The organism is Pseudomonas sp. DL (genome assembly GCF_047199225.1).
Taxonomy (GTDB): Bacteria; Pseudomonadota; Gammaproteobacteria; order Pseudomonadales; family Pseudomonadaceae; genus Pseudomonas; species Pseudomonas aeruginosa.
In genome coordinates this window covers 6347721-6403825 of record NZ_CP178323.1, presented here as the reverse complement: position 1 = coordinate 6403825, position 56105 = coordinate 6347721, and the positions used below count along the sequence as shown (strand labels likewise).

The window sequence follows — 56105 nt, the reverse complement described above, 5'->3', positions numbered from 1 at the left end:
AAACAACCAACTGTCGATGACCGTGCTGATGACTCCGGACATGGCCAATTTCTCCGGCAATGTCCATGGCGGCACCCTCCTGAAGTATCTCGACGAAGTCGCCTATGCATGCGCCAGTCGCTATGCCGGTCGCTACGTGGTGACCCTGTCGGTGGATCAGGTGATCTTCCGCGAGCCGGTGCATGTCGGCGAACTGGTGACCTTCCTCGCTTCGGTCAACTACACCGGGCGGACTTCCATGGAAATCGGCGTCAAGGTCATCACCGAGAACATCCGCGAGCAGTCCGTGCGTCATACCAACAGCTGTTTCTTCACCATGGTCGCCCTGGATGACGAGCGCAAGCCGGTGGCCGTCCGCCCGCTGGAGCTGGAAACCGCCGAGCAGAAGCGCCGCTTCGCCCAGGCCCAACAACGCCGCCAGCTGCGCGCGGAGCTGGAGGCCCGCTACCAGGCGATTCGCGAAGACGGATGAGGAAGGCTGCCGGTGTCCGGTCGAGCCCGCTTCGGACCTGCTGCCGTTTCGCGAATTTTCGCAGCTTTTCATAAGAAAACGCAGAGGTTTGCCTCTGCTGGCGTCCATTCCTGACATTTCTTGATAAGAAACCGGCGTGCCTGTTAAAACTCCAGCAACGTCAACGGGTTAACCTGTCGGTATCGCGCCGGGTTTCGCCACGAACCATAGCCGCCGTCGGGTCGCTCGAATGCCATGGGCCGGTCGCTCTGCCCGGCTCCGTTGGCGGAAAGCCTTTCCGCCTTGCCGTCACGGGCGCGGGTCCGTGATCCATTTCGAACGTCGTCGTCCGCCGGCCAGGCCGCGGAGGACGCGTTCCCCGTGTTGCCGGGAGTCCTGATGCACCATACGCCGTTACTCACTACACTCGCCGCGGGGTTCGTCCTCGCCTTCCTCTTCGGGGCCCTGGCCAATCGCCTGCGCATTTCGCCGCTGGTCGGCTACTTGCTCGCGGGCGTCCTGGCCGGGCCGTTCACTCCCGGTTATGTCGCCGACCAGGCGCTGTCGCAGGAAATCGCCGAACTCGGCGTGATCCTGCTGATGTTCGGCGTCGGCCTGCACTTCTCGCTCAAGGACCTGCTCTCGGTGAAGGCCATTGCCATTCCCGGGGCGCTGGTGCAGATCGGCGTCGCCACGCTGCTTGGCATCGGCCTGGCCAAGCTGCTCGGCTGGAGCTTCGGCGGCGGCCTGGTATTCGGCCTGAGCCTGTCGGTGGCCAGTACCGTGGTGCTGTTGCGCGCCCTGGAGCAGCGCCAGTTGCTGGACACCAAGCGTGGCAGGATCGCCATCGGCTGGCTGATCGTCGAGGACCTGGCGATGGTCCTGACCCTGGTGCTCCTGCCGGCGCTCGCCGGCACCCTCGGCGGCAAGACCGACGGCGGCGACGCCGGTCTGCTCTGGCCGCTGCTGATTACCCTGGGCAAGGTCGCCGCCTTCGTCGCCCTGATGATCTTCGGCGGTCGCCGGGTGGTGCCCTGGGTGCTGGAGAGGATCGCCGCCAGCGGTTCGCGGGAGCTCTTCACCCTGGCCGTGCTGGCCATTGCCCTGGGCATCGCCTATGGCTCGGCGGTGCTGTTCGGGGTGTCCTTCGCGCTAGGTGCCTTCTTCGCCGGGATGATTCTCAACGAGTCCGAGCTCAGCCACGAGGCGGCGGAGAACTCGTTGCCGCTGCGCGACGCTTTCGCGGTGCTGTTCTTCGTCTCGGTGGGGATGCTGTTCAATCCGATGATCCTGTTGCAGGAGCCACTGACGGTCCTGGCCACTTTCCTGGTCATCGTCTTCGGCAAGTCGGTGGCCGCCTACCTGATCGTCCGCGCTTTCGGCCATCCGAACAGCACCGCACTGGTGATCGCCGCCAGCCTGGCGCAGATCGGCGAGTTTTCCTTCATTCTCATCGGCCTGGGCATTGGCCTCGAACTGGTGCCGGAGCAGAGCCGCGACCTGGTGCTGGCCGGGGCGATCCTGTCGATCCTGGTCAATCCGCTGCTGTTCATCGCCATCGATCGCCTGCAGCAACGCAAGGAGCAGCGCCTGGCGGAGGCCGCTGGCGGGGTCCGCGAGATGCCGGCGCAGGACCTGCCGCCGCCGATCCTGGAGCGCGAGCATGCGGTGCTGATCGGTCATGGCCGGGTTGGCGGGTTGGTCAGCGCTCGCCTGCGCGCCGCCGGGACGCCCTTCGTGGTAGTGGTGGACAAGCGCGACAAGGCCGACGAACTGCGCGAACAGGGCTACAGCGTGGTCCTCGGCAATGCCGCCAGTCCCGGCGTGCTGGAGCTGGCCAACATCGCCGAGGCGCGCTGGTTGCTGATCGCCATTCCCAACGGCTTCGAGGCCGGGCAGATCGCCAGCCACGCCCGCGCGGTGAACCCGCCGCTGGACATCGTCGCCCGGGCGCATTTCGACGCCGAGGTGGACTACCTGGAGCAGAACGGCGCCAACCTGGTGATCATGGGCGAGCGCGAGATCGCCTGCGGCATGGTCCATCGCCTGGGACTCGACCGTGACGAGCGCGGCGCCGACGCACCGCTGCCGCAGTCGGCCTGACATGTTGCGCCGTCTCTACGACTGGACCCTGCGCCTGGCCGGCCATCCCCGCGCGGAGCTGGCCCTGGGCGGGGTGACCTTCGCCGAAAGCTCGTTCTTCCCGATTCCGCCGGACGCCTTGCTGGTGCCGATGGTCCTGGCCAACCGGGCCAAGGCCTGGCGCTACGCGGCGATCTGCGCGATCAGCTCGGTGCTGGGCGGCATCGCCGGCTATTTCATCGGCTTGCTGCTGTTCGAGAGCGTGGCCATGCCGATCCTGGCGTTCTATGGCTTGCTGGAGAACTTCGAACAGGTCGCCGAACGCTACAACGAACTGGGCTGGCTGATGGTGCTGCTGGGCGGCGGCTTCACGCCGCTGCCGTACAAGGTGATCACCATTACCAGCGGAGTGACCCAGCTCGACCTCTGGCTGTTCGTCGGCCTCAGCCTTGTCGCCCGCAGCCTGCGCTTCGCCGCTACCTGCGCTTTGCTGTTCTGGGCTGGCCCACGCCTGAAGACCCTGATCGAGCGGCGTCTGGGCATGGCTTTCGTGCTGATGGCGGTGATGGTGGTCGGTGGGTTGATGTTGGGGAAATACGTTCTTTAGCCAGCAGTCGGGTGACGGCCCAGGCGCTTGAGCGCCAGCATCGGTTTGCCCAGCAGAGCGCTGAGTTGTCTGGAGCGTTGCATGGCCGGACTTTCTATGAAACGGAAGGATAGATACGACGCGAGCACTACCAGGGGAGTGATCGCACCTATGACCAGCCAGTGTTCCAGAGCGGAAAACGCCTTGGCGTTGTCCCTGCCGATCAGCAGTTCGAAGCTGATGAATAGGATGCACCCGTGCAGCAGATACATGCTGTAGGTCATTTCGCCGAGGAAGCGGGACAGTGCTTGAGTCAGCAGGCCGAATAGGCTCGAACCCGCCGCAATCAGCAGGAAAGCCAGGCCGAGAATGAGGATCGCCGTTTCCTGATAGGCGCTGGGAAAGAGCACTCCGGGTAGGAGCAGGAGCGCCAGGCATAGGAGATTGCCGGGGATACTCGCGGCGAATCGCTGCAGGTGCGTCGAGCGTACCGCGAGCGCTGACAACCCACCAGCGACGAACATATAGGCGAGCGTCCAGTTCGGCTGCCAGGCTTTCAGTACCAGCCAGATCATGCCTGCCATGATGGCCATGGCTACTGGGGAAGGACGGTTCCCGAGCAGGACGCCGAGGAATGGCAGGCAGAAGTAGAACAACCACTCATAGGGCAGCGTCCAGGTCACCCCTGCCACGATGCGGAATGTCTCGATGAAACCGTTCATGTCAGGCTTGCTCGGTATCGAGAAGAGCAACCAGTCGAGCATCTTGCCAAGCAGGGCCGAGGGCGCCTCGCGTAGGGAAAAGCCGGTGGCCGTGAACACCAAAAGGAATAGCAGTGCCATTGCCAGGAGATAGGCTGGGAGCAGCCGGGCAATCCTCGATGCATAGACATCCAGCCATCTGATCGGCGTGCCGCGGCTGTGCAGGAGCTTGTGAGCGAAGAGGAAGCCGGTGACCATGAAGAACAGCGCGACGCTGGTCTGGCCGAAATGGGCGTAGAGCCGGGACGGCGGTAGTTGCCAGAGACCATCCTTCAGGTAGTAGTACCAGATGGACGAGTGATGGAGAAAAACGAAGAACGCCAGGTAACCGCGCAGGCCGTCGATGGTGACGAACCGGGAAGCGGGCAGGCGCGCGCTGCCAAGGCGACGAATGAACTCACAGGTGGCGAGCGCAACAGCCAGGCAGGCTAGGGCAGGTAGGGCGCTGGTGGGGCTCATTCGTCGGTCTATCTCTGTCGGAAGACCGAGAATGATATGTCAGATTCCTACATTGCGAGTGAGCGAGCTTCGAATTTGAGACGTGGATGTGCGATCCGATCCTGCGCCCGCACCAGCTCCAGCTCGTAGCTGCCGCAGGCCTGGGTTTCCAGCAGCACTTCATGGACCGCGGCGCCGGTGAATTCGAAGGCGTTACGCAGGTCGTCGCCGAGCAGCAGGCGAGAGAGGAACAGCCCCGAGGCCAGGTCGCCGACTCCGACCGGTTGCCGCGGGAAGGCCAGCAGCGGGCGTTGCAGGTGCCAGGCCTGGTCGGCGGCCACCAGCAGCATCTCGAAGGTGTCGCCGGACTTGCCCGGATAGTTCAGGTGCTTTACCAGGATTGCCCTGGGACCGCGTGCCAGCAGGCTCCGTGCCATTTCCACGCAGTCGGCGAGGGAGTTCGGCTGGCGGTCGCAGAAGCTGTCCAGCTCCAACTGGTTGGGGCACAGGTAGTCGGCGACCGCGGCGGCTTCTTCCAGCAGGAAGTCGCTGACTTCCGGGGCCACGATGCAGCCTTTTTCCGGGTGGCCCATGACCGGGTCGCAGAGGTACAACGCCCGAGGGTTGGCCTGTTTGATCCGTGCCACCACATCGAGAATGGCGCGGCCCTGGGCGGCGCTGCCGAGATAGCCGGACAGCACCGCGTCGCAGTTGCCCAGTTCGCCGATGCCGGCAATACCGTCCACCAGCGCCGGAATCTGCTCCGGCGGCAGCACCTGCCCGGTCCATCGACCGTACTGGGTGTGGTTGGAGAATTGCACCGTGTTCAACGGCCAGACGTTGATTCCGATGCGCTGCATCGGGAACACCGCCGCGGCATTGCCGGCGTGGCCGAAGACCACATGGGACTGGATGGCGAGCAGGTGGGGCGTACGTGGCATGAGACGACTTCCTACAGCTGAGTCGGCGCAGTATGGGGGCTAATTCACATGGCGAAAACACCCCCCACTCGCTGCCTGCCGGGAGAACGGGTAAGCTGGCCGTCCCCCTACACCGGATTCCGCTCGTGACCCTGGGTAACCTTTTCGTCATGCTCCTGTTGGGCGCCGCCGCAGCCTGGTGGTGGCGCGCCCATGGCGTGCGCGAGCGGGCGTTGCTGCTGGCCAAGCAGCATTGCGCCAAGCAGGGCGTGGAACTGCTCGACGAGAATGTCGCGCGCCGGCGCCTGCGCCTGGCCCGTGACCACCGTGGTCAGTGGCGGCTGAGCCGCGAGTTCGGTTTCGAATTCACCGTCAGCGGCGAGGAACGCTACGCCGGGCGCATCGTCATGTATGGCTATCACCTCGGCGCCATCGAATTGGCCCCGCATCGCTTCGAGGCGGCCGCCGAGGTCGACAACCCGCCGGTGCATAGCGCCGAGGTGATTCGCCTCGACGAGTGGCGGCAGTCCCGGCAGAAAAAGGTCGGCGACTGAGGCGGCAGAGCGTCAGGGCAGTATCCCGAGAGCCTTGAGACTGGCCTTGCCCAGTTCGACGCGCTTGCCGATGTCGGCCTCGCCGCCGGGCATGTCGATGTTCAGGGCGAAGCCGTAGAGCCGCTCGTTGCGCTTCACCCAGCCCACCCACCAGCCGAGTTCCGGCGTGCAGTCGAAGCACCAGCCTGTCTTGCCGTGCAGCTCCCAGCCCGGGCCGCTTTCCAGCAGGGTCATGGCGCGCACGGTGGACTGCACCGGGGCGGGGAATGGCAATTCTCCCTGCGCCAGTCGGAGCAGAAAGCGGGTCTGTTCCATCGCGCTGATCTTCAGCGGTCCCACCAACCAGAAGTTATCCACAACCTGGCCGATTTCCGCGTTGCCGTAACCCAGGCGCGAGACATTGGCGCGCATCCGCTCCAGGCCGATGCGCCGCGCCAGTTCCTGGTAGACCGGTACGTTCGATGCCTTGATCGCCTCGCGCAGGCTCATGTCGTGCTCCCAGGCCTTGAAGCGCTGGGGCTTGCCGCCATAGGGAAGAACCTCGTCGGCGGATCTAACCGCCCCTGTGGATAAGCCGATCAGGCTGTTCGCCACCTTGTAGGTGGAAGCGGGAACGAAGCGGGTTTCCGCGCGCTCCCGGTCATGGCCGACATAGCACTGCCGCTGCACATCGTAGAGGACGAAGGTGCCTTTCACCCCGGCCGCGCCGAATAGCTTGTCCACGGCCTGGCTGTCGTTCCATTCGCTGGCCTGGGTATGCCCGGAAAGCAGGAGAAGGGCACTGAAGAGGAGAGGGCGCATGGCTCGGTCCTGTGGAGTCATCCTCCCTGGGACCGATGGATGAGCGCCGGATTCCCCACGGAAGGAGCGTTCATGGATTGGGCAGGAGAAAGTCGCGTACGCGTTCGGCGGCATCGGCCGGGTCTTCCTGCATGAAGCAGTGGCCGCCGACCACCACGTGGGCGCTGACCTGGGGGTTGAGCGAGCACCAGCGCGCCACCGACTTGGCGACGAAAGGGTAGGTGCGGTCACCGTAGAGCACGCGGGTCGGCGTGGTGATCTTGCCCAGCGACGGCCACAGCCGCCTGGGGAAGGAGCTGAAGATCTCCGCTTCGCGGCTTGGCCGGCACTTCAGCTCGACTCCGCCGTCGCTCTCCTTCAGCGCATATTCCACGTAGGCCCACAGCGCCTCGTCGGTCCAGCCCTTGAAGATACCGCGGCCGCGCAAGCCGGCGTAGGCGGCTGCGCGATCGGGCCACTGGCTGCGGCGCAGGCGCGCCTTCTTCGCCAGGCTGCCGCGCAATTGCAGGCCGAGGGTCTCGGAAAGTGCCATCACGCCGATCATCGCCGGGGTGAACAGTACCGGGTCGAGCAGCACGGCGCGGGCGAACAGGGTGGGATGGCGGGCCAGGACGAGGCTGCTGAGGACGCCGCCGAAGCTGTGCCCGCAGGCCAGTCGCTGGACATCTCCATAGGGACCGCGCCCGGCCTCGAAGGCCTCCACCGCCATCTCGGCGTTGCGGTTCCAGCCGTGGAAGCGGCCGCCGTGGTCGCTTTCGCCGTGGCCCTGGATGTCGCACAGCCAGAGGTCGAAATCCTCCGCCAACAGACGCAGCATCGGTTCGTAGGTGCGGCCGCAGAAGCCGTTGCCATGGAGGAAATGCAGCAACGGCTTGCCGCTCGGTTCGCTGCGCCAGCCGCGCAGGGTGAAACCGGCCGAGCAGGAATGGGACCAGGGGGATAGCGACATGGGCGGACTCCTCGTACGGCGCGCAGTGTAACCGGGCGCCGTGCTATCGTCGCCGCTTCCCGCCGCCGTTTCGATCCGCCGATGTCCTTGTCCCGTCCGCTGCGCCTGTTCCTGCTGTTGCTGCCGCTGCTCGGCGGCCTGCTGCTGTCCATGGACTGGGCGGGTCGCCAGGCGCGGCAGCAGGCGCTACGCGCCGAGGGCGAACAGGTGCGCAAGCAGCTGGACCTCTACGCCGGCTCGCTGCAGACCCTGATCGAACGCTTCCGCAGCCTGCCGGCGGTACTGGCGCTGGATCCGGACCTGCGCGCGGCGCTGGCCGGGCCGATCGACGGCGAGTTGCAGCAGCGCCTCAACCTCAAGCTGGAAAGCATCAACCTGGCCGCCCGCTCCTCCACCCTGGAGCTGCTCGACCGTACCGGGCTGGCCGTGGCGGCGAGCAACTGGAACCTGCCGACCAGCTACGTGGGCCACAACTACGGTTTCCGTCCCTATTTCCGCCAGACCATCGCCCAAGGCTCCGGACGTTTCTATGCGGTCGGGGTGATCAGCGGGATTCCCGGTTATTTCCTGTCCCACGCGGTGCGCGCCGAGGACGGCAGCTTCCTGGGCGCAATCGTGGTCAAGCTGGAGTTTCCCGATCTGGAACGGCAGTGGAACCAGACCCCCGACCTGGTCCTGGCCAGCGACGCCAAGGGCATCGTGTTCCTCGCCAACCACGCCGGTTGGCGCTACCGCGAACTGGAACCGCTGGATACCGTGGACCGCTTCGAACTGGCGGAGACCCGGCAATACGATCGCCAGCCCCTGACACCCCTGCGCCACCAGACCTTGCGCAGCTACGGCGAAGACCGCCGTCTGGCGCGGGTGGAAAGCGCCGACGGCGAGAAGGACTACCTCTGGCAATCGCTGGACCTGCCCAACGACGGCTGGACCCTCCACTTGCTGCGCGACACCGCGAGCATCCAGGACGACGTCGCCACCGCGCGCCTGGCCGCCGCCGGCACCTGGCTGGCGCTGGTCTTCCTCGGCTTGTTCCTGCACCAGCGCTGGCGTATCGCCCGCCTGCGGCAACGTAGCCGGGAGGAGCTGGAGCGCCTGGTCGAGCAGCGCACCGCCGACCTGCGTACCGCGCAGGACGGCCTGGTGCAGGCGGCCAAGCTGGCCGCCCTGGGGCAGATGTCGGCAGCCCTGGCCCATGAGATCAACCAGCCGCTCACCGCCCAGCGCATGCAACTGGCCAGCCTGCGCCTCCTGCTCGACGCCGGACGCCACGACGAGGCGCGCCAGGCGTTGCCGCGCATCGACCAGATGCTCGAACGCATGGCCGCGCTCACCGGCCACCTGAAGACCTTCGCGCGCAAGAGCGCCGGCGGCCTGCGCGAGCGTATCGAGTTGGGTCACGTGGTCGAACAGGCGCAGCAGTTGTTGCTGCCGCGAATCCGCGCCGAACGGGTGGAGATCGAGCAGGCGCTGCTCTGGCCGGCCTGGGTGATGGGTGACGCGATCCGCCTGGAACAGGTGCTGGTCAACCTGCTGCGCAACGCCCTGGATGCCGTTGCCGGCCAGGAGCGGCCATGGATCCGCCTGGCCCTGCAACGGCTTGGTGGCGACTGGGTGCTGAGCGTCGCCGACAACGGCGGCGGGATTCCCGCCGAGCACCTGGGCAGCGTCTTCGATCCGTTCTTCACCACCAAGCCGGTGGGAGAGGGACTCGGCCTCGGCCTGGCGGTATCCTATGGGATCGTCCACGAACTCGGCGGCCGCCTGCAGGTCGCCAATGCCGAAGCGGGAGCGGTGTTCAGCCTGATCCTGCCGGCGGCCCCCGATGACACGAGCGTAACGACATGAGCGACCAGGTGATCTTCGTCGACGACGAAGCGACGATCCGCGAAGCGGTGCAGCAATGGCTGGAGCTGTCCGGCTTCGAGGTGCGCCTGTGCCTGCGCGCCGAGGAGTGCCTGGGAGCGTTGGACAAGTCCTTCGCCGGGGTGGTCATCAGCGATGTGCGCATGCCCGGCATGGACGGCCTGCAACTGCTCGCCAACCTGCAGGCGGTCGATCGCGACCTGCCGGTGATCATGGTCACCGGGCACGGCGACGTGCCGATGGCGGTGGAGGCCATGCGCCAGGGTGCCTACGACTTCATCGAGAAACCCTTCACGCCCGAGCGCCTGCTCGGCAGTTTGCGGCGCGCGCTGGAAAAGCGCCGCCTGGTGCTGGAGAACCGGCGCCTGAAGGAGCAGGCCAGTCTCAAGGACCAGGTCGATGCGCGTCTGCTCGGCGTGTCCAAGCCGATGGAAGCGTTGCGCCGGCAGGTTCTGGCCCTGGCGCCGACCCCGGTGAACGTCCTGATCCGTGGCGAGACCGGCAGCGGCAAGGAACTGGTTGCCCGCAGCCTGCACGACTTCGGGCCGCGCGCCGACAAGCCGTTCGTGGCGCTGAACTGCGCGGCGATTCCCGAGCAACTGTTCGAGAGCGAGCTGTTCGGTCATGAGAGCGGCGCCTTCACCGGCGCGCAGGGCAAGCGCATCGGCAAGCTCGAGCATGCCCATGGCGGCACCCTGTTCCTCGACGAGATCGAAAGCATGCCGTTGGCGCAGCAGGTCAAGCTGCTGCGCGTCCTGCAGGAGCAGCAACTGGAGCGGCTCGGCTCGAACCAGAGCATCCACGTCGACCTGCGGGTGATTGCCGCGACCAAGCCCGACCTGCTGGCCGAAGCACGTGCCGGACGCTTCCGCGAGGACCTGGTGTATCGCCTGAACGTCGCCGAGCTGCGTCTGCCGCCGATCCGCGAGCGTCGCGAGGACATCCCGCTGCTCTTCGAACATTTCGCCAGCGTTGCCAGCCAGCGCCTCGGCCGCGAGCCGCAGCCCGCCGCGCCGGCGGAACTGGCGCGGCTGATGGCCCACGACTGGCCTGGCAATGTACGCGAGCTGGCCAACGCCGCCGAGCGTCATGTCCTCGGCCTGGAGCGTGGGGACGCGGAGGAAGGCGGCGGCCTTACCTCGGGGCTGGCGGAACGCATGGAAGCCTTCGAGGCGGAGTGCCTGCGCCAGGCGCTCGGCCAGTGCCGCGGGGATATCAAGGCGGTGATGGAGTTGCTGCAACTGCCGCGCCGGACACTCAACGAAAAGATGCTGCGGCATGGCCTCAGCCGCAGCGATTTCGTCGGCGAAGAGCCGGCCTGAACCAGCCCTCGCGAGGCGTCAGAGATCCTTCGCCAACTCCGTTGGCGCCTGGCGCCCGCCGCGTTGCAGCAACGCCAGGTAGACCAGCCCCACCGCGATCCAGGCCAGTCCGAGCAACTGTGCGTCGAGGCTCATGCTGTACAGCACGTAGGCGATGATCGCCAGGCCCACCAGCGGGAACAGTAGATGCCGCAACCACTGGCCGGAGCGCTGGCGGCGGTAGTAGTGGTTGATCACGCTCAGGTGCAGCAGGCAGAAGCCGGTGAGGGCACCGAAGTTCACCAGTGAGGTGAGCACGTCCGGTGCGTCGAGGAAGGCCCAGCCGATTCCCAGCGACAGCACCGCCACCAGGTACAGGCTGACGTGCGGCGTCTGGTAGCGCGGATGGACCCTGGCCAGCGCGCGCGGCAGTCTGCCGTCGCGGGCCATCGAGTAGAGCAGGCGCGAGACCGCTGCCTGCGAGGTGATCGACACGGTGACACCCCAGGCCAGCGCGGTGGCTACCGCGGTCAGCATCGACAGCCACTGGCCACCGGCCGCTTCGGCGATCTCGTAGAAGGCGGTGTCCGCCGACTTGAAGTTCATCCCGGCGGCGAGGTCGGTGGCCAGCCAGGTCTGCGCGATGAAGATGCCGCCCATGATGAACAGCGCGATCAGCGCGGCGCGGCCGATCTGCCGGGCGGGATCGCCCTTGACCTCCTCGGCGAGGGTGGAGATGGCGTCGAAGCCGAGGAACGACAGTACGGCGATCGAGGCGGCCTTCATTACCAGGCCGAGATCGAAGGCTTCCGGGCGATACAGCGGTTCGAGGGTCAGCCGGCCGTTGCCCAGGCCGCCTTCCAGCGCCTGGTAGCCGACCACCAGGAAGATCGCCAGCACCACCAGCTCTCCGATCAGGAACAACAGGTTGGCGCGGGCGGCGAAGGTGATGCCGCGCAGGTTGACCAGGGTCGCCGAGACCAGGAACAGCAGCATCCAGGCCAGCTTGGGGATCGCCGGGAACAAGTGGTTCAGCGCCAGCGCGCTGAACACGTAGAGCAGCGGCGGGATCAGCAGGTAGTCGAGCAGCAGCACCCAGCCGGCGATGAAGCCGACATGGGGGTGGATGCCGCGCTGGGCGTAGGAATACACCGAGCCGGCAATCGGAAAGGCCTTGGCCATGGCTCCGTAGCTGAGGGCGGTGAAGAGCATCGCCAGCATGCCCACCAGGTAGGCCATCGGCACCATGCCGTGGGCGTCGGCATGGACCCAGCCGTAGACCCCGAACGGGGCGATGGGGATCATGAAGATCATCCCGTAGATGATCAGGTCGCTCAGGGACAGGCTGCGGCGCAGCTGTTGCCGGTATCCGAACTGTTCGATGGCCATGACGGGCTCCTCGGGAAAAGGCAGCGTATTGTCGTTATCGGCGCCGCACGCGAAGCGGGCCTCTTTCTCGTTATTGGCGACCGGCGGCGCCGGTCATCGCATCAGAGCCAGGGATACAGACGCTCGGACCAGGCGTACACCGCATCCGGCGTGCGCAATCCATCGTTGCGGATCTCCAGCAGCACCGCTTCCAGACCGCGTGCGTCGCCATGCACCGGAACGGTAGTGTCTTCCGCCGGGTCGATCGCATAGGGCTGGTTGCCGGCGACTTCCAGGCCGTGCCGGCGCAAACCGTCGAGGATGCGCCTGGCGTAGGCGCCGGCGTTGCGATAAAGCACCCCGGCAACCAGCGGGCGGGGTCTGCCGTGGTACACCGGGGTAAAACTGTGCACGCCGACCACGCGGGTCGGCACGCCGGCGGCCTGGCGCTCGTCGAGCAGTTGCGTCAGGCGCTGGTGGAACGGATGGAACAGGCAATCCTGGCGATAGCGGCGCACCGTCTCGGACAGCTCGCGGTTGCCGGGAACGGGGTAGACCTCGCTGTGCGGCGGAATGCTGTCGGGCGCCTCCAGCGGTCGGTTCAGGTCGATCAGCAGACGCGAGTAGCCGGCCGCCAGCAATGGCGCGTCGAGTCGCCGGGAAAGCTCTTCGGCCAGCGCCAGGGCGCCGATATCCCAGGCGATGTGTTCTTCCGCCGCGGCCTGGTCCAGGCCGAGGCGCTGCAACTCCAGCGGAATGTGCCGGCTGGCATGCTCGCAGACCAGGACCACCGGGCTGCGCCCTTGGGGATTGAGCAGGTGGTAGGGCGGCAGCTGGTAGATGCCGAGTTCGGGGTTGTCAGTAGAGCTCGGCATAGTGGCGGCACAGGTCGTCGTCGGAAAGGCCCGCCGTCAGCGCCAGTTCGTGGCGCTTCATGGCGAGGTAGGTGTCCAGCAGCGGCTTTGGCAGCTCGGCACAGAGCGCCTCGTCGCGTTGCAGGCAGTCGAGCGCATCGCCGAGGGTCGCCGGCAGGGCCTGGATGCCGCGGGCCTGGCGCTCTTCGTCGCTGAGGCCGTGCGGATCGACATCGGCCAGGGCGCGCAGCGGCAGGCGTCGTTCGATGCCCAGGCGGCCGGCGATCAGCACCGCGGCCATCGCCAGGTGCGGACAGGCGGTGGCGTCCATCGGCCGGAATTCCAGGTTGTACTGCTTGCCCAGCGGCTTGCCGCCGACGCTCACCACCGGGCAGATGCGCAGCGCCGCTTCGCGGTTGCGCAGTCCCAGGCAGGCGTAGGCGGCGCTCCAGTGGTGGGGTTTCAGGCGCAGGTAGGAGGCGGCGGTAGGAGCGGTCAGCGCGCACAGCGCTGGCAGGTGCGCGAGCACGCCGGCGGCCCAGTGCTCGCCGAGTTCGGAGAGATCGTTGGGTCGACCGGGCTCGTACAGCAGCGGGCTGCCGTCGGCATGTTGCAGGCTCAGGTGCAGGTGCACCCCGTTGGTCACCGCGCCGGGTGCCGGCAGCGGTGCGAAGCAGGTACGCAGGCCCATCTGCCGCGCCACTTCGCGAGTGACCTCGCGGACGTTCACCGCGCGGTCGGCGGCGGCCACGCCCTGCGCCGGGCGGCAGGTGACCTCGTACTGGCGCTGGCCGTATTCGGGGAGGAACATCTCCGGCTCGGTGCCAGCCTGGGCCAGGGCGCTGACCAGCCAGCCGGGGAACTGCCCGGCGGCACGCTGGGCCTGCAGCGAAAACGCCGCGGCCGGACGCTCACCGGGCAGGCCGAGCAGGCTGAATTCGTGTTCGAACGCCGCGATGACCTGCAGGCCGCTGTCGCGATAGCGTTCCACCTCGGCCCGCAGCAGGCTGCGCGGGCAGGCCGGCCACGGCGTGCCGTCGGTTTCCACCAGGTTGCCGTGCAGGTAGTCGAGCGCCGGCGCAGCGGCGTCGGGACCCTGCTCGACGCGCACCCGGCTGTTCGGGTCGGGCAGCAGGCGCAGGTCGCCGTGGCTGCCCCAGGGGCTGCTCTCGTCGATCAGGTCCTGCGGGGTCAGCGAGCTGTTCGCCGGTACCCAGCCGCAACCGCTGGCCAATTGCTCCTCCAGGGTCGCCAGGGGCAGCGAACGCCCGCGGGTGATGCCGGCCAGGTCGGTGGTGACGAAGCTGACCAGGCGTACCGGCTGCAGGCGGTTCACAGGTTGCTCCGGCCGAGGGCGGCGATGCGTTGCAGGACGGTCTCGGTGTCGCTGATCCAGCAGTAGCCCTTGATCGCTTCCAGGCAGGCCTGGTGGCGTTCCGGGGTATGGGTGGCGCAGGCATCCTCGACCAGGGTGACCAGGTAACCGCGGTCGGCGGCATCGCGCACGGCCATGTCCACGCACTGGTCGGTGACCACCCCGCAGACGATCAGGTGGCGGGTGCCGAGGTTGCGCAGTACGTAGTCGATGGCGGTGGAGTTGAAAACGCCGGAAGAAGTCTTCGGCAGCACGATCTCGTTGGCGGTCGGCTCCAGGGCGTCGATCACCCTGGCGTCCGGGCTGCCCTTGGGCAGGTGCATCTCCGACAGCTTGTGATCCAGCGAGCGGTCGCGACCATCGGCGGTGAGGCTCTCGATGACGGTGTGCAGGACGTTCTCGTCCACTGCGCGCATGGCCCTGAGCAGGCGCTGCTGGTTGGGGATCACCTGGTTCTGCACGCGCTCGTAGAAGTAACCGGCTGCCTGCGGATCGACGTGCGGGTCGCGCCCCGGCTCGACCCAGGCACGCTGCATGTCGACGAACAGGATGGCGGTCTGCCGGCGGCCGAATGGCAGGTCGCGCGGCGAGTGGTGGGGCAGACTGAACATCGGGTCATTCCTCCAGAATATGACTGCTGAACGCGTTGCGGAGCTGGTCGATGCCCTCCAGGCGTTCGTCGAGCGGCGCGCCCATGCGCGCCACCAGGGTCGCTACCAGTGCCTCGACCTGGGCCATGGCCGGCACCAGCGAGTCGAAGGGCGAGGCGGATTCCACTGGCGAACTGACGATCAGGTCGGCGTGTTCGCGCAGCGGCGAGGCGTAGATGTCGGTGAACAGCACCAGCCGTGTGCCGCGTGCCTTGGCGGCCTGGGCCACGTGCTGGGCCTGGCTCTGGTAGCGGCGATAGTCGAACAGGACCAGCAGGTCCTGGCGGCCGAGGTCGTAGAGCTGGTCGGGGAGCAGGGCGCCGTCGTCGAGCAATCGGCACTGCGGGCGCAGCAGGCGCAGATGGGTGACCAGGTAGCCGGCGAGGAAACGGCTGAAGCGTCCGCCGTGGCAGTGCACGCGCAGGCGGCTGTCGAGCAGCCAGTCGGCGAGGCGCTGGATGTCATCGGGGCGGGTCAGGCCGAGGGTCTGTTGCAGGCTCTGGCCAGCCTGGTCGAGGTAGCGCGCCCAGGTGTCGTCGCGGCCCATCCGCTCGCGGCGTTCGGCGAGCAGGGTGCGCGGCGAGCGCAGGCGGTCGTCGACGTCGGCCAGCAGCGCTTCCTGGAAGTCGCCGTAGCCGGCGAAGCCGAGCTTTTTCACCAGGCGCATGATCGTCGGGTCGCTGACTCCGGCGTGCCGGGCCAGGCGCGTCATCGGACCGAGGCCGAGGCGCGGGTAGTCATCGAGCAGGGCACGCACCACCTTGCGCTCCGCGGGCGTCAGTTCGGCGGGCGGGGAGGCCAGGCGTTGTTTTAGTTCTTGCATGGGGCATCCTCGAAGGTGGGTCGATTGTGTAGTGAATTTTTCAGATTGTTCAATATGTGACGGAATGTTTTTTTCACTACATTTCCCGCAAACGGCCGAATGACCTCTGTTGTGGTACGGCAGGCAGACGTACGGCGGGGACGGAAACGAAAAAGCCCGGTCGAAGACCGGGCTTTTTCCAGGGGTGGTTACGCGGCTTGGCTCAGAACGCCGGTACCACCGCGCCTTTGTATTTCTCCTGGATGAACTGCTTGACCTCGGCGCTGTGCAGGGCCTTGGCCAGCTTCTGCATGGCGTCGCTGTCCTTGTTGTCCGGCCGCGCGACGAGGATGTTCACGTAGGGCGAGTCGCTGCCTTCGATGGCCAGCGCATCCTTGGTCGGGTTCAGCTTGGCTTCCAGGGCGTAGTTGGTATTGATCAGCGCCATGTCGACCTGGGTCAGCACGCGCGGCAGGGTCGCGGCTTCCAGTTCGCGGATCTTGATGTTCTTCGGATTGTCGACGATGTCCTTCGGCGTGGCGGTGATGCTCTTGTTGTCCTTGAGCTTGATCACCCCGGCCTTGTCCAGCAGGAGCAGGGCGCGGCCGCCGTTGGTGGCGTCGTTGGGAATCACCACGGTAGCGCCGGAAGGCAGTTCGTCGAGCTTCTTGTACTTGCTCGAGTAGGCGCCCAGCGGCTCGATGTGTACGCCGGTCACGGCGACCAGGTCGGTGCCCTTGGCCTTGTTGAACTCATCGAGGTACGGCTGGTGCTGGAAGAAGTTGGCGTCCAGGCGCTTTTCCGAGACCTGCACGTTCGGCTGCACGTAGTCGGTGAACTCCTTGATCTTCAGGTCCACGCCTTCCTTGGCCAGCAGCGGCTTGACCACGTTGAGGATCTCCGCGTGCGGCACCGGGGTGGCCGCGACGGTGAGGGACTCGGCGGCCTGGGCGGCGGTGAGGCCGAGCGCCGCGACAGCGGAGAAAGCAGCAAGCAGTTTTTTCATCTTCAACTCCTTTCGAGGTGTTCCTGGCGGCTGTGGATAACCGCGGCGCTCAGGGTTTTGGGCTTGGCCGGCAAGCTTACTTGCGCGAGAAGTGCACCACCAGCTTGTCGCCCACGGTTTGCAGAATCTGGACGAGGATCAGCAGCATCACCACCGTGACCACCATCACGTCGGTCTGGAAGCGCTGATAGCCGAAGCGGATCGCCAGGTCGCCCAGCCCGCCGGCGCCGACCACTCCGGCCATCGCGGTGTACGAGACCAGGGTGATGGCGGTGACGGTGATGGCGGCGATGATGCCCGGCCGGGCTTCCGGCAGCAGGGCGTTCCAGATGATCTGCCGGGTGCTGGCGCCCATCGCCTGGGTTGCCTCGATGATGCCCTTGTCGACCTCGCGCAGCGCGGCTTCCACCAGGCGCGCGAAGAACGGCGTGGCGCCCACCACCAGCGGCGGGATGGCCCCGGCGACGCCCAGCGAGGTACCGGTGATCAGTACGGTCAGCGGGATCATCACGATCAGCAGGATGATGAACGGCAACGAACGGAGGATGTTCACCACTAGCGAGAGCAGGGTGTAGACCGCCTTCTGCTCGAACATCTGCCGTGGCCCGGTAAGGAACAGCAGGACGCCGAGGGGCAGGCCGAGGACCACTGTGAACAGCAGCGAACCGCCGAGCATCCAGAAGGTGTCGACGCTGGCCAGCCAGATTTCGTACCAGTCGATGTTGGCGAAGCTCATGGTTTCGAAGAAGTCCATCAGCGCAGTACCTCCACATGTACGTCAGCGGCGTTCAACTGGCTCATGGCGGCTTCCAGGTCACCGCCGACCAGGGCCAGGGTCAACTGGCCGTAGGGCGTGTCCTTGATGCGGTCGATGCGTCCGGAAAGGATGCTGTAGTCGACCCCGGTCTGCCGCGCCACGGTGCCCAGCAGCGGCGCATAGGTGGCTTCGCCGCGGAAGGTCAGGCGCAGGATGAGACCCGGCACGTGGGCGAAATCGTCGTGGCGCTCGTCCTCGTCGACCCGTTCGGCCTCGAACACGAAGCGGCGGGTGGTCGGGTGCTGCGGATGGAGGAAGACATCGGCGACATCGCCCTGCTCGACGATGGCGCCGCCGTCCATGACCGCGACCTGGTCGCAGACACGGCGGATCACGTCCATCTCGTGGGTGATGAGGACGATGGTCAGCTTCAGCTCGCGATTGATTTCCGCCAGCAGTTGCAGGACCGAGGCGGTGGTCTGCGGATCGAGGGCGCTGGTGGCCTCGTCGCAGAGCAGGATGCTCGGCCGGCAGGCCAGGGCGCGAGCGATGCCGACGCGCTGTTTCTGTCCGCCGGAGAGCTGGGCCGGATACTTGCGCGCGTGGTCGGACAGGCCGACCCGCGCGAGCAGCTCGGAGACCCGCGCATCGACTTCGGCACGGCTGAAGCCGCCGGCCAGGCGCAGGGGCATGGCGATGTTGTCGGCGACGGTCTTCGAGGACAGCAGGTTGAAGTGCTGGAAGATCATCCCGACGCGCTGGCGGAAACGGCGCAGGCCTTCGGCGTCGAGGGCGGTGACGTCTTCGCCCTCGACCAGGATGCGGCCGCCGCTGGGCTCCTCGAGGCGGTTGATCAGGCGCAGCAGGGTGCTCTTGCCGGCACCGGAATGGCCGATCAGGCCGAAAATCTGCCCGGCCTGGATGTTCAGGCGGGTCGGTTGCAAGGCGGGGATTTCCCGACCGGCAACTCGATAGGTCTTGTGGACGTCGTGGAATTCGATCACTGGGCGAACCTTGTGGGTGCGGCGATGCTGTTACGGCTGGAGCACGGGCTTGGCGGGAAGCATGGGCGGTCAGCTAAACCGAGCATTTTACCTTGCTTTCTTATGCATTATTAATATTTATTGGTGATGAAAAATCATTGAAATGGAATAAGCGTCTGGTGCGCTCCCGACAAGCGCTTTCTGCTGCGGCCGGGGCAGGACCGGTCTCAATTCCGGGGGGTAAGTATCAATCGGGTTGGCTTGTCGGCCTGTACGACATGGCTGAGATGCAGGTCGAAATCGGGTGAGAGCTTCTTCACCCGCGCCAGGAGCTGGTCGGAAACCAGCGGATAGTCGCTGTCCCGGCGCACTTCGATATGCACCCTGCAACGGTAGGCGACGACATCCGCGGCCACCGCGTCGAGCACCGCACCGAGGCCGCCCTGGCCGGTGCCGTCGAGCATCGGCAGGGGCACGGCGCTGCTGGCCGCTTGCGGATCGATCAGGTGGGGAGCGCCGGGCAGCGGCTTCAGCTCGCCGCCGGGCGGCGTCTGGATGATCTGCTGCATCTGCTGCTGGGCCGCCTGCTGCATGCGTCGGGCCTGCTCGGCGCGGGCGGGATCGACCTTGGCGCGGTTGATCGCACCGTCCAGCCCGGCGGTCAGCGCCGGCGCTTTGGGCATCAGTCCGCGGGCATGGCCGAGGGCGCTGGTGGCGGTGTTGAGGTCTCCTTGACGCAGCGCGGTTTCCCCGCGCTGCATGTAGGCCTCGGCCAACTGGCGGCGGAACGCTTCGACGCGCTCGTCGCCGGCGGCTGCGCTGCGCAGGGCCAGCCATTGTTGCTCGGCCTGTTCGAGCTTGCCGGCGGCCAGGGTTTGCTGCAGTTCGGCGTAGGGATCGGCGGGCTGCGCCTGGGGCGCGACCACCGGCGTCGGTTGCGACGACGCATTGCCCTGGCAGGCGCTGACCAGCAGCGCCGCCGCCAGGACGGACAGCAGGCGAAAGAAGGACGACATCATTCCTGCGGGTTCTCGTTTGGTCAAAAAATCGCCAGATTCTACACCGTGCGGCGGGGCAGGACAAAACTCAGCAGGAACAGGCCGGCGGCGCTGACCACGATCGAGGGGCCGGCGGGGGTATCCTTGAACCAGGACAGGGCCAGGCCGGCGCACACCGCGACCAGTCCCAGCAGGCTGGCGCCGACCGCCATCTGCTCGGGACTGCGGGCATGGCGCTGGGCGGCGGCGGCGGGAATGATCAGCAGCGAGGTGATCAGCAGTACGCCGACGATCTTCATCGCCACGGCGATGACGATGGCGATCAGCAACATCAGCGCCAGGCGGATCGCTCCGACCGGCAGGCCTTCCACCTTCGCCAGTTCCTCGTGCACGGTGATCGCCAGCAGCGGCCGCCAGAGGAAGCAGATCAGTGCCAGGACCAGCGCGCTGCCGGCGATTATCCACAGCAGGTCGCTGGCGCTTACCGCCAGCAGATCGCCGAACAGGTAAGCCATCAGGTCGACCCGCACTTCCTTCATGAAGCTCAGGGTGACCAGGCCCAGCGACAGGGTGCTGTGGGCGAGGATGCCCAGCAGGGTGTCGGCGGCCAGCGGCTGGCGCTGCTGCAGGGTCACCAGCAGCACTGCGAGCAGCACGCAGCCGACGGTCACAGCCAGGGTCGGGCTGACATCGAGGAGGAAACCCAGGGCTACCCCGAGCAGTGCGGCGTGGGACAGGGTATCGCCGAAATAGGCCATCCGCCGCCAGACCACGAAGGAGCCCAGGGGGCCAGCCACCAGGGCCAGGGCGAGGCCGGCGAGGAGGGCGTTGAGCAGGAAGTCAGCCATGGTTGCAGTCGGGGCCGTGCTTGTGGACAGGAGTGAAGCGGGTGCCTGGAGGCAAGGCGCCGGGACCGGCCTTGACCACCTCGCCGTGGAGGTCGTGGGCGTGGTCGTGATGGTGGTGGTAGATCGCCAGGCTGCGAGCGTCCTGGCCGAACAGCTCGACGAAGGCCGGGTCGCCGCTGACCTGCTCGGGGTGCCCTGAGCAGCAGACATGGCGGTTCAGGCAGACCACCTGGTCGGTGGCGCTCATCACCAGGTGCAGGTCGTGGGAGACCATCAGCACACCGCAGCCGTAGCGGTCGCGCAGTTTGCCGATGAGGCGGTAGAGTTCGGCCTGGCCGGCGACGTCGACGCCCTGCACCGGCTCGTCGAGCACCAGTAGCTCGGGCTTGCGCAGCAGAGCGCGGGCCAGCAGCACGCGTTGCAGTTCGCCACCGGAAATGCTTTGCAGCGGGCGCTCCAGCACGTGCGCCGCGCCGACCTCGCGCAACGCCGCCAGCGCCTGCTCGCGCCTGACCCCGGGTACCAGGCGGAGGAAGCGCAGTACGCTGAGCGGCAGGGTGGCGTCGACGTGGAGTTTCTGCGGCATGTAGCCGATGGTCAGCCGCGGCCGTCGCCAGACCTCGCCGACGTGCGGCTTGAGCAGGCCGAGCACGCTGCGTACCAGGGTGGTCTTGCCGGCGCCGTTGGGGCCGATCAGGGTGACGATCTGGCCGGGCTCGATGGCCAGGTCGACATCGCTCAGCACCGCCTGGCCGTTGAAGGACACGCCGACCTGGGTCAGCCGCACCAGCGCGTTGTCCATCAGGCGTCCTTCTGGTCCCGGCAGGTGCCGCAGAGGCCGACCACCTCGACGGTCTGGCTTTCAACGGCGAAGCCGACGCTGTTCGCTCCGGCGACGATGGCCCGGCTGATATCCGGCTGTTCCAGCTCGATCGCGGTGTGGCAGGTGCGGCAGATGAGGAACTGGCCCTGGTGGCTGTGCTCCGGGTTGTTGCAGCCGACGAACGCGTTGAGCGAGGCGATGCGGTGCACCAGGCCGTTCTCCTGGAGGAAGTCCAGCGCGCGGTAGACGGTCGGCGGCGCGGCGCGGCGGCCGTCGGTTTCGCTGAGCACCGCGAGGATATCGTAGGCCCCCAGCGGCTTGTGGCTCTGCCAGACCAGCTCCAGCACGCGCCGCCGCAATTCGGTCAGGCGTACGCCCTGGCGCGCGCACAGCGCATCGGCCTCGGCCAGCGCGGTGCTGACGCACTGGCTGTGGTCATGGGGCTGGCAGGCCAGCGGGGTCTTGGGCGCAATCTTGTACATGGGCTGCGACGCTCGAGGGTAGAGACGTTATTATATTACCCGCTAACCACCTTTCATGTGAGTGCCGCCGTGACCCTGCGTCCCTTTGCCCTGCTGTCCGCCTGCTTCGCCCTGTTCCTGCTGGCTTCGCCGGCGCGCGCCGAGGTCAGCGTGCTGACCAGCATCAAACCGCTGCAACTGGTCGCCGCGGCCATCCAGGACGGCGTCGGCCAGCCGGACGTACTGCTGCCGCCGGGCGCCTCGCCGCACCAGTACGCCCTGCGTCCTTCCGACGTACGGCGGCTGCGCGAGGTGCAATTGTTCTACTGGATCGGCCCGGACCTGGAGAACTTCCTGCCCAAGGTGCTCGCCGGCCGCCAGGGCGCCAGCGTCGCGGTGCAGGACCTGCCGGGCATGCACCTGCGCAAGTTCGTCAATTTCGAGGAAGAGGAGCATGCCGGGCACGACGAGCACGACCATGACCATCGTCCCGGCATGCTCGACGCCCACCTCTGGCTGTTGCCGGCCAACGCCCGCACCATCGCCGCGCGGATGGCCGAGGACCTGGCCCAGGTCGACCCGGCCAACGCCGGGCGCTACCGGGCCAACCTGAAGGCCTTCGAGGAGCGCCTCGGCGGGCTCGACGGCAAACTCCGCGAACGCCTGGGCAAGCTTGCCGGCAAGCCTTTCTTCGTCTTCCATGAAGCCTTCGACTATTTCGAGGAAGCCTACGGATTGCGCCATACCGGCGTGTTCGCGGTATCCGCGGAGGTCCAGCCGGGAGCACGCCATGTCGCCGCCATGCGCGCCCAGCTGAAGGCCGCCGGTCCGGCCTGCATCTTCAGCGAGCCGCCGCTTCGACCGCGGCTGGCCGACACCCTCAGCGAAGGCCTGCCGGTGCGCCTGGCCGAACTGGACGACCTGGGCGTGAACGTGAGCGTGGACGCCAACGGCTATGAGAATCTTCTGAACAACCTGGCAGGCGAATTTGCCGGCTGTCTGGAAAAGCTCTGAAAACCCGTGACTGATGGCCGCGCCCTCTTGCGCGCGGCGTCCCGATGACTAAGGTTGTCTGTTGCTGCCTGACACAAGATATTGATTCCCGTCAGGTACGGATAACTAGATGTTGCGTACGGTGGCCGGCTTCGGACGCCCCAACAACCATCGGGAGGTTAATCAGCGGATGGCCAAGACAGACGCACGCAGTCCCCGCACCGAACGCGGGACCATCGCCCTGCAGGACGCGTCGCAGGATATCTGGGACAAGAAGTACCGGCTCAAGAGCAAGGACGGTACGCCGGTGGATGCCAGCGTCGACGGTACCTGGCAACGCGTCGCCCGCGCCCTTGCCGATGTCGAGGAAAAGGCCTCCCGCGAACACTGGTACGGGCGCTTCCTCTGGGCCCTGCGCAACGGTGCCATCCCGGCCGGCCGGATCATCTCCAACGCCGGCGCCCTGGGGCACAAGCCGGCCACCTCGACCATCAACTGCACGGTGTCCGGGACCATCCAGGACTCCATGGACAACATCCTCGAGAAAGTCCACGAGGCCGGGCTGACGCTCAAGGCCGGCTGCGGCATCGGCTATGAGTTCAGCACCCTGCGCCCGCGCGGCGCCTACGTTTCCGGTGCCGGTGCCTACACCAGCGGGCCGCTGTCGTTCATGGACATCTACGACAAGATGTGCTTCACCGTCAGCTCCGCCGGCGGCCGCCGCGGCGCGCAGATGGGCACCTTCGATGTCAGCCACCCGGACGTCCGCGAATTCATCCGCGCCAAGCGCGAGGACGGGCGCTTGCGCCAGTTCAACCTGAGCCTGCTGATCACCGACCAGTTCATGCAGGCGGTGGAACAGGACGCCGACTGGCCGCTGGTATTCCCGGTGCACGTGAAGGAGCGCGACGAGATCGACCTCGACGACCCCAACGCGGTGGTCTGGCGCGAATGGCCGATCCAGGACGACTACGTCCAGCGCGCCGACGGGCTGGTCGCCTGCAAGGTCTACGGCCAGGTCCGCGCCCGCCACCTGTGGGACATGATCATGGTCTCCACCTACGACTATGCGGAGCCGGGCTTCATCCTCATCGACCGGGTCAACGAACTGAACAACAACTGGTGGTGCGAGGCGATCCGCGCCACCAACCCCTGCGGCGAGCAGCCTCTGCCGCCGTACGGCTCGTGCCTGCTCGGCTCGGTCAACCTCACCTGCTTCGTCGAGCAGCCATTTGGCGACGAGGCGCGCTTCGACTGGGACCGTTTCCGCGAAGTGGTGCGGGTGTTTACCCGGATGCTCGACAACGTGGTGGAAATCAACGGCCTGCCGCTGGAACAGCAACGCCAGGAAATCCTTGGCAAGCGCCGGCATGGCATGGGCTTCCTCGGCCTGGGCTCGACCCTGACCCTGCTCAAGCTGCGCTACGGCAGTCCCGAGGCCTGCGTATTCACCGAGGAAGTGGCGCGGGAAATGGCCCTGGTGGGCTGGGAAGTGGCCCTGGAGCTGGCCAGGGAGAAGGGCCCGGCGCCGATCCTGGCGCAGGACTACGAAGTCACTGCGGAAATGCTTCGCAAGCGTCCGGAAATGGCCGCCGATGGCTATAAGGCCGGCGACCGCATCCGCGGCAGCGTGCTTCACGCCAAGTATTCCCGCTACATGCAGCGGGTCGCCGAACATGCTCCGGAACTGATCGAGGCGTTGGCTGAAACCGGCGCGCGCTTCACCCACCACAGCTCCATCGCGCCGACCGGGACCATCAGCCTGAGCCTGGCCAACAATGCCTCCAACGGTATCGAGCCGAGCTTCGCCCACCATTATTCGCGCAACCTGATCCGCGAAGGCCGCAAGACCAAGGAAAAGGTCGAGGTCTACAGCTACGAGCTGCTGGCCTACCGGACCCTGGTCAACGCCCAGGCCCTGCCGGACAGCGACGACCCGGCGCGACGCCTGCCGGACTACTTCATCACCGCCGACAGCGTCACCCCGGCGCAGCACGTGGACATCCAGGCGGCGGCGCAGAAGTGGGTCGATTCGTCGATCTCCAAGACCGCCAACGTGCCCACCGACTACCCGTTCGAGGACTTCAAGGACATCTACCGCTACGCCTGGCACCAGGGACTCAAGGGCTGCACCACCTTCCGCTTCAATCCCGAGGCGTTCCAGGGCGTGCTGGTCAAGGAGTCCGACCTGGAGAAGACCCGCTACCGCTTCGAACTGGAGGACGGCAGCGTGGTGGAGTTCAAGGGCAACGAGCAGGTCGAGTACGACGGTGAGATCCATACCGCCGCCAACCTCTTCGACGCCTTGAAAGAAGGCTATTACGGCAAGTACTGAGGCCGGGGGAATCGATATGTCAGCAGTCAAGATCACGCAGAAGATCAAGGGCTTCAAGGTCGTCAACGAAGCCGAGGAGCAGGCCCTTGCCGCCGCCGCGGAAGCCGCGTCGGTGGTGCAGATGGACGAGACCCTGGAGCGCCCGGATACCCTGATCGGCGCCACCTACAAGATCAAGTCGCCGCTGTTCGAGCACGCGCTCTACGTGACCATCAACGACATGGTCCTCAATGCGGGCACGGCGCACGAGCAGCGGCGTCCCTTCGAGATCTTCATCAACTCGAAGAACATGGATCATTTCCAGTGGATCGTCGCACTTACCCGCATCATGTCCGCGGTTTTCCGCAAGGGCGGCGACTGTACCTTCCTTGTCGAGGAACTCAAGGCGGTATTCGACCCGCGCGGGGGCTACCTGAAGAAAGGCGGCATCTACATGCCTTCCATCGTCGCCGAGATCGGCGGCGTGCTGGAGCGCCACCTGACGGCCATCGGCCTGTTGCGTGGCCCTGAACTGGACGAGGAACAGCGTCTTTTCCTCGCGGAAAAACGCGCCGCCTACGAGGCCGCCCAGGGCACCAGCAAGGTCGAGCCGGGCGAAGGCTTCCCCGCCGGCGCGCAACTGTGCGGCAAGTGCAACAGCATGGCGGTGGTACAGATGGACGGCTGCGCCACCTGCCTCAACTGCGGACACTCGAAATGTGGGTGAGCACTTGAAAAACGCATGCGTTTTTCAATGCGAACGACCGGCCAGGATGGCCGGGCCGGGGGTGGGCTGAACGACGAAGCCTCGACAGGATGTCAGCTCGGCCTTACCCAAGACGCCGAACCGCATGCGTTTTGAAGGGCGAACGACCGGCCAGGATGGCCGGGCCGGGGGTGGGCTGAACGACGAGGCCTCGACAGGATGTCGGCTCGGCCTCACCCAAGACGCCGAACCGCATGCGTTTTGAAGGGCGAACGACCGGCCAGGATGGCCGGGCCGGGGTGGGCTGAACGACGAAGCCTCGACAGGATGTCGGCTCGGCTTCACCCCAGACGCCAAACCGCATGCGTTTTTCAATGCGAACGACCGGCCAGGATGGCCGGGCCGGGGGTGGGCTGAACGACGAAGCCTCGACAGGATGTCGGCTCGGCCTCACTCCAAGACGCCGAACCGCATGGTTTTTGAAGGGCGAACGGCCGCAGGACGGCCGTGCTCCTGTGGTTCCTGCCTACAACGCAAACGGCAAATGAATCTCCACGTTCTGCCGTTGCGCCAGGCGCATCTCGAACTCCGCCGGATCATGGATCAGCACGTCCTGTCCGGCGAACGCCTCGGCGGCGATCAGTCGCGACAGCCAGAAGCGCACGCAGGCGACCCGCAGCATGCTCGGCCAGTGCTCGGCTTCCAGCGCGGTGAACGGCCGGCGGTTGGCGTAGGCGGCGAGCAGGGCGCGGGCGCGGGCCGGGTCCAGGCTGCCGTCGGTATTGGAGCACCAGTCGTTCAGGGTGATCGCCAGGTCGTAGAGCATCCAGCCGGAGCAGGCGTTGTAGAAGTCGATCAGGCCGGCCAGGTGCGGGCCGTCGAACAGCACGTTGTCGCGGAACAGGTCGGCATGCAGGTTGGCGCGCGGCAGCGCTGGACGCTCGGCATCCAGCGCGGCGATCTCCGCCAGGGCCGGGGCGAGCAGGGCGCGGGCCTGTTCCGGTAGTCGCGGGGCGAGGTTGGCACCTTGTTCCAGCATCCAGGGCAGGCCACGGTCGCTCGGGCGTTCGAGGATGCGCCCGCGGGTGGCGGCGTGAAGGTGGCCGAGCAGATCGCCCACTTCCTGGCAGTGGTGGGCGTTCGGCTGCCGCTCGTGGCGGCCGGCCAGGCGCGGTTGCAGCAGCGCCGGCTTGCCTTCGAGACGGCGCAGGGCCTCGCCGTCGCGGGTGCGCAGGGCGTAGGGCACCGGCAGGCCGTCCTCGTGGAGCACGTCGAGCAGTTCGATGAAGAACGGCAGGTCCTGCACCGGGCCGCGCTCGACCAGGGTCAGGACGAACTCGCCGTGTTCCAGGCTGACGAAGAAGTTGCTGTTCTCGGAGCCTTCGGCGATGCCACGGAAATCCCGCAGGCGGCCCAGGTCGTAGGGGGCGAGGAAGGCTTCCAGGGTCGAGCGTTCGAGTGGGGTGAACACCGACATGTCAGCGCGGCCTCGCCCGGTTGGAAATGCACATCACCAGCTGAAGATCTCCCATTGTGGAATCAGCTTGTCCGGCTGGTCGGAGCGAATGAAGTTGCCATCGCTGCCGTCGGCGCGGACCAGGAAATAGGGTTTGCCATGCTTGGGAACCACCTTGATGGCGTAGAGGAAGCCATTCACGCGGTATTCCTGGATGGTCTTGTCGCCCTCCTGGCGGATGGTTACGTCGGGCTCGCCGGAGGGCGCGTCGTCGTCCGCCGCCATCGCGACGAGCGGGGCGAACGCCAGCAGTCCGGCGAGCATCAAGCGGTTCAGCGTACGCATGGTAACCTTGCTCCTTTATCGAATCGTCCAGGGTTCATTCTACACGCCCTGGTCTCCGGAAAAGGTTGATTCCCCTCATGAGCCAAGCGCCCCTCGTCCTGGTGGACGGTTCCTCGTACCTGTACCGCGCCTTCCATGCCCTGCCGCCGCTGACCACCTCGACCGGCAAGCCCACCGGTGCGGTGAAGGGCGTGCTGAACATGCTCCTGAGCCTGCGCAAGCAGTACCCGGACAGCCCGTTCGCGGTGGTCTTCGACGCCAAGGGCCCGACCTTCCGCGACGAGCTGTTCGCCGAGTACAAGGCCAACCGGCCGTCGATGCCCGACGACCTGCGGGTCCAGGTCGAGCCGCTGCATGCCAGCGTCCGCGCCCTTGGCCTGCCGCTGCTGTGCGTGGAGGGGGTCGAGGCCGACGACGTGATCGGCACCCTGGCGCGCAGCAGCGCCGCGGCTGACCGCCCGGTGGTGATTTCCACCGGCGACAAGGACATGGCGCAACTGGTCGACGGGCACATTACGCTGGTCAACACCATGACCGGTAGCCGCCTCGACGTGGATGGCGTGAAAGAGAAATTCGGCGTCGGTCCTGAGCTGATCATCGATTTCCTCGCCCTGATGGGCGACAAGGTCGACAACATCCCCGGCGTTCCGGGTGTCGGCGAGAAAACCGCGCTGGGCCTGCTGACCGGTGTCGGTGGCGGCCTGGAGGTGCTCTACGCCAGCCTGGACAAGGTGCCCGAGCTACCGATCCGCGGCGCCAAGGGCTTGCCGGCGAAGCTCGAGGAAAATCGCGAGCAGGCGTTCCTGTCCTATCAACTGGCGACCATCAAGACCGACGTCGAACTGGACGTGGAGATCGACAAGCTGTATCCCGGCGAGCCGCAGCGCGAAGCGCTGATCGCCCTGTACCGCGAGCTGGAGTTCAAGAACTGGCTGGACGACCTCCTGCGCGAGGCCAAGGAGGCCGGCGAGAACGGCGAGGCGGAAACGCCTATCCAGGCCGAGGTCGACTACGACGTGGTGCTCGACCAGGCCGGATTCGACGCCTGGCTGAAGAAGCTGGAGGAGGCCGAGCTGATCGCCTTCGATACCGAGACCACCAGCATCGACGCCCAGCAGGCGCAGGTGGTGGGGGTGTCCTTCGCCGTGAAGGAGGGCGAGGCCGCCTACGTGCCGCTGGCCCACAGCTACATGGGCGTTCCGGAGCAACTGGACCGTGACGCGGTGCTGCGTGCGTTGAAACCGCTGCTGGAGGATCCGAAGAAGCTCAAGGTCGGCCAGCATGCCAAGTACGACATCAATGTCCTGGCCAATGCCAGCACCCCCATCGCGCTGCGGGGCGTAGCCTACGACACCATGCTCGAGTCCTATGTGCTGGACTCCACCGCCACTCGCCACGACATGGACAGCCTGGCCCTGAAGTACCTCGGCCACAGCACCATCCGTTTCGAGGACATCGCCGGCAAGGGCGCCAAGCAACTGACCTTCGACCAGATCGCCATCGAACAGGCCGGGCCCTATGCGGCGGAGGACGCCGACGTGACCCTGCGCCTGCACCAGGCCCTGTGGCAGAAGCTGGAGGCGATCCCGTCCCTGGCCAGGGTCCTGACCGACATCGAGATGCCGCTGGTACCGGTGCTGGCGCGGATCGAGCGCAACGGCGCGCTGGTCGACGCCAACCTGCTGGGCATCCAGAGCCGCGAACTGGGCGAGAAGATGGTCGCCCTGGAGCGCCAGGCATACGACCTGGCAGGGCAGGAATTCAACCTCGGCTCGCCCAAGCAGCTCGGCGCGATCCTCTACGACAAGCTCGGCCTGCCGGTTCTGAGCAAGACCGCGACCGGCCAGCCGTCCACCGCCGAGGCAGTGCTCGCCGAACTGGCCGAGCAGGACTTCGAGCTGCCCAAGGTGATCATGCAGTACCGCTCCATGAGCAAGCTCAAGAGCACCTACACCGACCGCCTGCCCGAGCAGATCAACCCGCGTACCGGACGCATCCATACCTCATACCACCAGGCGGTGGCGGCTACCGGGCGGCTGTCGTCGAGCGACCCGAACCTGCAGAACATCCCGATCCGTACCGCGGAGGGCCGGCGCATCCGCCAGGCGTTCGTCGCGCCGCAGGGCTACAAGCTATTGGCCGCGGACTACTCGCAGATCGAGCTGCGGATCATGGCCCACCTGGCCAAGGACGATGGCCTGCTGGATGCCTTCCGCCACGACCTGGACGTACACCGCGCCACCGCGGCGGAAGTCTTCGGCGTGCCGCTGGAAGACGTCAGCGGCGACCAGCGACGCAGCGCCAAGGCGATCAACTTCGGATTGATCTACGGCATGAGCGCCTTCGGCCTGGCCAAGCAGATCGGTGTCGAGCGCAAGGAGGCCCAGGCCTACATCGACCGTTACTTCGCCCGCTACCCCGGCGTCCTGGCGTACATGGAACGGACCCGCGCCCAGGCCGCGGAGCAGGGCTTCGTCGAAACCCTGTTCGGCCGTCGCCTGTACCTGCCGGAGATCCATTCGAAGAACGGCGCCATGCGCAAGGCCGCCGAGCGCACCGCGATCAACGCGCCGATGCAGGGCACCGCGGCGGACATCATGAAGCGCGCCATGGTCGCTGTGGATAACTGGCTGCAGGAAAGCGGCCTCGATGCCCGGGTGATCCTCCAGGTGCACGACGAACTGGTGCTGGAAGTGCGCGAGGAGCTGGTCGAGCAGGTGTGCGAGGGAATCCGCCCGCTGATGAGCGGAGCGGCGACCCTGGACGTACCGCTGGTGGTCGAGGCGGGTGTCGGTTCGAACTGGGACGAAGCCCACTGATGAACGGTTGCGAGGCCCGTGTGGCGGGCCTTGCGAGCAGGTCCGGAGTGCCCGGTGAGGGTGCCGTGGAAAAGTTTTTCGCGGTGCGCTGAACTTTCCCGTTTTGCCGACAGTCAGAACACACGAATGGCTTCTTGAGCCCTTCGATGCTCCTTTGCAGTGTTTAGTGTTGGCAGATTCCTGGACCCCGCCCTAGCGGTCCGGACTTGAACCCCGAACTTCCCCCTCCCCATACGAAGCTCGGGGTTTTTTTTGCCTGGAATTCAGGCTTCCTCGAACGCCTCTTGTTCCTCGTCCAGCAGGCCCAGCCATTGCGCCAGGACCATTTGCGCCTCGTCGACGCCCTGGCGCTTGGGCGCGGAGAACAGTTGCAGGGTGGCGACGTCGCCCCAGCCTTGCTGGACTTCCCGGCGTACCTTGAGCAGGGCGTTCTTGGCCGCGCCGAAGGCCAGCTTATCGGCCTTGGTCATCAGTACATGGATCGGTAGCTGGCTGGCCTGGGCCCAATCCAGCATCAGTCGGTCGAAGTCGGTGAGCGGGTGGCGGATGTCCATCATCAGGAACACCCCGGCCAGGCTTGCGCGGCTGCTCAGGTAGGCTTCCAGGTGGCGCTGCCAGTGCTGCTTCAGGGGGATCGGCACCTTCGCGTAGCCGTAGCCGGGCAGGTCCACCAGGCGCCGCGAGTCGTCCAGGGCGAAGAAATTGAGCAGTTGGGTACGTCCCGGGGTTTTCGAGGTGCGCGCCAGGTTGGCGTGAGTGAGGGTGTTCAGCGCGCTCGACTTGCCGGCATTGGAGCGCCCGGCGAAAGCGACTTCCAGGCCTTCGTCGGGGGGGCACTGGTCGACCTGGGCGGCACTGATGAGAAGGCTGGCCTTCTGGCACAGGCCGACGATGGGGTTCTTCTCTGACATGGGTTATCCACAGGGGTGCGACTCGGTGTCGCGGGGGGCTGTTTCGTTTCCGTTTCGGTATCGGAAGTATATAATGCCGCGGATTTTGTGTGCGCTTTATCCCCCAGGGTCGAGCGCGCGCGGGAACGGACAGAGCATTTTCCGCGCGGTAGAACGCGGGCGTTCCCCCTGATGAGGACGATCATGAAGAAACTGCTGCTCGCAGCGACAGTCGTTGCGGTGGCCGTTACGGCGCAGGCGGCGCAGGACCCGGAAGCAGTGTTCAACCGGACCTGTGGCGCGTGTCACGACGGCCAGCTGCCGATGGCGCCGAAAAAGGGCGACCATGCCGCCTGGGAGCCGCGGCTGGCCAAGGGCATGCCGACCCTGGTCCAGCATGTGACCAACGGATTCAACGCCATGCCGCCCCGCGGCCTGTGCACCGACTGCAGTGCCGAAGACTACCAGGCAACCATCCAGTGGATGGTGAAGAAGTAGCCGAAGCCCACTATCTTTCACCCTTAGCCGTAATTGGATTAGCTGATGAACAAACTTCTCGTGAGTCTGCTGTTGACCCTGGGTCTGACCGGCCTTGCCCATGCCGCTGGCGATGCCGCCGCGGGCCAGGCGAAAGCCGCGGTGTGCGGCGCCTGTCACGGTGCGGATGGCAACAGCCCGGCGCCGAACTTCCCGAAACTGGCCGGCCAGGGCGAGCGTTACCTGCTCAAGCAGATGCATGACATCAAGGACGGCAAGCGTACCGTGCTGGAAATGACCGGGCTGCTGACCAACCTCAGCGACCAGGACCTGGCCGACATCGCAGCCTACTTCGCCAGCCAGAAGATGAGCGTCGGCATGGCCGATCCGAACCTGGTGGCCCAGGGCGAAGCGCTGTTCCGCGGCGGCAAGATCGCCGAAGGCATGCCGGCCTGCACCGGTTGCCATTCCCCGAGCGGCGTCGGCATCGCAACCGCCGGTTTCCCGCACCTGGGCGGCCAGCACGCGACCTACGTGGCCAAGCAGCTGACCGACTTCCGCGAAGGTACCCGCACCAACGACGGCGACACCAAGATCATGCAGTCCATCGCCGCCAAGCTGTCGAACAAGGACATCGCCGCGATTTCCAGCTACATCCAGGGTCTGCACTGATCGCTGCGTAGCACGGCAAAAAAGATGTATGAAAAAGGGTGGCCTCGGCTGCCCTTTTTTGCGTCCGCCATCGCTACAATGCTGGAACCCGTGACCGCTCCCCCCGGTCGAACTGACCGGGCCGAACCCGGCCGGAGAGCGGCACTGACCTCGCCTAGGAGTGAACGATGCGTAACCTGATTCTCACCGCCATGCTGGCCATGGCCAGCCTGTTCGGCATGGCCGCCCAGGCCGACGACTATACCGCCGGCAAGGAATACGTCGAGCTGAGCAGCCCGGTGCCGGTGTCCCAGCCGGGCAAGATCGAAGTGGTGGAACTGTTCTGGTATGGCTGCCCGCATTGCTACGCGTTCGAGCCGACCATCGTGCCGTGGAGCGAGAAGCTGCCGGCAGATGTCCATTTCGTGCGCCTGCCTGCCCTGTTCGGCGGTATCTGGAACGTCCATGGGCAGATGTTCCTGACCCTGGAAAGCATGGGTGTCGAGCATGACGTACACAACGCCGTGTTCGAGGCGATCCACAAGGAGCACAAGAAGCTCGCCACTCCGGAAGAAATGGCCGATTTCCTCGCCGGCAAGGGCGTGGACAAGGAAAAATTCCTGAGCACCTATAATTCCTTTGCCATCAAGGGCCAGATGGAAAAGGCCAAGAAGCTGGCGATGGCCTACCAGGTCACCGGCGTACCGACCATGGTGGTCAATGGCAAATACCGCTTCGACATCGGCTCCGCCGGTGGTCCGGAGGAAACCCTCAAGCTGGCCGACTACCTGATCGAGAAAGAGCGCGCAGCGGCCAAGAAGTAGGCAAGGTGATTCGGCATGTTGCGCCGCTGGCAGCGTGAACCTCGGGTCGCAGGTAGCTGCGACCCGCGAGTGAACCCCTCCTGTGACGATTCGCGGGAGCTGCCCGACGACGGCCGCCTGCGCCTTCTCAGCTTCAACATCCAGGTCGGTATCAGCACCGAGCGCTACCGCCACTACCTGACCCGCGGTTGGCAGCACCTGCTGCCCCACGCGGGGCGGGCGACCAACCTGAAGCGGATCGGCGAACTGCTCGCCGACTACGACCTCGTCGCCCTCCAGGAAGCCGACGGCGGCAGCCTGCGTTCCGGCTACGTCAATCAGGTCGAGCACCTGGCCCAGTTGGGGGCGTTCCCCTACTGGTACCAGCAGCTCAACCGCAACCTCGGGCGTATCGCCCAGCACAGCAACGGCCTGCTCAGCCGCTGGCGGCCGACCCTGCTGGAAGATCATCCGTTGCCCGGTCCGCCGGGACGCGGCGCGATCTTCGTGCGCTTTGGCGAAGGCGCCGACGCGCTGGTGGTAGTGATGATGCATCTCGCTCTCGGCGCTCGCACCCGCACCCGCCAGCTCGCCTATATCCGCGAGCTGATCGGCGACTACCGCCACCAGGTGCTGATGGGCGACATGAACACCCACGCCGTCGATCTTCTGGAAAACTCGCCCCTGCGCGACCTCGGCCTGATGGCGCCGCAGGTCGAGGCGACGTTTCCCAGCTGGCGGCCGCAGCGCAATCTCGATCACATCCTGCTCAGTTCCGATCTCGCTCTCGAGCGGGTCGACGTGCTCGACCAGCCGATCTCCGACCATCTGCCGGTATCGGTGGAGATTCGCCTGCCGGACAACCTGCGCGACAAGGCCTTGGTCGTGCGCGGGGATGCCGGGAGTCCGCCATGAGTCGCGACGACGTCCAGCGCTGGAAAGACAAGTACCTGGAGAACATCGAGCAGCAGGAGCGCCTGCAACGGCGCTGGGATGCCCGGATCGACCTGCTGCGTCGCGGCCTGGTGCGTAGCAGTCTGGCGGCCGAAGGCAGCGACAAGGCGGTCGACCAGTGCATGAAGGAGCTGCGCGAGATCCTCCGTCGCGACGACATGGACGCCGGCCTGTCGGGCCTGATTCCGCGCCTGGAAAAGGCCGTGCTCGACTCCGAACAGCGCCGCCAGCAACGCACCCAGCAGAACATCGATGCTCTCGGCGAACTGGCCCAGCAGTTGCTGGCCCTGGACCTGCCGCGGGAACTGCGCAAGCCGCTGAAGCAGTTCGCCCGCGATATCGAGGAGCGCGCCCGGCAGTCGCGCGAGATTCCGATCCTGCTCAGCGAGCTGAGCAGGCTGCAACGCCAGGCGCTGGCCGAGCGCAAGGGCGGCGATGCCGAAGACGGTCGCCCGAGCCTGTTGCAACGCCTGTTCGGCGGCAAGGAGTCGGAAACCACCGCGGAGCCGAGCGCATCGGTGCCGTCCGTTGTGGCGGCAAGCAATACACCGATCCAACCGGCGGCGGCCGCGCCGTCCCTGCCGGTCGCCGAGCACGACGAGGCGCCAGGCGGTCCGCCGCAGCCGTTGCCCGCCCGCACGGTCGCCGCCATCGAAAGCGCGCCAGCGGGTTGGGTCGGGGTCGCCGAGCGTGGCGAGCCGAACCAGATCCTGCTGGATGAGCCCCGGGAAATCTGGCTCGACAGCCTGCCGCTACCGGCCGGCCTGAGCTTTAGCGAGACGCTGGAAGAAGCGGGTGCGGAGCCGTCGCCCGCAATGCCGGCGGACGTTGAAAGCGCGCCCGAAGCTCCGGCCACTCCTGTGGATAACCTCGACGGGCAGGCGGTAGACGAGGCCTACGAACTGCCGCCGCCGATACCGGAGCCCGGCTACAGCGCGGTGGCGCCGCACATCGAGGCCAGCCTGCTGCGGCTGCTCGACGGCCTGTCCCTGCCGAGCAGCCACCAGCCCCAGGCCGAGGCGCTGCGGGAGCGGATCGATGGCAGCCTGAACTGGTATGAGCTGGTGCCGGTACTCGACGACCTGGCGGTGCTGGTGCTGTCCCTGGCGGACAGTGGCCAGCGCGACTTCGAGGAATACCTGCGGCAACTCAACGAGCGCCTGGAAAGCTTCCTCGGCCACCTGGGCGACGCCCACGCCGGCTATACCGACGTGCTGGACAACGCGCGCGGCTTCGACCAATCGCTGCGTGAGCAGGTCAGTGGCCTGCAGGCCAGCGTGCAGCAGGCGACCGACCTGAACAGCCTCAAGCTGGCGGTGGACAGCCGGCTGAACGGCCTGCTTGCCTCCATGGACGAACACCAGCGCGAACAGGCCGAGCACGAACAGGAGGTGTCCGGCCGCCTGCAGGCGCTGATGGAGCGGGTCAACAGCATGGAGCAGGATGCCAAGGCGTTCCACAGCCACCTGGAGGACCAGCGACAGAAAGCCCTGACCGATCCGCTGACCGGCCTGCCCAACCGCGCGGCGCTCAGCGAGCGCCTGGAACAGGAAGTGACGCGCCGGCACCGGGACGGCGGCGATCTGCTGCTGGCGGTGCTGGACATCGACCACTTCAAGCGGATCAACGACGACTTCGGCCACCTGGCCGGGGACAAGGTGCTGAAGATCATTGCCGGCGAATTGCGCAAACGGTTGCGGCAGGCCGATTTCATCGCCCGTTTCGGCGGCGAGGAGTTCGTCGTCCTGCTCCCGGCCACGTCCCTGGAAGCCGGCCGGCAACTGCTCGAACGGCTGCGCGCGGCGATCGCCGCCTGTCCGTTCCATTTCAAGGGCGAGCCCCTGAGCATCACCTGTTCCGCCGGCATCACCGCGTTCGAAGGCAACGAGGCCGGCGAAGCGGTTTTCGAGCGTGCCGACCAGGCGCTGTATCGAGCCAAGCGCGCCGGCCGGGACCGCCTGGAAGTGGCCTGAAGGGCGACCAGCGCACATTCCGACGACTCGGGACGGGCTCGCCTGCAGGTGTTGCCGCGGCTCGCTAGAATGGTCCCGCCCGGTAGAATGACCGGCTGTCCCGCTCTGGAAACTCCCATGGATATGTTCGGCGTCGCCGTCCTGATCTTTCTGGTCACCGACCCCTTCGGCAACATCGCCGTGTTCCTCGCCGCGCTGAAAGGCGTCGCACCTGGGCGCCGCCTGCGCGTGGCGTTTCGCGAGCTGGCCTTCGCCCTGGGTCTGCTGCTGCTCTTCCTCACCCTCGGCGAGCACATCCTCAGCGGCCTCGGCCTGTCCCGCGAGGCGACCGGGATCGCGGGTGGCATCATCCTGTTCGTGATCGCCATGCGCCTGATCTTCCCGTCGCCCCAAGGGCTGCTCGGCGAAGTGCCCGACGGCGAGCCGCTGCTGGTACCCCTGGCCACCCCGGCGGTGGCCGGGCCCTCGGCGCTGGCGATGCTGATCACCCTGCGCACCACCTTCGACGGTCCGCTGTGGGAGCTTTACCTGGCGGTGGTGCTGGCCTGGGCCGCTACTGCGCTGATCCTGCTGCAGGCGGCGTTCCTCCAGCGTTTCCTCGGCCCGCGCGGGCTGACCGCCATCGAGCGGCTGGCCGGCATGCTGCTGATCATGCTCAGCGTCGATATGCTGTTGGACAACCTGCGCAGCGTGTTGCACATCGCCGCCTGACCGCGCTGCCCATTTTTTTCGGAGTCATCATGCGTTCGTTCGTTCTACTGGCTTTCACCCTGTCGCTGCTGGCCGGCTGCTCCAGCGGCCCGCGCCTGAACACCGACTACACCTCGGCGAACCAGGACAGCCGCGTCCAGTTCATCGTCCTCCACTACACCTCCACCGATCTGCCGCATTCGCTGGGCATCCTCACCCACGGCGGCGTCAGCGCGCACTACCTGATCGGCGACGACGAGCCGGCCACCGTCTACCGCCTGGTGGATGAGAACCGCCGCGCCTGGCACGCCGGGGTCAGTGAATGGCAGGGCCGTACCTGGCTGAACGCCACCTCGATCGGCATCGAGATCGTCAACCAGGGCTATCGCGATACACCCCAGGGGCGGGTCTGGTATCCGTTCAGCGAAGCGCAGATCCAGGCGCTGATCCCCCTGCTGAAGGACATCGCCAAGCGCCACGGCATCACCCCGGACCGGATCATCGGACACAGCGATATCGCGCCGGGCCGCAAGGTCGATCCGGGTCCGCTGTTCCCCTGGAAGCGCCTCGCCGACGCCGGCCTGGTGCCCTGGCCGAAGCCCGGCGAATTGGCGCGCCGGCTCGCCGAACTGAACGGCCAGCTGCCGGATGTGCGCTGGTTCCAGCAGCAGTTGGCGCGGCACGGTTACCTGGTGCCGCAGACCGGCGAGCTGGAGAAGGACACCCGCGACGTCATCGGCGCTTTCCAGATGAAATACCGTCCGGCCCGCTTCGATGGCGAGCCGGACCTGGAAACCGCCGCCCTGCTGCTGGCGGTGCCGACTTCCTGAGGCCTGTGGAAAAGCCTGCCGGGAGCGGCCCCGGTCACACCGGCAGCAGCATGTAGAAGCGCGCGCCCTGGCCCGGTTGCGAGCGCACCGCGATGCGCCCGCCATGCAGCTGGATGATTTCCTTGCACAGCGCCAGGCCGAGGCCGGCGCCGCCCTTCTTGCGTCCGACCTGGACGAAAGGCTCGAAGATCCGTCCTTGCTGGCTGAAGGGAATGCCTTCGCCATTGTCTTCCACCGCGATCAGCACCCGGTCGCCCTGGCGCCGGGCCTGCAGGTGGATCTGCCCGCCTTCGCTGCTATGGCGCAGGGCGTTTTCCAGCAGGTTGTCGATCACCCGCTCGATCTGCAGGCGATCGAGCTGCAGGCGCGGCAGCTCATCGCCCAGCTCCAGTTGCAGCGAGACCCGGCGGGCCTCGCCCTTGGGAATGAAACGCTGCTGCGCCTGGGTGAGCAGGTCGACGAGGTCGCAGGAAGCCAGTTCGAGCTTCTGCATGCCGGTCTGGTAGCGCGAGAAGTTCAACAGGTCGTTGATCAGCAGGACCAGCCGCGACATCTCTTCGTCCACCGTCTGGATCAGGTCCGCTTCCCGCGACTCCGCGGGGAAGTCCAGGCGTTCGCGGAGCAGGCTGAAGGCCATCTGCATGCCGGTCACCGGCGTGCGCAGTTCGTGGGAGGCGCGCAGGACGAATTCGCTGCGGACCCGTTCGAAGGCGCGCTGCTCGGTCACGTCACGGACCACCAGCACCGCGCCGACGCTATGCCCGCCGGGATGGGTGACCGGATACAGCGACCAGGCCAGCAGGCGCGACTCGCCGGCGACGTCCACCACCAGGTCGGGCATCGCCTCGTCCTGGACTTCGCCGAGCAGGGCCTTTTCCACCGCTTCCTGGACATCGACATCGCTGAGTATTTCGTCGATCCGCTTGCCATGGGGGTCGTTGGAGACGAACAGCTGGCGGATCGCGACCGGGTTGGCGTGTTCGATGCGTCCCTGGTTGTCGAAGATCACCAGGCCGTCGTCGATGCTGTCGAGTACCGCCTGCAGGCGCCGCTCGCCGGAAAGCACCTCTTCGACGCTGGTCTTGCGATACTGCCGCAGGGCCTCGGCCATCAGGCCGAAACGCCGGGTCAACTGGCCGACCTCGGCGACGTTGGTCATCGGCAGGGTCACGTCGAAATCGCCTTCGCCGATCCTGTCCGCCGCCCGCGCCAGGGTTTCGATCGGCGCGCCGAAGCGCCGGGCGATGCTGTGGGCAGTGACGAAACCGATCAGCAGGATGGCGACGCCCACCAGGCCAAGCAGGCCGGCGACCAGGTAGGCACGATGGCGGGCGCTGGTCTCGGCTTCGCTGATGCCGGCCAGCGCCAGTTGCTGCAGGTCCTGCAGGCGCAGGCGCAGGCCATTGAAGGCTTCGCTGAAGCCGTCGTTGTCGGCCATGGGCGCTTCGAGCAGGGCCGGGGTGTGCGCCTGCAGTTGCAGGTAGGCGTCGCGGACGCCATCCAGGGCGGCCTGCTCGGCGCTGTCGACGGTATTCGCCCGGCCCTGTTCCAGGACTCGTCGGAAGTCGTTTTGCGAGCGCTCCAGGGCCTGCCCGTCGGGGGTTTCGCGGAGCAGTATGACCAACTGGTCGCCGAGCAACTGGCGCAGTTGCTGGCTCACCTCGATGGTCGCGTAGTGGTGCGACATCCGTTGTTCCTGGGCGCGGCCGAGCTGCATCACGCTGAACAGCCCGAGCAGCAGGCCGAACAGCGAGACGGTGATCAGCGCGGAAATGCTGAGGAACAACCGGGTCCGGAGCTTCATCGGCAGCGGCATGCTCATAGGCCGTACTGCTTGCGCTTCCGGTACAGGGTCGAGGCATCGATACCGAGGGTCTTGGCGGCCTGGTCGAGGGTCGCGCTGGAGGCCATCACCGCCGTGATATGGGCTTTCTCCAGGTCTTCCAGGCTCAGCGATTCGCCGATCCGCGGCGCGCTGCTGGCAGATTGCGCAGCGCTGAAACCGAGGTGGTCGACATCCACCAGTTCCTGGTTGCAGATGATGCTGGCGCGTTCGATCACGTTGCGTAGCTCGCGTACGTTGCCCGGCCAGGGGTATTGCCGCATGGCCTCGCGGGCGGCTTCGCTGAAGCCGCGGGCGGGGCGGCCGTAGTCCTTGACGAAGCGGGCGAGGAAACGTTCGGCCAGGCCGAGGATATCCTCGGCGCGTTCGCGCAGGGGAGGCAGGTTGAGCACGATCACGTTGAGGCGGTAGAGCAGGTCCTCGCGGAACTGGCCCTGGGCGACCATCGCGCCCAGGTCGCGGTTGGTCGCGGCAAGGATGCGCACGTCGGCGCGGCGGGTCACCGGATCGCCGACGCGTTCGTATTCCTTGTCCTGGATGAAGCGCAGCAGCTTGGGTTGCAAGGTCAGCGGGAAGTCGCCGATCTCGTCGAGGAACAGGGTGCCGCCGTCAGCCTGGCTGACCCTGCCCAGGGTGCTTTCGGTGGCACCGGTGAAGGCGCCGCGACTGTGCCCGAACAGTTCGCTTTCCATCAGTTCGGCGGTCAGCGACGGGCAGTTGATGGTGACCTGGGGCTTCTTCGCGCGTTTGCTCCAGGTGTGGATGGCGCGTGCCAGTTCGCCCTTGCCGGAGCCGGATTCGCCGAGGATGAGGATGTTGGCGTCGGTCGCCGCGACCTGGCGCGCGGTCTCCAGTACCGCGGCCATGGCCGGGCTGTGCGATTCCAGGCCGTCGCCCTGGCGGCGCACTTCGTCCTCCAGGGCCTCCAGGCGCGCGGTCAGTTGGCGCACCTCCAGTTGCTTGGCGGCGGCCAGGCGCAGTTGGTCCGGGCTGCAGGGCTTGACCAGGTAATCCACCGCGCCGGCCTGCATGGCGTCGACCGCGGTATCCACCGCCGAATGCGCGGTGACGATCACCACGCGCATCCATGGCGCCTGGACGCGCATCTGGGCGAGAACGTCGAGCCCGTTGTCTTCGCCCAGGCGCAGGTCGAGGAAGCACAGGTCGAATACCTGGCGCTGCAACAGGGCCTCCGCCTGCGGCGCGCTGCTGGCGGTGGCCACGCTGTAGCCTTCGTCTTCGAGGCAATAACGGAAAGTGCGCAGGATCGCCGACTCGTCATCGACCAGCAGGATGCGCCCCTGTTTTTCGGAAGTGGTTTCCATCGTTGCTTTTTATCCTCTAGGGAATTCACTGCCATTCGGCTTCTGGGTTAGTCCCCGGAAAGCCCATGCAAGTTGCAGAGCGCCCCGCCGCCCATCCGGGCGGCCAGGGCGGCGTGCAACCTGCCGATGTCTGTTCTTGGGTTTTCGGGAAGCCGTGGCGGCTCCACGGATGGCTCCGGGTAGCAGGTGCCGGGTCGCTTCCCTGTTGCATGTGACAGCGTACCGCGCCGATCGTGCAAAACGCCCGGAATAATTTGTCGCGTCGTGCAGGATGAACTGCGCAGACTACCTGGGTTGTTTTATAACTTATTGAATTAAAAGTGTTTTTATTTTTCAGAAAGGCTGGCATGCGGCGTGCAATGAGGTAGTCACGGTCTCCCTGAAGAAAAAATGGACACAGGCCGGTTCGCTACCCCGATGGGCCTGGCCCCGAGGCGGTACCGACAGTTCCGAAGGCACACAGGAGAAAACATCATGCTTAGTTGGGCTATCACCTTTCTGATCATCGCCATCATCGCTGCCGTCCTCGGGTTTGGTGGCATCGCAGGTGCCGCCACCGGAATCGCGAAGATCCTCTTCGTGCTGTTCCTGGTGCTCTTCGTGGTCTCGTTCTTCTTCGGACGCCGTCGCGGCTAGCCGGATGCCAAGGAGAAAGCGATGCGACTCATGCGTAACCTGATGAACGCACTGCTGCTCGGTGCCGCCGCCAGTTCGCTGGCGGTGGCGGCCGACAGGGACGGCGAATACCGCTTGAACGAACTGCAGAGCACCGATGCCGGATACCGCAAGGCCTGGCAGAACCTGGTGGAAGACGAGAGCCGCTTGCCCGACTGGGTGATGAATCTCTCGGGAACCGCTACGCCGATGCATGCCGTCGACGACCAGGGCGACAAGTATCTGGTTGGCGGTCTCTGCGAGAAGTCCGATTGCAAGGGCCAGCGCCTGCTGGTCGCCTTCGATTGGGACAAGAGTCATGCCTACGGGCTCTACGTGCAGGTGCCCGAAGGGCTGCCGCAGGACAAGTCGCCGAGCAAGCACGCCAGCTTCCGCTGGCTGGGCAAGCCGGAACCGGCGGTACAGAAGATCCTCGACGAACAACTCAAGGCCGATCCGAACTGGTACTGAGGCGGAACGGGCTTGCGTGACACCGCCCCGCCCGCAGCGGGGCATGGCCAGGGGACCGGGATGCGCTGGGTGAGGTCGATCCGGCGGGTTCCAGGGGTACAGGGAGTACCTCCTTCGGGGTCGGGCCAGGCGAAAACGCGCCGGAGGGGAGCCACCGATGTCTCGCTGCCTTCCGGCGCGCTTCTATATATAGAAGGGGTACGATGCTCCGCCGTCCGGCGGAGCGTCGGCTTCCGCAGCGATACTCCGCGAACTTCCCTGATATCGATCAATGCCTGTGGATGGCGGAGTCGTTTTACAATCGACCGCCCGCGCGTTCCGAGGCGCCCTCCAGAAGGGCTTTACCGCGCGGTTATCCACAGAATGCCGCTTATCCACAGCCGACGATGGCGTGCCGGACGGCCTTGCGTGTCCTGCGACCATCCATCGCAGCGATGATGAGCGACTTTCAACTTCCCAGGATGGGCACGTGGCTCCCGGGCCTTGCACGGAGTGCCTTCCGCTCCCTGTTCTTGTACGAAAATCAAGGGCAATCTCCTGTGGGACGGACGTTTCATTAGTGATTTCTCATGCCGATTCGGCATGGGGCAGTCACTTACGGCATTAGACGGGGTAGGGGAGCGCATGAATCATTGCGCCCTTTCGCCTGTCGGGAGCGACTCTCCCGTTGGAGCGACTCCCGACTTCCACAAGAATTAAGGGTGACGAAACATGGGTAAAGCCAAGCTAAGCCTCGCCTGGCAGATCGTGATCGGTCTGGCACTCGGTATCGCCGTCGGCGCAGTGCTCAACCATTTCAGCGCCGAAAAGGCCTGGTGGATCGCCAACGTGCTGCAACCGGCCGGCGACATCTTCATCCGTCTGATCAAGATGATCGTGGTGCCGATCGTGATTTCCTCGCTGGTGGTCGGCATCGCCGGCGTCGGCGACGCGAAGAAGCTTGGCCGCATCGGCCTGAAGACCATCATCTACTTCGAGATCGTCACCACCGTCGCCATCGTCGTCGGCCTGCTGCTGGCCAACCTGTTCCAGCCCGGCACCGGCATCGACATGAGCACCCTGGGTACCGTGGACATTTCCCAGTACCAGAAGACCACCCAGGAAGTGCAGCATGACCATGCGTTCATCGCGACCATCCTCAACCTGATTCCCTCCAACGTCTTCGCCGCCATCGCCCGTGGCGAGATGCTGCCGATCATCTTCTTCTCGGTGATGTTCGGCCTCGGCCTGTCGAGCCTGCCCAACGACCTGCGCGAGCCGCTGGTGAAGGTGTTCCAGGGCGTTTCCGAGACCATGTTCAAGGTCACCCACATGATCATGAAGTACGCCCCTATCGGTGTCTTCGCCCTGATCGCGGTGACCGTCGCCAACTTCGGCTTCGCCTCGCTGCTGCCGCTGGCCAAGCTGGTGATCCTGGTCTACGTGGCCATCGTCTTCTTCGCCCTGGTGGTGCTGGGCCTGATCGCGCGGATGTTCGGCTTCTCGATCATGCGCCTGATCCGCATCTTCAAGGACGACCTGGTCCTCGCCTATTCCACCGCCAGCTCGGAAACCGTGCTGCCGCGCATCATCGAGAAAATGGAAGCCTACGGCGCGCCGAAGGCGATCAGCAGCTTCGTGGTGCCCACCGGCTACTCCTTCAACCTCGATGGCTCGACCCTGTACCAGAGCATCGCGGCGATCTTCATCGCGCAGCTCTACGGCATCGACCTGTCCATCGGCCAGCAGATCATGCTGGTGCTGACCCTGATGGTGACCTCCAAGGGTATCGCCGGCGTGCCGGGCGTATCCTTCGTGGTGCTGCTCGCCACCCTGGGCAGCGTCGGCATCCCGCTCGAGGGCCTGGCCTTCATCGCCGGCGTGGACCGCATCATGGACATGGCGCGCACCGCCCTCAACGTGATCGGCAATGCCCTCGCGGTGCTGGTCATCTCCAAGTGGGAAGGCATGTACGACGCGGCCAAGGGCCAGCGCTACTGGGATTCGCTGCCGCACCTGCGGCAGGCGGTCGGCGAAGCCAAGGGCAAGCAGGCCACCCTCGAATAAGGCGGCTTCCCGCCCAGGAGGCCCCGGCATCGTCCGGGGCCTCGGCGTTTCTGGCGCCGGCACCGCCTGCGCCGCTATCATCCGCGCAACGCGGGGGATTCTGAATGCTGAACGGCTTGTGGTTGGGTTTTTTCCTGGTGGCGGCGGCGAGTGCGCTGGCGCGCTGGTTGATCGGCGGCGATGCGACGGTGTTCGCGGCGATGGTGGAGAGCCTGTTCGCCATGGCCAAGCTGGCGGTCGAGGTGATGGTCCTGCTGTTCGGCACCCTGACGCTCTGGCTCGGCTTCCTGCGCATCGCCGAGAAGGCCGGGCTGGTGGAGCGCCTGGCGGTGCTGCTCGGTCCGTTGTTCCGCCGGCTGATGCCGGAAGTGCCGCCGGGGCATCCGGCGATCGGCCTGATCACCCTGAACTTCGCCGCCAATGGCCTGGGTCTGGACAACGCCGCCACGCCGATCGGCCTGAAGGCGATGAAGGCGTTGCAGGAGCTCAATCCCAGCAGCACCACCGCGAGCAATGCGCAGATCCTCTTCCTGGTGCTCAACGCCTCGTCCCTGACCCTGCTGCCGGTGACTATCTTCATGTACCGCGCGCAGCAGGGCGCGGCCGATCCGACCCTGGTATTCCTGCCGATCCTCCTGGCCACCAGCGCCTCGACCCTGGCCGGCCTGCTGTCGGTGGCGCTGATGCAGCGCCTGCGCTTGTGGGACCCGGTGGTGCTGGCCTACCTGATCCCCGGCGCGTTGCTGCTGGCCGGCTTCATGGCGGTGCTCGGCACGCTCTCGGCCACCGCGCTGGCGCAGCTGTCCTCGCTGCTGGGCAACCTGACGCTGTTCAGCCTGATCGTGCTGTTCCTGATCGTCGGCGCGCTGAAGAAGGTGCCGGTCTACGAGAGCTTCGTGGAGGGGGCGAAGGAAGGTTTCGACGTCGCCAGGAACCTGTTGCCGTACCTGGTCGCAATGCTTTGCGCGGTTGGCGTGTTGCGCGCTTCCGGGGCGCTGGAAGTGGTACTCGGCGGGATACGCTGGGCGGTCGAGGGGCTGGGTTGGGACAGCCGCTTCGTCGAGGCGCTGCCCACCGCGCTGGTCAAGCCGTTCTCCGGCAGCGCGGCGCGGGCGATGCTGCTGGAGACCATGCAGACCCACGGCGTCGACAGTTTCCCGGCGCTGGTCGCCGCCACCGTGCAGGGCAGTACCGAGACCACCTTCTACGTGCTCGCCGTCTATTTCGGCTCGGTCGGCCTGCAGCGCGCGCGCCACGCGGTGGGCTGCGCGCTGACCGCGGACCTGGCCGGGGTCATCGCCTCCATCGGCGTGTGCTACTGGTTCTTCGCCTGAGGTCGCCAGGCTTCGACGTCACTGGGTGACGTCGAAGCGCAGGGTGCCGATCATCTGTCCGGCCTCGGTGAGTACCTTCACCTGCCAGTGGCCGACCGGGTCGCCGGGGAAGTTCTGCTTGTGGGTCCAGGCCCGGTAGCCCTCCTTGCGGCCGCCGTGGATATCCAGGGCGATGCGGTCGAACTCCTTCCCGTTGAACATCCACACGTGATAGATGCGCTCGTCGAGGCCGCGCGGCGCGTTGATCGCGGTATAGGCGAACAGGCCCTGGCTGCGCAACTGGGCGGCGCCGACCTGCTCCAGGCTGTCGCCGGGCGTGCGGCTCTGGTCGTCGAACTGGCTGCTCACCGCCACTTCGGTCAGCCACAGGGTGGCCGGCGGTACCCAGGTGCGGCCGAACCATCCGGCCAGGCCCACCGCCAGGGTCAGGCCGAGAAGCAGGAAGCCGCGCCACCAGTGCTGTAGCGGGAAGGTCACGAGCAGGCTGGGGAAGGACAGCACGACGGCGATGCCCAGCGACAACCGGTAGCTTTCCGGGGTGGTCAGGTGCAGCAGGATCGGCAGCGAGGTCAGCAACACCGCGAACAGGGTCAGGGTGTGGTAGGCGAGGAACACCCAGCGACGCCTGGACAGCCAGCGATAGTAGAGCGGATCGGTGATGGAGATCAGTGCCGCGGCGGCCAGCGTCCCTGTGAACAGCGCCTGGCCGCTGTTCCAGGTGGTGGTGATGAGAAAGAACGGGAGGACGAAGAACAGGCTTTCCTGGTGGATCAGTTGGGTCGCGTAGCGCAGCAGCGGCGCCGGGATCTCCCAGCCGAAGCGGCGGGCGAAGGTCTCCCGCAGGAGGTTCTCGAGGATCAACCAGACCCAACTGACCAGCATGATGATCGCCAGCACCTGGGCGAAGCCCTTCTGCCGGTCGACCATGATGAAACTGAACACGCCCGAACAGAAGCCGAACAGGGCGATGGTGCGCGGATAGCGGGCCATCAGGCCGCCGACCAGGGCGATCAGTTGCTCCAGGCGGGCCTTGAGGACGGGGCGTTGTTGGTTGGGCATGGGGACCAGCGGGTTCTCGATCGGAGCTGCTCGGCCAGCCGGCCGGGGCGCGCAGCATAACCCCGGCCGGGTTTCCTGGGTATGAACGAAGGACAGCTGCCGCGTGGCGAATGTTTCCTTCGCCCGACAGAGGCTCCGCTCTCCTTTCTGGAGGTCGACCAGGGAAAAAGGCGTCGCTTTCCCGACCGATGGTCGCGAAGCTTTCGACAGCCTTTCAAACCCCTTCAATTCGCACCTTTCGGGCAATTTTAGATTGTTCGACAGGAGTTTTTACACATATGGTTACAACTCGGTCGATGGATGACGTACCCGCCTGCGTGGCCATCGACGCCGCCATGGACCGCTTCCCCGTGTCTGCCTGAGTGTGTGTCCCATGGCCTCTAATAAATCCAAAGGTGTCGCCATTTTCCGTGTGGTCAGTGGCAACTTCCTCGAGATGTACGACTTCATGGTGTATGGCTTCTACGCCACCGCCATCGCCAAGACCTTCTTCCCCGGCGACAACCCGTTCGCCTCCCTGATGCTGTCCCTCGCCACCTTTGGCGCCGGCTTCCTGATGCGGCCGCTGGGTGCGGTGTTCCTGGGCGCCTACATCGATCGCCACGGCCGCCGCCAGGGCCTGATCATCACCCTCGGCCTGATGGCCATGGGGACCCTGCTGATCGCCTTCGTTCCCGGCTATGCCACGCTGGGCGTGGCGGCGCCGTTGCTGGTGCTGTTCGGCCGGCTCCTGCAGGGTTTTTCCGCCGGCGTCGAGCTGGGAGGGGTTTCGGTCTACCTGTCGGAGATCGCCACGCCAGGACGCAAAGGCTTCTTCGTCAGTTGGCAGTCGGCCAGCCAGCAGGTCGCGGTGGTCTTCGCCGGCCTGCTCGGCGTGCTCCTCAACCAGTGGCTGAGCCCGCAGGACATGGGCGAATGGGGCTGGCGCGTGCCGTTCTTCATCGGCTGCCTGATCGTTCCGGCGCTGTTCGTCATCCGTCGCTCGCTGGAGGAAACGCCGGAGTTCGAGGCGCGCACCCACCGACCGTCGCTGTCGCAGGTGCTGCGCTCCATCGGGCAGAACTTCGGCGTAGTGCTGGCCGGTACCGCGATGGTGGTGATGACCACCGTATCGTTCTACCTGATCACCGCCTACACGCCGACCTTCGGCAAGAACGAACTGCAACTGTCGGACCTCGACAGCCTGCTGGTGACCATGTGCATCGGCCTGTCCAACTTCATCTGGCTGCCGGTGATGGGCGCGTTCTCCGACCGCATCGGGCGCAAGCCATTGTTGCTGGGTGCCTCCGCGCTGGCACTGCTGACCGCCTACCCGGCGCTGTCCTGGCTGGTCCGCGAGCCGAGTTTCGCCGGCCTGCTCGGCGTCGAGTTGTGGCTGTCGTTCCTCTACAGCAGCTACAACGGCGCGATGGTGGTGGCGTTGACCGAGGTGATGCCGGCGGACGTGCGCACTACCGGTTTCTCCCTCGCCTACAGCCTGGCTACGGCGACCTTCGGTGGTTTCACCCCGGCGGTCTGCACCTGGCTGATCCACACCCTGGACAACCGCGCGGCCCCGGGCATCTGGCTCAGTGGCGCGGCGCTGCTGGGGCTGCTCGCCACCCTGGTGCTGTTCCGCCGGCGCGGCAAGGAGATCGCCGAGGCCGAGCTGGCCAACGCCTGAGGCGTTTCGCCGCATGCCGTGCGTCGGCTCCCGCCGGGGCTGCGGCGGCGGCGTTGATGTCGATCAACCGGAGCTGCGCCAAACCGCGTAGACAGGAAGGAAGTGGTTGTACCGACTTCCTTCCCTTCCTGGAGATCGCATCATGTCCAATGTACAAAATGCCAGCCGGTCTTCCGCGTTCGCGGCGGTAGAGGGCGACCATTGGGTCGAGTCCCTCGACGATGGCCGCCACGTGCTGATCCGTCCCCTGCGCGAGGAGGACCGGGAGCGCGAACGCCAGTTCATCAACCGGCTGTCCCCGGCGACCCGCCACTTCCGCTTCCTCGGCGAGATCAAGGAAGCCAGCCCGGCGCTGCTCGATCAACTGATGGACATCGACTACCAGCAGAGCATGGCCTTCGTTGCCCTGGTGCACGAGGACGGTGAGCTGCGCGAGGTCGGTATCAGCCGCTACGCCGCCTGCTGCGAGGAAGGGCAGTGCGAATGCGCGGTAACCATCGCCGACGACTACCAGGGTCTGGGCCTCGACGCCGTGCTGATGCGCCATCTGATCGACGTGGCGCGGCGCAACGGCTTCCGCCAGATGTATTCGGTGGACTCGGCGGCCAACCGGGCGATGCGCGACCTTTGTTGCGCACTGGGCTTCGTCGGCCAGCGCGACCCGGACGACTCGACCCAGGTCATCCACCGCCTGGCCCTGTAGCCCGGTCAGGCGCGCCGGCGGCGCAGGCCGAACCAGAGCAGGCCGCTGGCCAGGAGACCGGCGGCGAGCAGCAATGGGTAGAGCATGTCGTCGTCGAATAGCGGCTTTTCGATGCGCAGGTAGCCTTCGCCGTCGAACAGCCGCTTCGCCAGCGCGTTCGCCTGTTGCAGGCTGACCTTCGCCAGGCGGCGCTCCTCATTGGGGAAATGGCCGTCCTCGTAGTCGGCCAGCGAGCCCCAGTAATAGTCCGCCAGCGCCGCGTTGCCCTGGGTGCTCCAGGCCAGCCTGGCGCGCTCGGCGAATTGCACCCGCTTGAAACGCCCCGGGTCCAGGCCATGCTGGCGGATGCCGCCGAGCAACTCGCGCAGGGCGGCCTCGGTGGCGGGTAGGTCGCTGCGCTCGACATCCGCGTCGAGGCTGAAGAAGCCCTGGTTGGCGAACACCTGGCGATCGGTCGATGGCCCGTAGGTGAGTCCGCGACGCACACGCAGGTCGGCGTACAGCGCGTCGTTCATATAGGCCTGGAGCAGGACCATGGCGTCCGGGTCGGCGTCGTCCGGCTCCGGATAGATCCAGTGCAGCATCGCACCCTCGCCGAATGGCCGGGTGATCAGGGTGCGCCTGGCCTCGGCATGCCCGTTGGCCGCCGGCAGCTCGCGGCGCTCGGGGAGCTCGTGGTCTTCCAGGGTGCCGAAGGTCCGGGTCAGATAGGCCGGCAGGCGCGGATCGAGGTCACCGACCAGGATCAGGGTCATGTTGCCCGGTACGTACCAGTCGCTGCGCAGCCGCTCCAGCTGCTCCGCGCCAAGCGGCGCCAGCGGCGCGCGCTGGGAGCAGGCCAGGCCCAGTTCCACCGCCAGTTGGTCCATGGCGCCACGGCCCAGGTTCTCGCGGTCGAGCCAGCGCTGCAGGTGCGAGTAATGGCCGCCGCCTTCGCGCTCGATCACTCGCTTGGCGGCGGCGATGCGCGGCTCGTCCAGTTCGGTGCGGGTGATGGTGTCCAGCAGCAGGTCTAGGACCTGCCGCTGGGTGGCGGCAGGTGCCTCGATGACGAAGGTGGTGTCGCCTTCGCTGGTGTAGGCGTTCCATTGTCCGCCGAGGGCCTGCATGCGGGCTTCCAGGTCGGCCTCGTCGCCGCCGTCCAGGCCGCTGAAGAACAGGTGCTCGAGCAGGTGCGGCAGCTGCTTTTCACGGCACGAGAAGTCGGCGAAACCGACCCCCACCACCAGCCGGATCGAGACGTGTCGGTGCTGCTCGGTGGGCTTGAGCAGCACGCCCATGCCGTTTTCCAGCTGGAAGGCTTCGACCTCGCTGCGCTGGTCGGCGTACGACCAGGGGCAGAGCAGGCAGAACAGCAGCAGGGTGGACAACGAACGCATGGGCCGAGCCTGGAACTGAAAATACCGAGAATAGCGGATGCTTCATGACGAACCTACCCGCAGAACGGCTAATGTCGCGAACGGCGCGTTTCCGCTCGCTCCTCGGCGAGCGCTGGCTCGGCCAGCGGCGCCGAGGTCATGTCGTCGACTTCGTCGGCCCAGTCGTCCTCGTCCCGCCGAGTGCCCTCGTCGGCCGCGCTGCTCGGCGCGTCTGGATTGTCCAGCACGGCGTAGGCGATGGCGCAGAACAGCGAGTTGAGACGCTTCATGTCGCTGATCAGGTCCAGGTGCAGCGAGCTGGTCTCGATGCTCTGTACCACCTGCTGGTGCAGGCGGTCGACATGGGCATGGGCGTAGCGCCGTTCCTGCAGACGGAAGCGCTGCTTGGCCCGGCGCAGGCGCTTGGCGCTGTCGAGGTCGCCGTTGAGGAACACCGAGAGACCCAGGCGCAGGTTGGAGACCAACTGCTGGTACAAGGTGCCGATCTCTTCCAGGCCGGTGTCGGAGAACGAGCGGCTGCGCGAGGTCTTCTTGTCCTGCACGGCGGCGAGCATGTGCTCGATGATGTCGCCGGCCTGCTCCAGGTTGATCGCCAGCTCGATGATCTCCGCCCAGCGCCGGCTGTCGCGTTCGGACAGGTCCTCGCGCGGCATCCTTGCCAGATACAGCTTGATCGCGGTGTAGAGGGCGTCGACGTCGTCGTCGAGCTTGCGGATGTCCTTGCCGAGCAGCGGATCGCCGCCGCGGATGATCTGCATCAGATTGTTCAGCATCTGCTCGACGGTGTCGCCCATGCGCAGGGTCTCGCGCACCGCGTTGGCCAGCGCCAGGCTCGGCGTGTCGAGGGCGGCGGGGTCGAGATGGCGCGGCCGGGCGACGTCGTCGGGAAGGGCACGGTCGGGCATCACACGGGTGCAGAAGCTGGCCATGGCGTTGGTCAGCGGCAGGCAGGCGAGGCAGCGTGCGGCGTTGTAGAGCACGTGGAAGGCGATCACCAGTTCGGCTGTGCTGAACTGCCAGTGATCCATCCAGTCCGCCAGCGGCCCCACCAGGGGCAGCACCAGCAGGCAGCCGGCGACCTTGAACAACAGGCTGCCGAGGGCCACCCGGCGACCGGCGGCGTTTTGCGCGGTGGCGCTGAGCATGGCCAGGATGCCGCTGCCGAGGTTGGCGCCGACCACCAGGCACAGCGCGACTTTCAGCGAGATCACCTTGGACGCGGCGAGGGTCGCGGTAAGCAGCACGGCGGCCAGGCTGGAATAGGAAATCATGGCGAACAACGCGCCGGTCAGCGCGTCGAGCATGATGTCGCCGGTCAGGCTGGAGAACAGTACCTTGACGCCCTTGGCTTGGGTCATCGGCTCGGCGGCGGCGACGATCAGCTGGAGCGCCAGGATGATCAGGCCGAGGCCGATGAATACCCGGCCGAGCTGGCCGAGGCGGGTCTGTTTGCGGCTGAGGAAGAAAATCACGCCGAAGAAGATCAGCAATGGCGAAAGCCACGACAGGTCGAGGGTCAGCACCCGCGCCATCAGCGCGGTGCCGACATCGGCGCCGAGCATGATCGCCAGGGCCGGCGCCAGTGCCATCAGGCCCTGGGCGACGAAGGAGGTGGCCAGCAGGGCGGTGGCGTTGCTGCTTTGCACCAGGGCGGTGACGCCGATGCCGGCGGCGAACGCCAGCGGGCGTTTTTCCACGCTGCGACTGAGGATGCGCCGCAGGTCGGCGCCGTAGACCCGGAGGATTCCGGTGCGGACGATATGCGTGCCCCACACCAGCAGGGCGACGGCAGAGAGCAGGTCGAGCAGTTTCAGCATGGCGTGGCCCCCCTGGCACTACGACGAATGGCCAACCTCGCGCCAGGTTCCGCGTGCGTTGCGCCGCGGAGCCCGGACAACGGCGCCAACGGCCACGATGGAAAGGCAGCGTTCAGGCGAGTTGTAACACGAACGTCATATTTGGACAGACGCCCCCCGCGGGAGTTCGTCTCGGCAGCCCGAGCGGCAGGGCGCCTACCCTTCATTCAAGCGTGCGCGCCGCGAAACGGCGAGGATTTTTTCGCCTTCCGTTCGATGCATGCGTTTGCGCCACAGGCCATGGAATTAGCCGACAGGAAGGGTATCCTTTGCACCTTTTAAAAAGCCCCGGTCTAGAGGGATACAGAGGAGTGGTGCGGATGCGATTTTCGGGGATCAGTGGCTGCCTCTCGGCAGCGGTGTTGGCGCTCGGGGTAGGGGGAGCGCCGGTGGTTCAGGCCGATGCGCTGGGCGATAGCCTGGAACAGGCGCACATCCGCAAGGCGACCTTCGCCGCGCCGGCCTGGGAAGGCTATACCAACGCCGACGGCAGCGGTCTGTACTGGGACCTGCTGAAGCAGGTCTATGCGCCCTACGGGCTCGACGTGAAATTCATCAACATGCCCTGGAACCGCGCCAACAAGCTGATGACCGCGGGCTCCATGGTCGATGGCGTGCCGGGCGAGATCCCCGGCGTTGAGGGCAAGCTGTACGCCCAGTTGCCGATCGACATCGAGTACCACGGCGTGATGCATGCGGCGAAGACGCCCTTTTCCGGCCGCGCCAGCCTCACCGGCAAGCGCGTCGGCTGGCGCCACAGCTACAACCTGATCCCCGCGGAGCAGCGCGACTTCACCCTGGTCGAGTGCGTCCGCCCCGAGCGTTGCACCGAGCAGGTCCAGAACGGCGAGCTGGATTTCTTCCTCGACGAGCCGGACGAACTGGAAAAGCAGCGCAGCGAAGCGCATCTGCCGGCCGACGCCTACCCGATCGCGCAACTGCCGCCCGGCAAGGAGTCCTTCATGACCTTCGCCGACAGCGCCAGCGGCCGGCTCCTGCGCGAGGTCTACGACGCGCGGGTACGGCAGATGGCGGCGTCCGGCGAGCTGCGGGCGCTCTACCAGCGCTGGAACAGCGAGGTGCCCGGCGCCGTGCAGGCTCTTTCGGCGCAGTGATGCGCCGCTCATTTCCATCGCGAAGCCTTTCCGGGGCTTGCGCGGTGGGAATGAAACGCCTAGGATTCGCCCTTCATTTCTCCCACTTACGCACCGCAAAGGAGGTTACATCGATGATTCAGTTCTCTACCCTTTGCAGGCTGCGCCTGGCCTAACGGCCACCGAAACCTACCGCTCGACCCCCTGCACCGCTGAACGATTCCCGCCCTTGCGTCCGCGCAAGCTTCCGGCGAGAGGTCATCGGCTGCCGCGGTCACCGCTCCCCAGGTTTTCACTTCTCCGTTAGACGCCCTTCGCCCTTCCGCGAGTGCCCGCTCGGCTTCGGTCTGCCCCCCGGATCTACCGTTTCAATCACATGGATTGGATTATGGGCAACTACATCAAGCCTTTGTCCGCGGGCGTCGCACTGATCGCCTCGGACAGCACCTGGATCGAAGGCAAGGCGATCCAGCAACTGCAAACCACCGCCGAACTGGACGGCATGTGCCGCGTCGTCGGTCTCCCGGACCTGCATCCCGGCCGCGGCTATCCGGTCGGCGCGGCGTTCTTCTCCGTCGGTCGCTTCTATCCGGCGCTGGTCGGCAACGACATCGGCTGTGGCATGGCCCTGTGGGAAACCGGCCTGGCCCCCGGCAAGCTGTCGGCGGACAAACTGGAAAAGCGCCTGGGCAATCTCGACCTGCCGCTGGACGAGACCTGGAGCGACTGCATCGAAGCCCTGGATCTACCGGCCCGCGAGCACTGGCGCGCGCTCGGCACGATAGGCGGTGGCAACCACTTCGCCGAGCTACAGCAGGTCGAGACCGTGTTCGACCAGGCCGCCCTGCACGCCCTCGGCCTCGATGCCGGCCGCCTGCAACTGCTGGTGCACAGTGGCTCGCGCGGTCTCGGCCAGGCGATCCTGCAAGAGCAGGTCAGCCTGCATGGCCACGCCGGCCTGCTCGACGGCAGCCTGGAAGCTTCCGCCTACCTGGCGCGCCACGCCGATGCGCTGCGCTTCGCCGAGGGTAACCGCCAGCTCATCGCCCGGCGCATTCTCGAACGCTTGCGCTGCGACGGCCTGGAACTGCTCGACATCAACCACAACCTGGTGGCGCCGGCACAGGTCGATGGCGTCGACGGCTGGCTGCACCGCAAGGGCGCCACCCCGGCCGACCAGGGCGTGCTGGTGATCCCCGGCTCGCGCGGCGACTACAGCTACCTGGTGGAGCCTGTGCCGAGCGCGCAGAGCCTGTTCTCCCTGGCCCACGGCGCCGGTCGCAAATGGCAGCGCGGCGAGTGTCGGGAGCGTCTGGCGGCGCGCTTCAGCGTCGACCAGTTGGGCCGTACGCGCCTTGGCAGCAGGGTGATCTGTGGCGACCGCCAACTGATCTACGAGGAAGCGCCGGAAGCCTACAAGGGTATCGACTCGGTGGTCGGCGCGCTGCTCGAAGCCGGCCTGCTGCGCCTGGTCGCCCGCCTGAAGCCGGTGCTGACCTACAAGACCCGTGGGGAGTGCTGCCGATGATCCTGCTGCAACTCTCCGCGGCCCAGGGGCCGGCGGAATGCTGCCTGGCGGTGGCGAAGGCGTTCGAGCGGCTGTGCCTCGAGGCGGCGCAAGCCGGCGTCGAGGTCGAGGTAATCGAGGAGGTGGCCGGCGAGCGTCCGCGCACCTGGCGTTCGCTGCTCCTGGGGCTGCGCGGCACTGCCGCCGAAGCGCTCGCCGAGCGCTGGTGCGGCGGTATCCAATGGATCTGCCCCAGCCCCTACCGGGCAAGGCATGCGCGCAAGAACTGGTTCATCGGCGCGGAGCGCTTCGCCGCGCCGCCGGCCAGTCTGGAGGGCGAGATCCGTTTCGAGACCCTGCGCTCTTCCGGCCCCGGCGGCCAGCATGTCAACACCACCGACTCGGCGGTGCGCGCCACCCACCTGGCCAGCGGCATCAGCGTCAGGGTGCAGAGCCAGCGTAGCCAGCACGCCAACAAACGCCTGGCGATCCTGCTGATCGCCCGGCGCCTCGCGGACCAGGCGAGCAGCGCGGCCGACGCGCTGCGCGCGGAGCGCCGCCGGGCCCACGGTCGGATCAGTCGCGGCGCGGCTCGCCGGGTATTCCGCGGCGAGCGTTTCGAGCCGGCCTGAGCGGCTCAGTCGCCGAGCACTTCCTTGCGCAGCTTCACTGGCTCTTCGCCCCGCTTGCGCGCGGCAGCGCCGCGCATGCGGATGTTCAGCGCCTCCACGGCCAGGGAGAAGGCCATGGCGAAGTAGACGTAGCCCTTCGGCACATGGACTTCGAAGGCTTCGGCGATCAGCACCGTGCCGACCACGATGAGGAACGACAGGGCGAGCATCTTCAGCGACGGGTGCTTGTCGATGAAGTCGCTGATGGCGCCGGCGCAGAGCATCATCACCAGTACCGCGACGATGATCGCCGCGACCATCACCGGCACGTGGGAGACCATGCCGACGGCGGTGATCACCGAGTCCAGGGAAAAGACGATGTCGATGATCGCGATCTGGATGATGGTGCCGATGAAGCCGCTCGCCGACCCCTTCGGTTCATCGCCGCTTTCTTCCTCGCCTTCCAGGCCCTGGTAGATCTCCGAGCTGCTTTTCCAGAGCAGGAACAGGCCGCCGAAGAACAGGATCAGGTCGCGTCCGGAGATGCCCTGGCCGAACAGGTGGAAGAGGTCGGCGGTCAGGCGCATGACCCAGGTGATCGACAGCAACAGCAGGATCCGCGTCACCATCGCCAGGGCCAGGCCGAAGAAGCGGGTGCGTGGCTGCAGGTGCTTCGGCATGCGCCCGACCAGGATCGAGATCATGATGATGTTGTCGATGCCGAGGACGATCTCCAGGGCGGTCAGGGTGAAGAACGCAATCCAGATTTCCGGGCTGGTCAGCCATTCCATGAAGCGGTCACTCGTCTCGGTCAGTTACTGAACAGGGGGAACAGGCCCAGCAGCAGGGCCATGGCGAGGATTGCCAGGCACACCAGCACGGCCCATTTCAGGGTGAAGCGCTGGTGGTCGCCGAAGTCGATCTTGGCCAGCCCCACCAGCAGGTAGGTGGAGGGCACCAGCGGGCTGAGCAGGTGCACCGGCTGGCCGACGATCGAGGCGCGGGCCATTTCCACCGGGGTGATG

Annotated in this window: 52 protein-coding genes (2 of these 52 cut by a window edge); 26 read left to right on the top strand and 26 right to left on the bottom strand. The window is 66.3% G+C overall.

The annotated features are described in order from the left end of the window. The 3 genes from ACI766_RS29815 to ACI766_RS29805 all read left to right on the top strand — a co-directional run. Positions 1-472, top strand: the 3' portion of a protein-coding gene (locus tag ACI766_RS29815; protein WP_003097040.1) for an acyl-CoA thioesterase. 11 nt of this gene lie to the left of the window's left edge; 472 of the gene's 483 nt are visible here — the last part of the coding sequence; the start codon falls outside the window, past its left edge; it ends in the stop codon at positions 470-472. A gap of 378 nt (positions 473-850) precedes the next feature. Continuing rightward, positions 851-2554, top strand: coding sequence for a YbaL family putative K(+) efflux transporter (gene ybaL / locus ACI766_RS29810; RefSeq protein WP_003099695.1), 1704 nt, complete (start codon positions 851-853; stop codon positions 2552-2554). A 1-nt stretch (position 2555) separates the two neighbouring features. After that, positions 2556-3140 (top strand): YqaA family protein, encoded by a 585-nt coding sequence (locus ACI766_RS29805; protein WP_003114135.1) that lies wholly within the window; start codon positions 2556-2558, stop codon positions 3138-3140. On the opposite strand, the gene ACI766_RS29800 is transcribed toward ACI766_RS29805, so the two are convergent. Both ACI766_RS29800 and pdxY read right to left on the bottom strand, forming a co-directional pair. Continuing rightward, positions 3137-4339, bottom strand: a complete 1203-nt coding sequence (locus ACI766_RS29800) for an acyltransferase family protein (protein WP_016852292.1) — start codon at positions 4337-4339, stop codon at positions 3137-3139. The genes ACI766_RS29805 and ACI766_RS29800 overlap by 4 nt on opposite strands. Positions 4340-4386: 47 nt before the next feature. Beyond that, complete coding sequence (gene pdxY, locus ACI766_RS29795; protein ID WP_016852291.1) at positions 4387-5259, bottom strand: pyridoxal kinase PdxY; 873 nt, start codon at positions 5257-5259, stop codon at positions 4387-4389. Between the two features lie 32 nt (positions 5260-5291). Between pdxY and ACI766_RS29790 the strand changes: the two genes are divergently transcribed. Further along, positions 5292-5792, top strand: coding sequence for a DUF3301 domain-containing protein (locus ACI766_RS29790; RefSeq protein ID WP_003121391.1), 501 nt, complete (start codon positions 5292-5294; stop codon positions 5790-5792). A gap of 12 nt (positions 5793-5804) precedes the next feature. Here the strand turns inward: ACI766_RS29790 and ACI766_RS29785 are convergent, their stop codons facing one another. Both ACI766_RS29785 and poxA read right to left on the bottom strand, forming a co-directional pair. Continuing rightward, on the bottom strand, positions 5805-6593 hold the full coding sequence (locus tag ACI766_RS29785) for an OXA-50 family oxacillin-hydrolyzing class D beta-lactamase OXA-486 (protein ID WP_003161965.1): 789 nt from the start codon (positions 6591-6593) through the stop codon (positions 5805-5807). Positions 6594-6663: 70 nt separating this feature from the next. Next, positions 6664-7542 carry an alpha/beta hydrolase PoxA gene (poxA, locus tag ACI766_RS29780; protein ID WP_003099708.1) on the bottom strand — a complete coding sequence of 293 codons (879 nt, stop codon included), beginning with the start codon at positions 7540-7542 and terminating at the stop codon, positions 6664-6666. A gap of 81 nt (positions 7543-7623) precedes the next feature. Between poxA and ACI766_RS29775 the strand changes: the two genes are divergently transcribed. Both ACI766_RS29775 and ACI766_RS29770 read left to right on the top strand, forming a co-directional pair. After that, complete coding sequence (locus tag ACI766_RS29775; protein WP_003114131.1) at positions 7624-9390, top strand: sensor histidine kinase; 1767 nt, start codon at positions 7624-7626, stop codon at positions 9388-9390. Next, on the top strand, positions 9387-10730 hold the full coding sequence (locus ACI766_RS29770) for a sigma-54-dependent transcriptional regulator (RefSeq protein WP_087823926.1): 1344 nt from the start codon (positions 9387-9389) through the stop codon (positions 10728-10730). Before ACI766_RS29775 ends, ACI766_RS29770 begins: the two co-directional genes overlap by 4 nt. 18 nt (positions 10731-10748) lie before the next feature. On the opposite strand, the gene ACI766_RS29765 is transcribed toward ACI766_RS29770, so the two are convergent. The 12 genes from ACI766_RS29765 to zur all read right to left on the bottom strand — a co-directional run bounded on the left by ACI766_RS29765 (position 10749) and on the right by zur (position 21655). Beyond that, positions 10749-12098: an APC family permease gene (locus ACI766_RS29765; protein WP_003099715.1), complete on the bottom strand. Its 1350-nt coding sequence runs from the start codon at positions 12096-12098 to the stop codon at positions 10749-10751. Positions 12099-12199: 101 nt separating this feature from the next. Further along, positions 12200-12868, bottom strand: a complete 669-nt coding sequence (locus ACI766_RS29760) for an N-formylglutamate amidohydrolase (RefSeq protein ID WP_073663787.1) — start codon at positions 12866-12868, stop codon at positions 12200-12202. A gap of 67 nt (positions 12869-12935) precedes the next feature. Further along, positions 12936-14267, bottom strand: coding sequence for a glutamine synthetase family protein (locus tag ACI766_RS29755; protein WP_003099720.1), 1332 nt, complete (start codon positions 14265-14267; stop codon positions 12936-12938). After that, positions 14264-14917, bottom strand: a complete 654-nt coding sequence (locus tag ACI766_RS29750) for an isochorismatase family cysteine hydrolase (RefSeq protein WP_003099724.1) — start codon at positions 14915-14917, stop codon at positions 14264-14266. The genes ACI766_RS29755 and ACI766_RS29750 overlap by 4 nt, the downstream gene beginning before the upstream one ends. 4 nt (positions 14918-14921) lie before the next feature. Beyond that, positions 14922-15779, bottom strand: coding sequence for a transcriptional repressor QapR (qapR, locus tag ACI766_RS29745; RefSeq protein WP_003099726.1), 858 nt, complete (start codon positions 15777-15779; stop codon positions 14922-14924). 202 nt (positions 15780-15981) lie between these two features. After that, entirely contained in the window at positions 15982-16764 is a 783-nt protein-coding gene (locus ACI766_RS29740) for a MetQ/NlpA family ABC transporter substrate-binding protein (RefSeq protein WP_003097007.1), read from the bottom strand. A 76-nt stretch (positions 16765-16840) separates the two neighbouring features. Continuing rightward, a complete protein-coding gene (locus ACI766_RS29735) occupies positions 16841-17518 on the bottom strand; it encodes a methionine ABC transporter permease (protein WP_023128560.1) in 678 nt (225 codons plus the stop codon). After that, positions 17518-18525: a methionine ABC transporter ATP-binding protein gene (locus ACI766_RS29730; protein WP_003097002.1), complete on the bottom strand. Its 1008-nt coding sequence runs from the start codon at positions 18523-18525 to the stop codon at positions 17518-17520. The genes ACI766_RS29735 and ACI766_RS29730 overlap by 1 nt, the downstream gene beginning before the upstream one ends. A 206-nt stretch (positions 18526-18731) precedes the next feature. Next, complete coding sequence (locus ACI766_RS29725) at positions 18732-19520, bottom strand: PA5502 family lipoprotein (protein ID WP_003122325.1); 789 nt, start codon at positions 19518-19520, stop codon at positions 18732-18734. A gap of 41 nt (positions 19521-19561) precedes the next feature. Continuing rightward, positions 19562-20350 carry a zinc ABC transporter permease subunit ZnuB gene (znuB, locus tag ACI766_RS29720; protein WP_003096998.1) on the bottom strand — a complete coding sequence of 263 codons (789 nt, stop codon included), beginning with the start codon at positions 20348-20350 and terminating at the stop codon, positions 19562-19564. Next, a complete protein-coding gene (gene znuC, locus ACI766_RS29715; protein ID WP_003099732.1) occupies positions 20343-21152 on the bottom strand; it encodes a zinc ABC transporter ATP-binding protein ZnuC in 810 nt (269 codons plus the stop codon). Before znuC ends, znuB begins: the two co-directional genes overlap by 8 nt. Next, positions 21152-21655 (bottom strand): zinc uptake transcriptional repressor Zur, encoded by a 504-nt coding sequence (gene zur, locus ACI766_RS29710; RefSeq protein ID WP_003096992.1) that lies wholly within the window; start codon positions 21653-21655, stop codon positions 21152-21154. Before zur ends, znuC begins: the two co-directional genes overlap by 1 nt. 69 nt (positions 21656-21724) lie before the next feature. Here zur and ACI766_RS29705 point away from each other — a divergent pair, with 69 nt between their 5' ends. The 3 genes from ACI766_RS29705 (at position 21725) to ACI766_RS29695 (ending at position 25668) form a co-directional block, all read left to right on the top strand. Then, positions 21725-22648 (top strand): zinc ABC transporter substrate-binding protein, encoded by a 924-nt coding sequence (locus ACI766_RS29705; protein ID WP_003099734.1) that lies wholly within the window; start codon positions 21725-21727, stop codon positions 22646-22648. Positions 22649-22757: 109 nt separating this feature from the next. After that, entirely contained in the window at positions 22758-24962 is a 2205-nt protein-coding gene (locus tag ACI766_RS29700; RefSeq protein ID WP_003146829.1) for an adenosylcobalamin-dependent ribonucleoside-diphosphate reductase, read from the top strand. Between the two features lie 16 nt (positions 24963-24978). Beyond that, entirely contained in the window at positions 24979-25668 is a 690-nt protein-coding gene (locus tag ACI766_RS29695; RefSeq protein ID WP_003096987.1) for a hypothetical protein, read from the top strand. A gap of 505 nt (positions 25669-26173) precedes the next feature. Here ACI766_RS29695 and ACI766_RS29690 read toward each other — a convergent pair. Then, positions 26174-27124, bottom strand: a complete 951-nt coding sequence (locus ACI766_RS29690; protein ID WP_003102827.1) for a homoserine kinase — start codon at positions 27122-27124, stop codon at positions 26174-26176. 33 nt (positions 27125-27157) lie between these two features. Beyond that, on the bottom strand, positions 27158-27448 hold the full coding sequence (locus ACI766_RS29685; protein ID WP_003096984.1) for a DUF2782 domain-containing protein: 291 nt from the start codon (positions 27446-27448) through the stop codon (positions 27158-27160). A gap of 77 nt (positions 27449-27525) precedes the next feature. Here ACI766_RS29685 and polA point away from each other — a divergent pair, with 77 nt between their 5' ends. Then, complete coding sequence (gene polA / locus ACI766_RS29680) at positions 27526-30267, top strand: DNA polymerase I (protein WP_003118455.1); 2742 nt, start codon at positions 27526-27528, stop codon at positions 30265-30267. A 263-nt stretch (positions 30268-30530) separates the two neighbouring features. Here polA and yihA read toward each other — a convergent pair whose 3' ends face one another. Continuing rightward, positions 30531-31178 (bottom strand): ribosome biogenesis GTP-binding protein YihA/YsxC, encoded by a 648-nt coding sequence (gene yihA / locus ACI766_RS29675; protein WP_412828487.1) that lies wholly within the window; start codon positions 31176-31178, stop codon positions 30531-30533. A gap of 183 nt (positions 31179-31361) precedes the next feature. Here yihA and ACI766_RS29670 point away from each other — a divergent pair, with 183 nt between their 5' ends. The 7 genes from ACI766_RS29670 to ampDh2 all read left to right on the top strand — a co-directional run bounded on the left by ACI766_RS29670 (position 31362) and on the right by ampDh2 (position 37535). Further along, positions 31362-31655, top strand: a complete 294-nt coding sequence (locus ACI766_RS29670) for a c-type cytochrome (RefSeq protein WP_003096979.1) — start codon at positions 31362-31364, stop codon at positions 31653-31655. 45 nt (positions 31656-31700) lie between these two features. After that, a complete protein-coding gene (locus ACI766_RS29665; RefSeq protein ID WP_003102831.1) occupies positions 31701-32306 on the top strand; it encodes a c-type cytochrome in 606 nt (201 codons plus the stop codon). Between the two features lie 167 nt (positions 32307-32473). Continuing rightward, on the top strand, positions 32474-33109 hold the full coding sequence (gene dsbA / locus ACI766_RS29660; protein ID WP_003096976.1) for a thiol:disulfide interchange protein DsbA: 636 nt from the start codon (positions 32474-32476) through the stop codon (positions 33107-33109). A 15-nt stretch (positions 33110-33124) separates the two neighbouring features. Then, the gene (locus ACI766_RS29655; RefSeq protein ID WP_003096975.1) at positions 33125-34003 is read left to right on the top strand and encodes an endonuclease/exonuclease/phosphatase family protein; all 879 of its coding nucleotides are present in this window, start codon (positions 33125-33127) and stop codon (positions 34001-34003) included. Beyond that, positions 34000-36015, top strand: a complete 2016-nt coding sequence (gene dgcP, locus ACI766_RS29650; protein ID WP_017148697.1) for a diguanylate cyclase DgcP — start codon at positions 34000-34002, stop codon at positions 36013-36015. The genes ACI766_RS29655 and dgcP overlap by 4 nt, the downstream gene beginning before the upstream one ends. A 117-nt stretch (positions 36016-36132) precedes the next feature. Next, positions 36133-36726: a MarC family protein gene (locus ACI766_RS29645; protein WP_003102836.1), complete on the top strand. Its 594-nt coding sequence runs from the start codon at positions 36133-36135 to the stop codon at positions 36724-36726. A gap of 29 nt (positions 36727-36755) precedes the next feature. Next, complete coding sequence (ampDh2, locus tag ACI766_RS29640) at positions 36756-37535, top strand: N-acetylmuramoyl-L-alanine amidase AmpDh2 (protein ID WP_003096970.1); 780 nt, start codon at positions 36756-36758, stop codon at positions 37533-37535. A gap of 34 nt (positions 37536-37569) precedes the next feature. On the opposite strand, the gene ACI766_RS29635 is transcribed toward ampDh2, so the two are convergent. Then, a complete protein-coding gene (locus ACI766_RS29635; protein ID WP_003114120.1) occupies positions 37570-39357 on the bottom strand; it encodes a KinB sensor domain-containing domain in 1788 nt (595 codons plus the stop codon). Next, positions 39354-40703: a sigma-54-dependent response regulator transcription factor AlgB gene (gene algB / locus ACI766_RS29630; RefSeq protein WP_003102840.1), complete on the bottom strand. Its 1350-nt coding sequence runs from the start codon at positions 40701-40703 to the stop codon at positions 39354-39356. The genes ACI766_RS29635 and algB overlap by 4 nt, the downstream gene beginning before the upstream one ends. A 474-nt stretch (positions 40704-41177) precedes the next feature. Between algB and ACI766_RS29625 the strand changes: the two genes are divergently transcribed. The 4 genes from ACI766_RS29625 to ACI766_RS29610 all read left to right on the top strand — a co-directional run bounded on the left by ACI766_RS29625 (position 41178) and on the right by ACI766_RS29610 (position 45208). Then, positions 41178-41339 (top strand): DUF1328 domain-containing protein, encoded by a 162-nt coding sequence (locus ACI766_RS29625; protein ID WP_003096961.1) that lies wholly within the window; start codon positions 41178-41180, stop codon positions 41337-41339. Between the two features lie 21 nt (positions 41340-41360). After that, a complete protein-coding gene (locus ACI766_RS29620) occupies positions 41361-41828 on the top strand; it encodes an inhibitor of vertebrate lysozyme family protein (protein ID WP_003114119.1) in 468 nt (155 codons plus the stop codon). A gap of 711 nt (positions 41829-42539) precedes the next feature. After that, positions 42540-43874, top strand: coding sequence for a glutamate/aspartate:proton symporter GltP (gene gltP, locus ACI766_RS29615; protein WP_003096956.1), 1335 nt, complete (start codon positions 42540-42542; stop codon positions 43872-43874). Positions 43875-43978: 104 nt separating this feature from the next. Beyond that, positions 43979-45208 (top strand): nucleoside recognition domain-containing protein, encoded by a 1230-nt coding sequence (locus tag ACI766_RS29610; protein WP_003096953.1) that lies wholly within the window; start codon positions 43979-43981, stop codon positions 45206-45208. A gap of 18 nt (positions 45209-45226) precedes the next feature. Here the strand turns inward: ACI766_RS29610 and ACI766_RS29605 are convergent, their stop codons facing one another. Continuing rightward, on the bottom strand, positions 45227-46267 hold the full coding sequence (locus ACI766_RS29605; protein WP_003114118.1) for a DUF5924 family protein: 1041 nt from the start codon (positions 46265-46267) through the stop codon (positions 45227-45229). Positions 46268-46640: 373 nt separating this feature from the next. Here ACI766_RS29605 and ACI766_RS29600 point away from each other — a divergent pair, with 373 nt between their 5' ends. Further along, positions 46641-47930 carry an MFS transporter gene (locus ACI766_RS29600; RefSeq protein ID WP_003096941.1) on the top strand — a complete coding sequence of 430 codons (1290 nt, stop codon included), beginning with the start codon at positions 46641-46643 and terminating at the stop codon, positions 47928-47930. A 142-nt stretch (positions 47931-48072) separates the two neighbouring features. After that, entirely contained in the window at positions 48073-48633 is a 561-nt protein-coding gene (locus ACI766_RS29595; RefSeq protein WP_003096934.1) for a GNAT family N-acetyltransferase, read from the top strand. A 5-nt stretch (positions 48634-48638) separates the two neighbouring features. On the opposite strand, the gene ACI766_RS29590 is transcribed toward ACI766_RS29595, so the two are convergent. After that, the gene (locus ACI766_RS29590; protein ID WP_003121371.1) at positions 48639-50012 is read right to left on the bottom strand and encodes a M16 family metallopeptidase; all 1374 of its coding nucleotides are present in this window, start codon (positions 50010-50012) and stop codon (positions 48639-48641) included. Between the two features lie 68 nt (positions 50013-50080). Continuing rightward, the gene (locus tag ACI766_RS29585; RefSeq protein WP_003096931.1) at positions 50081-51829 is read right to left on the bottom strand and encodes a Na/Pi cotransporter family protein; all 1749 of its coding nucleotides are present in this window, start codon (positions 51827-51829) and stop codon (positions 50081-50083) included. Between the two features lie 353 nt (positions 51830-52182). On the opposite strand from ACI766_RS29585, the gene ACI766_RS29580 reads away from it, so the two are divergent. The 3 genes from ACI766_RS29580 to prfH all read left to right on the top strand — a co-directional run bounded on the left by ACI766_RS29580 (position 52183) and on the right by prfH (position 55101). After that, positions 52183-52983: a substrate-binding periplasmic protein gene (locus ACI766_RS29580; RefSeq protein ID WP_003121370.1), complete on the top strand. Its 801-nt coding sequence runs from the start codon at positions 52183-52185 to the stop codon at positions 52981-52983. Positions 52984-53350: 367 nt separating this feature from the next. Then, complete coding sequence (locus ACI766_RS29575; RefSeq protein WP_003121369.1) at positions 53351-54490, top strand: RNA ligase RtcB family protein; 1140 nt, start codon at positions 53351-53353, stop codon at positions 54488-54490. Then, positions 54487-55101: a peptide chain release factor H gene (gene prfH / locus ACI766_RS29570; protein ID WP_003114116.1), complete on the top strand. Its 615-nt coding sequence runs from the start codon at positions 54487-54489 to the stop codon at positions 55099-55101. Before ACI766_RS29575 ends, prfH begins: the two co-directional genes overlap by 4 nt. A 5-nt stretch (positions 55102-55106) precedes the next feature. On the opposite strand, the gene ACI766_RS29565 is transcribed toward prfH, so the two are convergent. Beyond that, positions 55107-55871, bottom strand: coding sequence for a TerC family protein (locus ACI766_RS29565; RefSeq protein ID WP_023122433.1), 765 nt, complete (start codon positions 55869-55871; stop codon positions 55107-55109). 20 nt (positions 55872-55891) lie between these two features. After that, positions 55892-56105: the 3' end of a CitMHS family transporter gene (locus ACI766_RS29560; protein WP_003096918.1), read on the bottom strand. 1091 nt of this gene lie beyond the right edge of the window; the window shows 214 of its 1305 coding nt (coding positions 1092-1305); its start codon lies beyond the right edge, outside the window — the gene reads right to left on this strand; it ends in the stop codon at positions 55892-55894.

Bases quoted from the DNA above. Each gene is read 5' to 3' on its own strand.
- ybaL (WP_003099695.1), top strand. From the start codon at position 851: ATGCACCATACGCCGTTACTCACTACACTCGCCGCGGGGTTCGTCCTC.
- ACI766_RS29805 (WP_003114135.1), top strand. From the start codon at position 2,556: ATGTTGCGCCGTCTCTACGACTGGACCCTGCGCCTGGCCGGCCATCCC.
- ACI766_RS29800 (WP_016852292.1), bottom strand. From the start codon at position 4,339: ATGAGCCCCACCAGCGCCCTACCTGCCCTAGCCTGCCTGGCTGTTGCG.
- pdxY (WP_016852291.1), bottom strand. From the start codon at position 5,259: ATGCCACGTACGCCCCACCTGCTCGCCATCCAGTCCCATGTGGTCTTC.
- ACI766_RS29790 (WP_003121391.1), top strand. From the start codon at position 5,292: ATGGGGGCTAATTCACATGGCGAAAACACCCCCCACTCGCTGCCTGCC.
- ACI766_RS29785 (WP_003161965.1), bottom strand. From the start codon at position 6,593: ATGCGCCCTCTCCTCTTCAGTGCCCTTCTCCTGCTTTCCGGGCATACC.
- poxA (WP_003099708.1), bottom strand. From the start codon at position 7,542: ATGTCGCTATCCCCCTGGTCCCATTCCTGCTCGGCCGGTTTCACCCTG.
- ACI766_RS29775 (WP_003114131.1), top strand. From the start codon at position 7,624: ATGTCCTTGTCCCGTCCGCTGCGCCTGTTCCTGCTGTTGCTGCCGCTG.
- ACI766_RS29770 (WP_087823926.1), top strand. From the start codon at position 9,387: ATGAGCGACCAGGTGATCTTCGTCGACGACGAAGCGACGATCCGCGAA.
- ACI766_RS29765 (WP_003099715.1), bottom strand. From the start codon at position 12,098: ATGGCCATCGAACAGTTCGGATACCGGCAACAGCTGCGCCGCAGCCTG.
- ACI766_RS29750 (WP_003099724.1), bottom strand. From the start codon at position 14,917: ATGTTCAGTCTGCCCCACCACTCGCCGCGCGACCTGCCATTCGGCCGC.
- qapR (WP_003099726.1), bottom strand. From the start codon at position 15,779: ATGCAAGAACTAAAACAACGCCTGGCCTCCCCGCCCGCCGAACTGACG.
- ACI766_RS29740 (WP_003097007.1), bottom strand. From the start codon at position 16,764: ATGAAAAAACTGCTTGCTGCTTTCTCCGCTGTCGCGGCGCTCGGCCTC.
- ACI766_RS29735 (WP_023128560.1), bottom strand. From the start codon at position 17,518: ATGGACTTCTTCGAAACCATGAGCTTCGCCAACATCGACTGGTACGAA.
- ACI766_RS29725 (WP_003122325.1), bottom strand. From the start codon at position 19,520: ATGTCGTCCTTCTTTCGCCTGCTGTCCGTCCTGGCGGCGGCGCTGCTG.
- znuB (WP_003096998.1), bottom strand. From the start codon at position 20,350: ATGGCTGACTTCCTGCTCAACGCCCTCCTCGCCGGCCTCGCCCTGGCC.
- znuC (WP_003099732.1), bottom strand. From the start codon at position 21,152: ATGGACAACGCGCTGGTGCGGCTGACCCAGGTCGGCGTGTCCTTCAAC.
- zur (WP_003096992.1), bottom strand. From the start codon at position 21,655: ATGTACAAGATTGCGCCCAAGACCCCGCTGGCCTGCCAGCCCCATGAC.
- ACI766_RS29700 (WP_003146829.1), top strand. From the start codon at position 22,758: ATGTTGCGTACGGTGGCCGGCTTCGGACGCCCCAACAACCATCGGGAG.
- ACI766_RS29695 (WP_003096987.1), top strand. From the start codon at position 24,979: ATGTCAGCAGTCAAGATCACGCAGAAGATCAAGGGCTTCAAGGTCGTC.
- ACI766_RS29690 (WP_003102827.1), bottom strand. From the start codon at position 27,124: ATGTCGGTGTTCACCCCACTCGAACGCTCGACCCTGGAAGCCTTCCTC.
- ACI766_RS29685 (WP_003096984.1), bottom strand. From the start codon at position 27,448: ATGCGTACGCTGAACCGCTTGATGCTCGCCGGACTGCTGGCGTTCGCC.
- polA (WP_003118455.1), top strand. From the start codon at position 27,526: ATGAGCCAAGCGCCCCTCGTCCTGGTGGACGGTTCCTCGTACCTGTAC.
- yihA (WP_412828487.1), bottom strand. From the start codon at position 31,178: ATGTCAGAGAAGAACCCCATCGTCGGCCTGTGCCAGAAGGCCAGCCTT.
- ACI766_RS29670 (WP_003096979.1), top strand. From the start codon at position 31,362: ATGAAGAAACTGCTGCTCGCAGCGACAGTCGTTGCGGTGGCCGTTACG.
- ACI766_RS29665 (WP_003102831.1), top strand. From the start codon at position 31,701: ATGAACAAACTTCTCGTGAGTCTGCTGTTGACCCTGGGTCTGACCGGC.
- dsbA (WP_003096976.1), top strand. From the start codon at position 32,474: ATGCGTAACCTGATTCTCACCGCCATGCTGGCCATGGCCAGCCTGTTC.
- ACI766_RS29655 (WP_003096975.1), top strand. From the start codon at position 33,125: ATGTTGCGCCGCTGGCAGCGTGAACCTCGGGTCGCAGGTAGCTGCGAC.
- dgcP (WP_017148697.1), top strand. From the start codon at position 34,000: ATGAGTCGCGACGACGTCCAGCGCTGGAAAGACAAGTACCTGGAGAAC.
- ACI766_RS29645 (WP_003102836.1), top strand. From the start codon at position 36,133: ATGGATATGTTCGGCGTCGCCGTCCTGATCTTTCTGGTCACCGACCCC.
- ampDh2 (WP_003096970.1), top strand. From the start codon at position 36,756: ATGCGTTCGTTCGTTCTACTGGCTTTCACCCTGTCGCTGCTGGCCGGC.
- ACI766_RS29635 (WP_003114120.1), bottom strand. From the start codon at position 39,357: ATGAGCATGCCGCTGCCGATGAAGCTCCGGACCCGGTTGTTCCTCAGC.
- algB (WP_003102840.1), bottom strand. From the start codon at position 40,703: ATGGAAACCACTTCCGAAAAACAGGGGCGCATCCTGCTGGTCGATGAC.
- ACI766_RS29625 (WP_003096961.1), top strand. From the start codon at position 41,178: ATGCTTAGTTGGGCTATCACCTTTCTGATCATCGCCATCATCGCTGCC.
- ACI766_RS29620 (WP_003114119.1), top strand. From the start codon at position 41,361: ATGCGACTCATGCGTAACCTGATGAACGCACTGCTGCTCGGTGCCGCC.
- gltP (WP_003096956.1), top strand. From the start codon at position 42,540: ATGGGTAAAGCCAAGCTAAGCCTCGCCTGGCAGATCGTGATCGGTCTG.
- ACI766_RS29610 (WP_003096953.1), top strand. From the start codon at position 43,979: ATGCTGAACGGCTTGTGGTTGGGTTTTTTCCTGGTGGCGGCGGCGAGT.
- ACI766_RS29605 (WP_003114118.1), bottom strand. From the start codon at position 46,267: ATGCCCAACCAACAACGCCCCGTCCTCAAGGCCCGCCTGGAGCAACTG.
- ACI766_RS29600 (WP_003096941.1), top strand. From the start codon at position 46,641: ATGGCCTCTAATAAATCCAAAGGTGTCGCCATTTTCCGTGTGGTCAGT.
- ACI766_RS29595 (WP_003096934.1), top strand. From the start codon at position 48,073: ATGTCCAATGTACAAAATGCCAGCCGGTCTTCCGCGTTCGCGGCGGTA.
- ACI766_RS29590 (WP_003121371.1), bottom strand. From the start codon at position 50,012: ATGCGTTCGTTGTCCACCCTGCTGCTGTTCTGCCTGCTCTGCCCCTGG.
- ACI766_RS29585 (WP_003096931.1), bottom strand. From the start codon at position 51,829: ATGCTGAAACTGCTCGACCTGCTCTCTGCCGTCGCCCTGCTGGTGTGG.
- ACI766_RS29575 (WP_003121369.1), top strand. From the start codon at position 53,351: ATGGGCAACTACATCAAGCCTTTGTCCGCGGGCGTCGCACTGATCGCC.
- prfH (WP_003114116.1), top strand. From the start codon at position 54,487: ATGATCCTGCTGCAACTCTCCGCGGCCCAGGGGCCGGCGGAATGCTGC.
- ACI766_RS29565 (WP_023122433.1), bottom strand. From the start codon at position 55,871: ATGGAATGGCTGACCAGCCCGGAAATCTGGATTGCGTTCTTCACCCTG.